Consider the following 43,494-nt stretch of genomic DNA (forward strand, 5'->3'; position numbering starts at 1 on the left):
GCACCCATCTCATTGAGGTAAGCTCGAGCGGGACATTGGTGTGAGACAGTTTCGGCGTCCCAAATGATTTGCTGACAGATTCGAAACATCTGCGATGTCGTGGCCTAGAGCCATACGAGACAGGAGACGCGGATGCTGGTCGGATACGCACGGGTGAGTTCGTCGGGACAGTCGCTCGACATCCAGAACGAAGCTTTGTCCCAAGCTGGATGCGAAAAGGTCTTCGCCGAGAAGATGTCGGGTCGTTCTGCCAAGGACCGCATTGAACTCGCGAATGCACTCGACTTCGTTCGGGAAGGCGACACGCTCATCGTCACGAGGCTCGACAGGTTGGCAAGGTCGGTTGGTGACCTGCACCGCATCATCGAAACGCTGACCAGCAAGGGTGTCGAGTTCCGCTGCATCAACCAAAGTGGCGTCGATACCGACACCTCGACGGGCAAGCTGATGTTGAGCATCCTCGGTGCGGTTGCCCAGTTCGAGAACGACATCCGTCGCGAACGACAGATGGAAGGCATCGCGAAGGCCAAAGCCGAAGGGCGCTATAAAGGCCGTCCAGCGACCATCGACCCCGACGAGGTAAAGACCCTCCACCAACAAGGCATGGGAGCCTCTGCAATCGCCCGTGAGATGAACATCGGTCGAGCCAGCGTCTATCGAGCACTGGCAGCCTGAAGCCCCCTCAGAATGGCTCTACAGCCATCCCAGCACCATCATCGCCCCACGGGTGAAACCTTACAATGTCAATCCACGAACTCTCTGGAACGTGACCACGCTCGCGTCGGCGTGGGCTTTCGAATCGACAATAAGCTCTCGCCCATGGCGCGCGCATTATTAATCTGCACGGTCGCCCGTCATCCGCGCGCAGCGACCCGATATCGTTGACGGAAAGACGAACTGTGGCACGCTCGGTGGATGACCGAACCGACCGTTGCCGACCACGCCGATACCATCGTCATCACTACCATGGCCGAAACCGCTTCTGCCGATGTCACCGATGGTCACAATGACGATGACCAACGTTGGGTCGCAGCCGTCATCGCCAGCCTGCCAGCACGCTCACGCGAAGCGCGGCAAGCGTTGGCCGAGGCTTTGTGGAACGGTGATGCTGCCTTGTCCGCTCCTGTCGGGTGCGCCAGTGTCTTCCAACTTGCAGCATCGATCGGCCGGCCTCTTGCACGCCAGGCACTCGCGCGCCGCGCAGCCGCGGTCGCGCGCGGCCCGGGGTGGGCGGCGGCGGTTATCGGCAAGTCGGATGGAAAATGGAGCGGGCGAAGAGATTCGAACTCTCGACCCCAACCTTGGCAAGGTTGTGCTCTACCCCTGAGCTACGCCCGCTCACTGGCGTTACCGGGAAGCGCGTGGCCCCGGTGGGAGGCGGCGCGATTAGCAGCGGTCGCCGCGCCCTGCAAGGGGAAAATCGCAGCGCGCGGCGCGGGGCACTTCGCCCTTCACAATGCCCGGAAAAAGCCCACATTAAGGCCCGATCCGAAAGCACGGCAAACGGGAGCATATCTTGGCGAGCATGGGCCTCAACATCGAAGAGCAGAAGGCGGTGGACCGCTTCCGCAAGGACGTGGTCGAACCGTCGATGACGAACCTCGTCATCGTCGATTTCTGGGCCGAGTGGTGCGGGCCGTGCAAGGCGCTCGCCCCCGTGCTGGAGAAAGTCGCCGCCGAATACGCGGACAAGGGCGTCGTCCTGGCCAAGATCAACGTGGACGAGGAACAGTTCATCGCCAGCCAGTTCCAGGTCCGCTCGATCCCCACCGTCTATGCCCTGTTCCAGGGGCAGCCGGTGGCCGACCTGACGAGCGCGCGCAGCGAATCGCAGCTGAAGCAGACGCTCGATCAGCTCCTCGCCCAGCTGCCGATCAAGGGCGGCGACGGCGGCGCGGCGCAGCAGCAGGGGCAGGACGTCGAGCAGTTCGTGGCCATGGGCGAGCAGATCCTGGCCGACGGCGATGCCGAACGCGCGGCGGGCATTTTCGGCCAGGTGGTCGACATGGCGCCCGACAACGCGCCGGCCCATGCCGGCCTGATCCGCGCGCTGGTGGCCGCCGGCCGGGCCGATGAGGCCGGCGCCCTGGTCGCCTCGCTGCCGCCCGCGCTGGCCGACGATCCGGCGGTCAAGACCGCCCGGAGCGCGCTCGAGCTGGCCGGGACCCAGGTCGACGAGGGCGAGCTCCAGACGCTGCGCGCGGCGGCGGCGGAAGACCCGGCCGACATGGAAAAGCAGCTGGCCTTCGCCGAGGCCGCCTTCGCCGCGAACAGCCGCGACGAGGCCGCCGACACCCTGCTGGCGATGATCGAGCGGGACCGCGAGTGGAACGACGGCGCGGCGCGGACCAAGCTGCTCCAGATCTTCGAGGCGGTCGGCCTGGAGGATCCCTGGGTCGTCGCGACCCGGCGGCGCCTGTCGAAGATCCTGTTCGGATAGGGCATGGCATCGCGCCCCCCTTGCGGTGACGAGAGGTGACGGTCCGCCTTTCCATCTTTCCCCTGCCCGGGGTCATCCTCTTCCCCGGTCTCCAGCTGCCGCTGCACATTTTCGAGCCGCGCTATCGCGCGCTGGTGAGCGACGCCCTCGCGCGCGACCGCCGGATCGCGATGATTCAGCCGCAGCGCGCGGCCGAGGGGGCGCCGCTGTTCGGCATCGGCTGCGTCGGGCGGATCGGCGAGGTCGAGGCGCTCGACGACGGGCGGTACAATATCGTGCTGGAGGGCGAAGCGCGCTTCCGCCTCGTGCGCGAGCTGGACGTGCCGACCGCCTTTCGCAAGGTCGAGGGCGAGCTGATCGAGGATGACGGCGACGAGGTGCTGAGCAGCGTCGAGCGCGCCGGGTTCGAGGCGGAGGCGCGGCGATTCGCCGATGCCCAGGGCTACAGCGTGGACTGGGATTCGGTCGCCCGGCTCGACGATATGTCGCTGATCAACGGCGTCAGCCAGATCGCGCCGTTCGATCCCGCGGCCAAGCAGGCGCTGCTGGAGGCCGGGAGCCTCGCCGAAAGGTGCGAGCTGCTGATCCAGCTGATGCAGTTCTTCGGCCGCCGCGACGGCGACGAGGACAGGGTCACCTTGCAATAACGGCCGTGGGGCCGGCCGGCGCGCCCCCTCAGAAGAACGCGCCGCGCAGGCCGTCGATCACGTATTGCGCCGCCAGCGCGGCGAGCAGGACGCCCAGCAGGCGGGTGATCACCGCCTCCACCCGCGCGCCGAAGAACCGCATCAGCGGCCCCGCGGCGAGGAAGGCGAACAGCGTGATGACCAGGACGAGCAGGAGCGCGCCGAGCACGACCATCGTCTGCTCGGTGCCATCGGCCTCGTTCATCAGCAGCATGATCGCCGCGATCGCGCCGGGGCCGGCGAGCATCGGCATGGCCATGGGGAAGACGGAAACGTCCTCGATCTCGGGCGTGGCGGCGACTTTCTCGGCCCGTTCCTCGCGCCGCTGGGTGCGCTTTTCGAAGACCATCTCGAACGCGATCCAGAACAGCATCAGCCCGCCGGCGATGCGGAAACTGTCGAGTTCGATATGGAGCGCGCCGAGCAGTTCCTGCCCGAACAGCGCGAAGACCAGCAGGATGGCGAGCGCGATCAGGCACGCGCGGATCGCCATGGCGCGCGCCTGTGCGGCGGTCGCGCCCTTGGTCAGTCCGGCGTAGATCGGCGCGCAGCCGGGCGGGTCGATGACGACGAACAGCGTGATGAAGGCGGAAATGAACAGCTCGACCATCGTCAATCAACCTCCGGCCGGGGCCGCGACCTCGCTGCGCAGCACTTCTTCCATCGAATCGCCGCGCCGCAGGAATACGGAAACCACGCGCGAACGATCGGGCGCGACGCGATAGCGGTAGACGAGCGTCCGGTCGCGCGATTCGCCGTAGCCTTCGGCGAGACCCAGACCCATGGCGTCGGCATTGGCATCCCGGTCGGCCTGTGCCGCGTCGAAGGCGGCCGGCAGGTCGCCCGGCGTGCAGTCGGCCACCTGGGTGCGGATGATGTCCGGCTCGGCCAGCGGCTCGGCCAGGGTGTCGTGCTGGCTCAGCAGCCAGCGGTGTTTCTCCTCGTCGCCCGGGCGGCCGCGTCGCTGCCACACGGTGGTATAGTACCCGGTGGTGCCGTCGGCTTCCTGCCAGGCGCCGCGCGTCACCGAAACCGACCCGTCGCAGCTCGACCAGACCTGGTGCGGTTGCCACTGCACCGGCTGCCGGGGGTTCTCCTGCCGCGAAAGCCATGGCCGCGCGGCGACCGCCCCGGGCACGAACATCACCGCGTCTTCGGCCGCGAACTTGCGGAACGCCGTCCACTGGCCTTTCTCGCGCGCCTCGCGGGCGAAGGCGAGCTCGGTCGCGATCACCGCGCTCGGGTTCGCCTGCGGCTTCAGCGAGCGGTAGAAGCGCTCGCGCGCCGTGCCGCCCGGACCGCCGGCGCAGGATGCCAGCAGCGCGCCGAGGCACAGGGCGGCGAGCGGTTTGCTCATATCGCGCCTTCGGGCAGGTCGATCCCGGCATTGCGGTGGGCGGCGACCAGCGTGTTGCGCAGGAGCACGGCGATCGTCATCGGCCCAACCCCGCCGGGGACCGGGGTGATTGCCCCAGCCACCTCGCGCGCCTCGCCGAAGGCGACGTCGCCCACCAGGCGGCCCTTGCTCGCGCCCGGTTCGGGGGCGAGGCGGTTGATGCCGACGTCGATCACGGTCGCGCCGGGCTTGATCCAGTCCGCCCTGACCATTTCGGCCCGGCCCACGGCGGCGACGACGATATCGGCCCGCCGGACCACGTCGGCCAGGTCCTTCGTCCGGCTGTGCGCGATGGTGACGGTGGCATTGGCGTCGAGCAGGAGCTGCGCCATCGGCTTGCCGACGATGTTCGAGCGGCCGATGACCACCGCGTCCAAGCCCGAGAGGTCGCCCAGCCGATCGGTCAGCAGCATCATGCAGCCCAGCGGCGTGCAGGGGACAAAACCGCTCTGGCCGACGGCCAGGCGGCCCGCGTTGGTGACGTGGAAGCCGTCGACGTCCTTGTCGGGATCGATCGCGGCGATCACGGCCTGCTCGTCGATATGGTCGGGCAGCGGCAGCTGCACCAGGATGCCGTCCACCGCCGGGTCGGCGTTCAGCCGCTCGACCAGGGACAGAAGCTCGCCCTCGCTGGTGCTGTCGGGCAGGCGATGTTCGAAACTGGCCATGTTGGCGGCGATCGTCGCCTTGCCCTTGCTGCCGACATAGACCTGGCTCGCCGGGTCTTCGCCGACCAGCACGACCGCCAGGCCCGCCTTGCGGCCGGCCTTTTCCTCGAACGCGGCGGCAAGCGTGCCGACTTTCTCGCGCAATTGCGCGGCGAACGCCTTCCCGTCGATGATCGTCCCGGCCATCTTACTGGCCGTAGGCCGCGTAGAGCAGCACGCGCATGAGGATCTGCAGGGCGATGATCAGCACCAGCGGCGAGAAGTCGATCGCCCCGGTGCGCGGCAGGATGCGGCGGATCGGCGCGAGCACCGGTTCGAGCAGCGAATTGATCGAGTTGTAGATCTGCAGCAGGAACTCGTTGCGCGCGTTGATGACGTTGAAGGCGAACAGCAGACCGATGATGAACTGGATGATGACCAGCATCACCACGACGTTGATCAGCATTCCGACGATATCGATGATGAGACCCACGAATTGTCCTTTCCTGACGCAGGGCGGGTGAGCCGCCCTCCTACGCGCTTCCGCCCCGCTGTATCAACCGTGCAATACGCTCTGCGCCGCCGGCTGGGCGCCGGGTCAGCCGGCGCGGATCAGCGTGCCCGCCCCGCGCGCGGTGAAGAATTCGAGCAGCATCGCGTGGGGCACGCGTCCGTCGAGGACGACCGCCGCCTCGCACCCGGCCTCGACCGCGTGGACGCAGGTTTCCAGCTTGGGGATCATGCCGCCGCCGATCGTTCCGTCGGCCCGCAGCCGCTCGATATCGGCGGGCACGAGATCGCTCAGCAGCCGGCCCTGCTTGTCGAGCACCCCGGCGACATCGGTCAGCAGGAACAGCCGCGCCGCCCCCAGGGCGGAAGCGATCGCGCCGGCCATCGTGTCGGCGTTGATGTTGTAGGTATGCCCGTCGGCCCCGGCGCCGATCGGGGCGACGATCGGGATCATCCCGGCCGCCACCGCGGTGTCGATGATCGTCGTGTCCACCGCGCAGGGCTCGCCGACGAAGCCGAGGTCGATCGCCTGTTCGATATTGCTGTCGGGGTCCTTGGCCGTGCGCTGGACCTTGCTCGCGGTCACCAGCCCGCCGTCCTTGCCCGAAATGCCGATCGCCTTGCCCCCGGCCTGGCTGATCCAGCCGACCAGTTCCTTGTTGATCGCGCCCGACAGGACCATCTCGGCCACGCGGGCGGTTTCCTCGTCGGTCACGCGCAGGCCGTCGACGAACGTCGATTCCACGCCCAGCTTCTTCAGCATGGCGCCGATCTGCGGCCCGCCGCCGTGCACGACGACCGGGTTGATGCCGACGGCCTTCAGCAGGACGATATCCTCGGCGAAATCGCGCGCCGCGGCCGGATCGCCCATCGCGTGGCCGCCGTATTTCACCACGAAAGTGCGCCCGGCATAGCGCTGGAAATAGGGCAGGGCCTCGATCAGGACCTGGGCCTTGGCAATGCTCGCCGTGTCGTCGTTGCCGCTCATCGTCGTTTCCCGAAACCTCGCGCCCGCGTCGCGTGGCCGCGCGCTTAGCGGCTGCGGGCGCGCGTGGAAAGCACGATCGCCCCCGGCCGTGCCCGCCTAAACCGGGGATGAACGGCATCCGTCCGGCGCTGGCGGGGGGCGATACGCGGCAATCGCGGGAGCCATCGGGCCTCCACGCGCGTCTGTCGGTCCTCCGTTGCAGCAAGAAAGGATGGATCGATGACGAAGACAGCACTTTCCCTTTCCCTCGCGCTCGCCCTCGGCGCGGCGGGCAGCGCGGCCCAGGCCCAGCTGGCCGGCGATGCAACCGGCACCGTGGGCGGCGCGATCGGCCCGGTCACCGGCAACGTCGATCTCGACACCGAGGCGCGGGTGGACCCGGTCGACGGCCCGATCACCTCCACCACCGACAGGGTGGACGACAGGCTCGACCGGGCCCGTGACACCGTGCGCGACCGGGTCGATGAAACCCGCGAGACGGTGGACCGCGCGCGCGACATCGACGCCGAAGTCGAGGCCGGGGTCGAAGCAGAAACCGAAACCGGCCTCGGCGTGGAGACCGAAGCGGGCGAAGCCGCCGTTGCGGCCGACACCGAGGTGGAAACGCAGGCCGAAACCCGGGTCGAAACCGACCCGGGGGCCTGATCCGGCTCCTGCAAGGCGAAGGCAGGTTTTCGCCCTGTCTTTTCGGGGAAGGGCGGCGCGGCGGCGTCGCCCTTTCCGGTGCCCAGCGCCGGCCGCGCTAGGTCGCGTGCGCTTCCACCACCTGGCGCCCGTCGCCGGCGAAGGCGGCTAGGGCCAGGCCCTCCCCCTCTCCCTCGCGCTCCCGGCGCAGGACGAGGTGCAGCGTCTCGCCGGCAATGGCCGGCGACAGGCCGCGGAAGCCGAAAGTCTTCAGCGCGTTGTCGCCCAGCTCGCGCGCGGCGAGCTGGAGCAGGAGGCTGGCCGTCAGCGGCCCGTGGACCACCAGCCCGCGATAGCGCTCCACCTCGCGCGCATAGGGCGCGTCGTAGTGGATGCGGTGGGTGTTGAACGTCAGCGCGGAATAGCGGAACAGCAGGCGCGGATCGGGCACGATCGCGCGGTGCGCGTCCCACCCGCGCGGGTCGAACCGCTCCGCGCCCGGCTCAGGCGGCGACAGCGGGGCATCGCCCGGGGCCGCGGCGCGGTAAACCAGCGTCTGCCGTTCGCGCACTGCCGCGCGCCCGTCGGCGGTGGTCTCGTGTTCGACCGTCACGAAAGTCATCGGGCCGCTGCGCCCTTCCTTCGGCGTGATCGCGCCGATGCGCGACGTGCGCTCGATCGCGGCACCCGTCGCGATCGGGGCGAGGAAGGCGATCGTGCTCGCCGCCCACATCCGCCGCGGCAGGGGAATCGGCGGCAGGAAGCTTTCCGGGCTGTCGTCGCGCTGCGGATGCCCGTCCTCGCCCAGGTCCGCGGTCGCGGCATCGGGGGTGCAGAGGCAGAAGTGAATGCCCTGCGGCATCGCTGCCCCGGGGGCGGGGCCCGGGGTGGCGGGGCCCGGGGGGGCGCGGGGGCCGGGGGCGGGAAGGTCGAACGTGGCGCACCAGCGCGCCGCCAGCGCGGCGTCGAGCCGGTCGGCGGCCCGCTGCTCGCGCCCGATCCAGGCGTCCCACCCGGCCATCAGGCCGCGCGTTCGAAGATCGCCGCCATGCCCTGGCCGCCGCCGATGCACATCGTCTCCAGCCCGAAGCGCACTTCGCGCCGGTGCATCTCGTGCGCCATGTCGGCCAGGATCCGTCCGCCGGTCGCGCCGATCGGGTGGCCGAGCGAAATGCCCGAGCCGTTGACGTTGAGGATCTCGCGCCGCGAATCGTCCTCGCTCCAGCCCCAGCCCTTCAGCACGGCGAGGACCTGCGGCGCGAAGGCCTCGTTCAGTTCGACCAGGCCGATGTCGTCCCAGCCCATGCCGGTGCGGGCGAAGAGCCGCTCGACCGCCGGGACCGGGCCGATCCCCATGCGGCTGGGGTCGCAGCCGGCCGCGGCATAGCCGCTGAACCACAGCATCGGTTCCAGCCCTAGTTCGGCCAGCTTGTCCTCGGCCACGACCAGGCAGGCGGCGGCGGCATCGTTCTGCTGGCTGGCATTGCCCGCGGTGACCACCCCGCCTTCCAGCGCGCGCAGGCCGGCCAGGCTTTCCATGCTGGCATCGGGGCGGAACCCCTCGTCCCGCGTGAAAGCGACCGGGTCGCCGCGCCGCTGCGGCACCTCCAGCGGAACCAGCTGCGCGTCGAAACGCCCCGCTTCCCAGGCGGCGGCGGCATTGCGGTGGCTGCGCACGGCAAAGGCATCGGCCTCCTCGCGCGTGATGCCGTAATCCTTCGCCAGGTTCTCCGCCGTCTCGATCATCCCGGTGATGACGCCGAAGCGCTCGACCGGCTGGCTCATCAGGCGGCCGCGAGTCAGCCGGTCCCACAGCTCGACGTTGCCCGCCTTCACCCCGCCGCGCAGCGCGGTCGTGTAATGCTCGACATTGGACATCGATTCGCATCCGCCGGCGACGACCACGTCGGCATGGCCCGCCTCGATCATCATCGCCGCGCTGACCACGGCCTGGAGGCCCGATCCGCAGCGGCGATCGAGCTGGTAGCCGGGCACTTCCAGCGGCAGGCCGGCGGCGAGCCAGCTCCAGTGGCCGATCGCCGGCGCTTCGCCGCTGCCGTATCCCTGGCTGAAGACCACGTCGTCCACCCGCTCGGGATCGATCCCGCTGCGTTCGATCAGGGCCTTGAGAATCGCCGCCCCCAGCTCGCCCGCGGTCAGCGGCGCGAGCGTGCCGAGGAAACGCCCCACCGGGGTTCGCAGGGGGCTGACGATGGCGGCGCGGCGTTTGGTCATGGCAGATCCTTCAGGCGATTGTTCCAAGAGGTCCTCTCGACGCCGGGGGAGCCCGGCACGGCGCAGCTTGTCAGGTGCCGGCGGCGAAGTCGCGCAACATGTGCTTGGCGATCTGCAACTGCAGGATCTGCGTCGTGCCTTCGTAGATTCGGTAGATCCGGGCATCGCGGAAGAACCGCTCCGCGTCGTATTCGGCGAGGTAGCCGGCCCCGCCGTGGACCTGGACCACGCGATCGACGACCCGGCCGCACATCTCGGAGGCGAAGACCTTGAACGCGGCGGCCTTGCGCAGGACGTTCTCGCCCGCGTCGGCCCGCGCGGTCACGTCGGCCATCATCGCCTCGGCCGCGTAGATCTCGGTCTCGCTTTCGGCCAGCATCTGCTGGATCAGCTGGAAGTTCGCGATCGGCTCGCCGAAGGCCTTGCGCTCCGTGGCGTAGCGCAAGGCGGTGTCGAGCGCGCGGCGGGCATAGCCGGTCGCCGCCGCGCCGACCGAGATGCGGCCGTTGTCGAGGCTCTTCATCGCGAACACGAAGCCGCGGCCGGTTTCCCCGCCCAGCAGGGCATCGTCGGGAACGTGCACGTCCTCCAGGATGATGTCGGCGATCTGCGCGCCCGCCTGGCCCATCTTGCGGTCCGCGCTGCCGACCGAGACGCCGGGCGCGTCCATCGGCACGATGAAGGCGGAAACATGCGCGTTCTTGGGCAGGTTTTCCTTCTCTGTCCGGGCCATGATCAGGCCGACGCGGGCCTGCGGGGCATTGGTGATGTAGCGCTTGGTGCCGTTGAGGACCCAGCCGCTGCCCGAGGGATCGCGCCGCGCCGTCGTCTGCATCGCGGCGCTGTCGCTGCCCGATCCCGGCTCGGTCAGGCCGAAACAGGCGATCTCGCCCCCGGCGATCCGGGGCCACCACTCGGCCTGCTGCTGCGGCGTCCCGCCGTTCTTGATCGCGGAGTTGAACATGCCGACGTTGATCGAGAAGATCGAGCGGAAGGCCGGCGCGGCATAGGCCATGGCCTGCACGACGCGCGCGTACTGGCTGGTGTTGAGGCCGGCGCCGCCGAATTCCTCCGGCACGGTCAGGCCGAACAGGCCCATCTCGCGCATTTCCTGCAGGATCGGTTCGGGCACCGCGTCGTTCGCGATCACCTCCTCCTCCGCCGGGATCAGCCGTTCGCGCACGTAGCGCTCGAGCTGGTCGATGAACTGCTGGAAAATCTCGGGGTCCATGCCGGATGCGGCCATTTTCTGTCTCGTCCTTTCGCGTTGGCGTGTGCGGGCGTTCTAGTTTTCGGCCTGGGGAGGGGTCCGGTCGCCGTCTTCGGCGGTTTCCCGATCGCCGGGAGCATCTTCGCGGGCAGGTTCTGCGGCTGGGGCGCCGGCTGGGGCGTCGGGCTCGTCGCCGGCGATCGCCGCCACCGGGCGTCGCCGCTCTTCGAGCATGGCGGCCGCCTCGTCGAGCGCCCTCGCCTCGCCCACCGTCACGCCGCCCGGGCCGGGCTCGTTATCGGCGGGCTCGCACGCGGCGAGCGGGAACAGGGCGATCAGCAGGGCGAGCCGTTTCATCGGCCGGCACCATAGCGAAGCGCGGGCAAAGGAAAAGCGGGGGAATCGCCCACGCGATCCCCCGCCTTGCGCGGCCATCGGCGGCCGCCCGGCGAAGCTTACTGCGCGGCCTCGGCGGCGACGTCCGCAGCGGCCGCGGCAGCGGCTTCGGCCGCCTCGTCCGCGGCGGCGTCCGCATCAGCATCGGCCGCGGCGGTTTCGGCCGGGGCCGTTTCGGCGACCGGGGCATCGACCGGCTCTTCTGCGACCGGCTCGAGCGCTTCGTCGGCCGGCATCTCGACCGTGTCGGCCTCTGCATCGGCGGAAGCGTCCTCGGTGCTGCCGCAGGCGGCGAGCGCGAACACGGCCGGGGCCAGGACAAGTGCGAACTTCTTCATCGTTCTCTCCGTGGTGAGCGCCGGATGGCGCAGGTCCGCCCGATCCCTACCCCCGCCACATTTCAACCGCAATCTGCAAAACTCGCGCGTGCGCCGTTCACCTGCGGCCCGGCCTATGCCATGGCGCATCGCGATGGCGACGGCAGGGCAAGGCGAAACGGGGCTGGAGGCGGCACGGGCGGAACTGCGCCGGCTGTTCGGGTTCGACGATTTCCGCGGCGTGCAGCCGCAAGTGCTCGCGCGCGTGCTGGCCGGGCAATCGACTCTCGCGGTCATGCCCACGGGCGCGGGCAAGTCGCTGACCTACCAGCTGCCCGCGACGATGCTGCCGGGCACTTGCGTGGTGGTCAGCCCGCTGATCGCGCTGATGCACGACCAGCTGCGCGCCGCGCGGGCCAACGGGATCGAGGCGGCCACGCTGACCAGCGTCGATTCCGACTGGCGCGAGACGATCGACCGGTTCCGCGCCGGCGCGCTCGACTTGCTCTACGTCGCGCCCGAACGCGCCAGCCAGCCGGGCTTCCGCGATCTCCTCGGGTCCGCCCCGCTCGCGCTGTTCGCGGTGGACGAGGCGCACTGCGTTTCCGAATGGGGCCACGATTTCCGCCCCGACTATCGCCAGTTGCGCGGCCTGATGGACGCCTTCCCCCAGGTCCCGCGCCTGGCCCTGACCGCGACCGCCGATGCCCACACGCGGGCCGACATCCTCGACCAGCTCGGCATCCCGCGCGACGGGCTGGTCCTCGCCGGCTTCGACCGGCCGAACATCCGCTATGCCATGCGCCACCGCGACAACCCGGTGCGCCAGATCGCCGCGCTGATGGCGGAGGAGCCGGGGCCGGGGATCGTCTATGCGCCAACCCGCCGCAAGGTGGAGGACCTGGCCGGCAAGCTGGCGCTCGCCACCGGGCGCCCGGTGCGCCCCTATCACGCGGGGCTGGAGAGCGGGGTGCGCGCGGACAACCAGGCCGCCTTCGTCGCCAGCGAGGACATGGTGATCGTCGCGACCGTCGCCTTCGGCATGGGCATCGACAAGCCCGACGTGCGCTTCGTCGCCCATGCGGGAATCCCCAAGTCGATCGAGGGTTACTACCAGGAAACCGGCCGCGCCGGGCGCGACGGCGATCCGGCGCGCGCGGTCATGTTCTGGGGTGCCGGCGATTTCGCCACCGCGCGCCAGCGCCTGGCCGAAATCGACGAGGCGCGCCGCGCGGGCGAGCGCGCGCGGCTCGACGCGCTGGCCGGACTGGTCGAGACCGCCGGCTGCCGCCGCGCCGTCCTGCTGCGCCATTTCGGGGAAGACCCGCCGCCGGCCTGCGGCAATTGCGACAACTGCCTGGCCCCGCCGCGCGTCACCGACGCGACCGAGACGGCGCGCAAGCTGCTTTCCGCGGTCTATCGCACCGGGCAGAGCTTCGGCTTCGGGCACCTGCAGAAAGTGCTGACGGGTGTCGAGGACGAGCGCGTGCGCCAGCGCGGGCACGACGGGCTGAGCGTGTTCGGGATCGTCGCGGGGGAAGAGGCGCGGCTGCTGCAGCCGCTGGCGCGGGCGCTCCAGGCGCGCGGCGCGCTGGTCGCGACCGAGCACGGCGGGCTGGCGCTGGGCGGCGATGCGCGCGCGATCCTGAAGGGGGAGCAGGCGGTGGAAATCGTCGTCCCCCCGCGCGCCGAGCGCCGCCGCCGGCGCGATGCGAGCCCGAACCCGGTCGGCGATCCGCTGTTCGACGCCCTGCGCGACTTGCGCCGCGAGCTTGCGCAGGAAGCGCAAGTGCCGCCCTATGTCGTGTTCCACGACGCGACCTTGCGCGAAATGGCCGCCAGCCGGCCGGAGACGATGGATCAGCTCGGCGCGATCGCGGGTGTCGGGGCGAAGAAACTGGAAGCCTATGGCGCGCGGTTCCTCGACGCGATCAGGCGCCACTGAACGGTTGCGCCCGTGCTGCGCCCCGGGGCGCGTGCGGGATCGCAGGGGCGCAGGTTAGGGGCCGTTAACCCTTTCCGGCTATCGCCGGCCTCATGGATAGATGCGCCCGCACTTCGCCCGCCCGCAATATGCCGGCCGACCGGTCCGTCACGCTCGCGCTCGTCGCCGGGGCGCTGGCCACGGCCGGCATTCCCGCCGCGGCAGTGATCGCGCAGCCCGGCGCGGCCCCCTTCACCGTGGTCGAGACCGGCCAGGGGCATGCGACCCTGCAGCAGGCGGTCGATGCGATCGGCAACGGCAAGGGCACGATCGCGATCGCCAATGGCACCTATCGCCAGTGCGCGGTCCAGGAAGGCGGCACGATCGCCTATCTCGCCGCCGAACCGGGCAAGGCGGTGTTCGACGGCAAGACTTGCGAGGGCAAGGCGGCGCTGGTCCTGCGGGGGCGCGCGGCCGAAGTCTCCGGCCTCGTCTTCCGCCGCATGGCCGTGCCCGATTACAACGGCGCCGGCATCCGGCTGGAGCAGGGCGACCTTACCGTCGCGCAAGCGTGGTTCGCCGACAGCCAGCAGGGCATCCTGACGGCTGACGATCCCACCGGGCGGATCGTGATCGACAAGACGACGTTCTCCGGCCTCGGCACCTGCGAAGGGTCGGGCGGGTGCGCGCATTCGATCTATATCGGCGATTACGGCCACTTGCGGGTCACGCGCAGCCGCTTCGAACGGGGCACCGGCGGCCACTACGTCAAGGCCCGCTCCGCCCGGGTCGATATCGCGGCGTCGAGTTTCGACGATTCGGCCGGACGCGGCACCAATTACATGATCGACCTGCCCGAAGGGGCCACCGGCCAGATCACCAACAACTGGTTCGTCCAGGGGCGCGACAAGGAGAATTACTCCGCCTTCATCGCCGTCGGGGCGGAGGATATTAGCCACAGCTCCGACGGGTTGCAGATCGCGGGCAACGACGCGCGCTTCGTCCCCGCGCTCAGCCGCAGTTCGGCGTTCGTCGCCGACTGGACCGGCGCGCGCCTGTCGATCGCGGACAACCGGCTCGGTGCCGGGATCGAGCCGTTCGAACGCCGTTGACCGGAACCGCCCGCGCCGCCCGGCGGTTGTGGGGGTGAAAGGGGAAGGGCAATGGCAGGCGGCTGGGCCCGCGACGGGGCCGTCCAGGACCAGATCGACGACACGGTGAACGACGCGGTCGAGGCCGCGCGCACGCGCATGCCGCGCGGCGAGAGCGCCGAGTATTGCGACATCTGCGGCGAGGATATTCCCGAAAAACGCCGCCAGGCCCTGCCCGGCGTGCGCACCTGCATCGCCTGCCAGGCGGAGCGCGACGCCGCCGTCCGGTCTTCCGGCATCAACCGCCGCGGCAGCAAGGACAGCCAGCTGCGCTAGCGCGCGCCGGTCAGCCGAAGGCGGGGGCGTAGGTCACGACGCCGCGCGGAGCGTTGCCTGCCATGACGAGGCGCTGGAAATAGGCGGCCGGCGGCCCCGGGAAGGCCAGGCCGGGATCGTGCGCGAAGTCGAACCGGCCGTAATAATCCGGCTCGCCCAGCACGACGGAGCCCGCGGCGTCGCGCTCGCGCAGCAGGGCCAGGCCGCGCTCGATCAGCGCCGCGCCGATGCCCTCGCCTTGGCGTGGCGGCATGACCGCGACGGGGCCGAGGCCGAACCAGCCTTCGCCCCCGTCCGCAATCGCGACGGGCGAGAAGGCGACGTGGCCGACGATTGCGCCGCCGTCTTCCGCGACCAGCGAGATCGAGAGGTCGCCGTCGGCGCGCAGGGCATCGACGATGGTCGGCTCGCTACCGTCGCTGTGGGGATGGCCGTCGAAGGCCGCGCGCACGACCTCGTGGATCGCGCGTTCGTCGCCGGCGCGCTCGGGCCGGATCGCGACGCTCACGTCAGCAGGTGGCCCGAACGGTCGCGCTTGGTCGCGAGGTAGCGGGCGTTGTGCGGGTTGTCGGGCAACTGGTGCGGCACGCGCTCGGCCACCGTGATGCCGCTGGCGGCCAGCGCATCGACTTTGCCCGGGTTGTTCGTCATCAGCCGGATCTCGCGCACGCCGAGCAGGTCCAGCATCCGGGCCGCGACCGGGAAATCGCGCGCCTCGTCGGGCAGCCCCAGCCGCCGGTTGGCGTCGACCGTGTCGAAGCCCTGGTCCTGCAGGCGATAGGCGCGCAACTTGTTGACGAGGCCGATCCCGCGCCCTTCCTGCCGCAGGTAGAGCAGGACGCCCCAGCCGCCGCGCCGCGCCTCGTCCGCCATCGCGTGCAGTGCGGCGTCGAGCTGCGGGCCGCAGTCGCACTTGAGGCTGCCGAGGATGTCGCCGGTCAGGCATTCGGAATGGAGCCGCACCAGCGGGGCGGCGTCGGACCGCTGCTCCCCGATGACCAGCGCGACGTGTTCGCGCGTGTCGTCGGCGCTGCGGAAGGCGACGATCTCGGCGTCCTCGGATGCCGAGACCGGCAGCCGCGCCCGGGTCGAGATCGCCAGCGCCGTGCTGTCGGCCCATTCCACCAGGTCGGCCGGGGCGACCGGCTGCGGCTCGCCCGCGTTCACCGGGTCGACCAGGAAGGCGGGCAGAATGCCCGCGATCCGCGCCAGTTCCAGCGCGGCCAGCGCGTGGTCGGGCCAGGCGATGTCTTCCGCGCGGAACGGCCCCTTCAGCGGGCTGCGCAGGTCCAGCGCCGGATCGGCCACCGGCAGCGCGCTGCCGAGGTCGAACGGCTCGGCCCCGTGGATCAGCACCGGCGCGTGCGGTTCGGCCGCCTCGCGCTGGTTGGCAAGCTTGAGCGTTTCCGCGCGCGCGGCGGAGATCAGCATTCGCGGCGCCTGCGCCCGGCGCGCGATCGCGGTTTCCACCGGCAGGAGCAGCGGCCCGCCCTCCATCGCCAGCGGCCAACCGTGGCGCAGGGCATCGATCGCCTGCGCCACCCGCCGCGCGGGCGAAGGGCCGGGAGCCGGCGCGCTCAGAGCGCGAACTCCGTCACCAGCGGGACGTGGTCGCTCGGGCTTTCCCAGCGCCGCGTTTCCTCGACGAAGCGGTGCCCGGTCGCCTGGCGCGCGAGGTCGGGGCTGGCCCACATGTGGTCGAGCCGCCGGCCCTGGTCCTTCTGGCGCCAGAAACTGCGATAGGACCACCACGAGTAATTCCGTTCCGGCGCGGGGATGAACTCGCGCCCCAGGTCCACCCAGCCATGGGCGTCGCGGAACCGGCCGAGCGTCTCGACCTCGATCGGCGTGTGGCTGACGACCTTGAGCAGGGCCTTGTGATCGTAGACGTCGCATTCCAGCGGCGCGATGTTGAAATCGCCGACGATCAGCGTCGGCCGGTCGATCGCCTCGGCCCAGCGGGTCATCCGGCCGAGGAAGTCGAGCTTCTGCCCGAATTTGGGATTGACCTCGCGGTCGGCGACGTCGCCGCCGGCGGGGATATAGACGTTTTCCAGCACGACGTTCTGCCCGGGGCCGAGCAGCTCCACCCCCACGTGCCGCGCCTCGCCGTTGTCCTGCCAGTCGTGGCGGGAAAACTCGCGCATCGGGATGCGGCTGACCGTGGCCACCCCGTGATAGCCCTTCTGCCCGTGCACGGCCTGGTGGACGTAGCCCATGTCGGCCAGCGCGGCGGCCGGGAACTGGCTTTCCTGGCACTTGATTTCCTGCAGGCAGAGGACGTCGGGGGACTGTTCCTCGATCACGCGCTTGACCTGCTCGATACGCAGGCGGACCGAATTGATGTTCCAGGTGGCAATGGAAAGCATGGGCCCGGCCTTAGGTGTCCCGGCCGCCAGCGGCAAGCCGGGGGATGCCCGGCGCGCGGCCGGGCCGGCAGGCGGGCAACAAAAAACCCTCGTGCCGGGGGCATTGGCACGAGGGTTCCATGTTAGCGTTCGTCACGCTGTTGCAAGGCGGCGTTGTCGCGAGGTCAGGGCAACAGGGGGGAAACCCGCCTCGCACCGACTTGCAAGGCACAAGATAGGGATGGCCGGCTTTCTAACCAATGAACGAGCGGCCGCACCTCGTCGCAGGCCATGAACGACGCGGCGCGCAGCCGTTCACCCCGGTCGGCGGGTCGAGCGGCGCGGATCGCGGTAGGTGAACGCGCTGTCGGGCACCGACATGCCGTAGCGGTGGTTGCGCAGGCGCACAGTCGTGCGGTTGTTCTGCACGTCGAGCGCGACCCAGTTGGTCAGCTGCAGACCCCCGGGGGCCGAGGCGTTGCGGGTGAAGATCAGCGTGATCACCCCGAACTGCGGCTTGTCCGGATCGCGCACCTCGACGCCGACGACATCGGGGTGCTCGGTCGGGACCAGCTTGCCGTAGCGTTTCACGTCGCGCGCGGGATCGAGCAGCGCGCCGAGCGGCGAATCGGAGATCGGCCAGCGTTCGACCTGGTTCACCTCGTAATCGATCATGGTGAACGACTTGCCGTTCGAAACCAGCAGCAGCGGCACGCCTTTTTCGTACTGGAAGCGGATCTTGCCCGGCCGCTTGAGCGTCATCACCCCGGAAACCGTCCGCCCCTTGCGGTCGGTCTGGGTGAAGTCGGCCTTCATCGTGGAAATGCCGCGCAGCGCGGCGACGGCCCGGTCGAGATCGCCCTCGGCCGCGGCGACCGGCGCCGCGGGGGCGACGAGGGCGGCCGGCGCGACCAGCGCGAGGGCGGCCGCGACGGCGAGCGCGCGCGGATGGCGGGCGGGCCGGAAAGAGGCGATTCCGCGCGCCAGGCGGCGCAGCGGGGAAAGGGTGATCTCGTGCACTGTCATGCTCCGTCGGTTAGGGCTGGAGCATTGAACCGCCGCTGAATTGATCCGGTTCCGGCGATTCAGCTTACTTGATCTTCGCTTCCTTGAACTCGACGTGCTTGCGCGCGACGGGATCGTACTTGCGGAAGGTCAGCTTCTCGGTGATGTTCCGGGGATTCTTCTTCGTCACGTAGTAGAAGCCCGTGTCGGCGGTCGAGACGAGCTTGATCTTGACGGTTGCGGGCTTCGCCATGGCGTGTTCCTAAAGATCGATGGGGGCCGCCCGGTGCCGCCGGACCTGCCCGAAAAAATACAGGCGGCGCGCACGGCACCGCCCTTCCGGCGCGCCCATTGGGCGATTCACCGGCGAAAGTCAAGCGCGCGCCGTCACCAGTCGACCTTGCCGCGCCCGGCCTTGACCGCGCCGCGCGCCTTCTTGGCCTTGAGCCGCTTGACCTTGCCCACGCGGTTCACCCGGCTCTTCGCGCGGCGGGCGGGCGGGGTCAGCGCCTCTTTCAGCAGGGCCGCCAGCCGTTCGCGGGCGGCCTCGCGGTTCTGTTCCTGGGTGCGGTATTCGCGCGCGGTCAGCACGATCTCGCCCCCCTGGGTCAGTCGGCTGCCGGCGATGTCCTTCAGCCGCGCGAAGGCGTCGGGCGGCAGGCCCAGCGCGAACACGTCCACCCGCAGCTGCACCGCGGTCGCCACCTTGTTGACGTTCTGCCCGCCCGGCCCGCTCGCGGCGATGAACTTCTCCTCCGCGATCTCCAGCGCGCGATCGAGGATCCTACCCATCGCCGAACCCGAGCGCGGCGAAATCGGGCGGCAGGGGTGCCGTCGCCTCGACCGGCGGCTTGTTCCCGCGCGTGACGGACAGGCCCGCGGCATGGAGCATCGTGCGCGGCGCGCCCTTGCCGCTGCCATAGACCGGGTCGCCCAGCAGGGCCATTCCGATCCCGCTCGCCGCGTGGACGCGGATCTGGTGCGTGCGGCCCGTTTCGGGGGTGAACTCGACCAGCGTGCGCCCGCCGCGGCGCGCGACCACGCGCCAGTGGGTCAGCGACGGCTTGCCCTTGCGCGCCGGGATCATGCGCCAGCCCTTGTCGGCGCTGGAAATCTTGCTCAGCGCCAGTTCGACCGTCCCTTCCTCCTCGCCCGGCTCGCCGTCGAGAATGCCGAGGTAGCGCTTGGCGACCTGGCGTTCCTCGAACGCGCGGGCAAAGCGCTTCAGCGCCTTCGGATTGCGCGCCAGGAGCAGGCAGCCGGACGTATCGGTATCGAGGCGGTGCACCGCCACCGGCGCGCGCTGGAACCCGAGCTTCAGCGAATCGAGGTGATCCTCCAGCGCGGGCCCGCCCTTGCGCGGCCGCTCGATCGGCAGCCCGCCGGGCTTGTCGATCACCAGCGCCTCGCCGTCTTCGAAGAGAATGTCGATCGTCATGCCAGTCGTGCTTTCATCAGGCCACGCAGGGCGTTGCCGATCAGGAACCCGCCTTCCAGGTCGGCCAGGGTCAGCCGCGCCTCGCGCGCGCGGCCGCTTTCGATCAACGCCGTGCGCCCCACGCCCGGCAGCAGGCCGAGCGATTCGGGCGGCGTTTCCAGCGCCCCGGAGCCGGGGCGATAGAGATTGGTGAAGCTGCCTTCGGTCACCAGCCCGTCCTCGCGCACGAAGATCGCTTCCGCGGCCCCCGCCTCGTGCGCGGCGGCGAGCGCTTCCTCGTAGAACCCGCGATCGCTCGTCTTGTGCCGCAGGCGCCAGTCGCCCGGGTCCACCGGCAGGGGCAGCGCGATGCACGGCACCGGCTCGCCCGGCGGTTCGGGCATGTTGCCGGCCTCCAGCGCGATCGCGCCGCCGCGCGCGGCGAGCAGGCGCACGCGCGATTCGCGCTCCAGCTCGAAGCACAGGGCCTGGATGCGGTTGCGCGCGGCATGGCGATCGAACGCGAAGCCGAGCGCGGCCGCGCTGGCCTTGATCCGTTCGAGGTGCAGCTCGATCAGCGCGATCCCTTCCTCCGGGGTGAAGCGCATGGTTTCCACCAGGTCGAAGCCCGGCGCCCGGTGGCCGGGGGAACTGCGCCGGGCGAAGCCGCCCTTCAGCACGGCCTCGCGCCATTCGGCCATCGGCGCGCTGTCGGCCACGATCGCCGAACCGACGCCGAGCACGGCGGTGCCTTGCGCATTCTCCACCGGGGTCAGCCGCAGCGTGCGGATCGCGACGTTGAACGCGGCATCGTCCGCGCTCTCCCCCTCGACCGGGCCGATCCGCCCGATCGCGCCGCAATAGGGGCCGCGTGCGTCGCGCTCGACTTCGGCGATCAGTTCCATCGCGCGGATCTTGGGCGCGCCGGTGATCGAGCCGCAGGGGAACATGGCCCGCACGAGGTCGGCCGCGCCGTGCCCCTCGGCCAGCCGCGCGCGCACCGTCGTCACCATCTGGTGGACCGTGGGGTAAGTCTCGACCGTGAACGGCGCATCGACCTGGACGCTGCCCGGCTCGGCCACGCGCGACAGGTCGTTGCGCAGCAGGTCCACGATCATCAGGTTCTCGGCCCGGTCCTTTTCCGACCCGGCCAGGTCCCGGGCCAGTGCATCGTCGCGCGCCGGATCGTCCGATCGCGGGCGGGTGCCCTTCATCGGCCGGGCCCGCGCCTCGCGCCCTTTCAGCGAAACGAACAGCTCTGGCGAGAGGCTCAGCAACCAGTGCTGCCCGTCGAACACGACGCCGCCGTAACCGGCCTGCCCCGCCGGGCGCAGCGCGGCATAGAGCGCGAGCGGATCGCCGCGGTACGATCCGGCGAGCGGCAGGGTCAGGTTCGCCTGGTAGATGTCGCCCGCGCCGATCGCCTCCTGCAGGCGGGCGAAAGCCTCGCCATAGGCGCCCGGCGAAACCTGCGGGTCGAGCGGGCCGAGCGTGGTCGCGCCTTCCGCCTCGCCGGCCAGCCATTCGCCGACCCGGCCCGCCGGGATCACGGTTTCGCGCGCGAACCGGCCGAACCAGACAAGCGGCCCGGCCGCGCCGGCGCGCCGCTGCGCGAGCGGGGCGAGGCGGGGTTCGAGCGCCAGCCCCGCCTCGTAGGCGACGAACCCGGCCAGCCAGCCGCCGCGTTCGCGCCGGGCGCTGTCGGCGGCCTCCAGCACGCCGGCGACGTCCTGCGCGCGCCGGGCCACGAAGACCTCCTCCGGCCCCTGGTAGAGGCGCGCGTCGGCAGCGCCGTCGCCGCGGGCGTCGTCGAGCAATACGAAAGGAGCGTGGTCCGCCATTCGCCCTGCCTTAGGGGCGCGGGGAAAATAGGCCAAGCCGGGAACTTGACCGTGCCCGACGGGGTGGGCCATGCCATGGCGGCATCAAGGCGGGAGGTTTGCGCAGTGGGTGAGATCTTTCTCGGGCTGGCCGACAACGGAGAGAAACAGGTCCTCAACCTCGCGCGGGCCAACCGCCACGGGCTGATCGCGGGCGCGACCGGCACCGGCAAGACGGTGACCCTGCAGGGCCTGGCCGAAAGCTTCTCCGCCAATGGCGTGCCGGTCTTCGTGGCCGACGTGAAGGGCGACCTCTCGGGCATTGCCATGGCCGGATCGCCGACGTTCAAGAACGCCGACAAGCTGGAGGAGCGGGCGAAGGAACTGGGCATGGACGACTATGCCTATTCCGACAATCCGGCGGTGTTCTGGGATCTCTACGGCGAACAGGGGCACCCGATCCGCACGACGATTTCGGAAATGGGGCCGCTGCTGCTCGCGCGGCTGCTCGATCTCAACGACACGCAGGAAGGCGTGCTGCAGATCGTGTTCCGCCATGCCGACGACAACGGCCTGCTCCTGCTCGACCTCGGCGACCTCCAGGCCATGCTGGCTCACTGCGCCGAAAACGCGAAGGAGCTGAGCGCGAAGTACGGCAATGTCAGCCGCGCCAGCGTCGGCGCGATCCAGCGCCAGCTGCTCAGCTTCGAGAGCCAGGGGGCCGATCGCTTCTTCGGCGAGCCGGCGCTGGAGATCGACGATTTCCTCAAGTGCGACGAGCAGGGGCGCGGCTATGTCAACGTGCTCGCGGCCGACAAGCTGATGCGCAGCCCCAAGCTCTACGCGACGTTCCTGCTCTGGCTCCTGGCCGAGCTGTTCGAGAGCCTGCCCGAGGTGGGCGACCCGGACAAGCCGAAGCTGGTGTTCTTCTTCGACGAGGCGCACCTGCTGTTCGACGATGCGCCCAAGGCGCTGGAAGAGAAGATCGAGCAGGTCGTGCGCCTGATCCGGTCGAAAGGGGTGGGCGTGTTCTTCGTCACCCAGAATCCGATCGACGTGCCCGAGGACGTGGCCGGCCAGCTCGGCAACCGGGTGCAGCACGCCCTGCGCGCCTTCACCCCGCGCGACCAGCGCGCGATCCGGGCCGCGGCGGAGACGTTCCGCATCAATCCCGACCTCGACGTCGAGCAGGCGATTACCGAGCTGAAAGTGGGCGAGGCGCTGGTTTCCACCCTGCTCGAAGACGGCGCGCCCTCGGTCGTCCAGCGCACTCTGATCAAGCCGCCGCGCAGCCGGCTGGGGCCGATCACGGCCAAGGAACGCGCGATCATCCAGTCGGTGAGCCCGTTCGACGGGAAATACGATACCGCGATCGACCGCGAAAGCGCAGAGGAAGTGCTGGCGCAGAAGGCCGCCGATGCCGCCGCCACGGCCGAGGAAGTGGAGGAGAAGGGCCGCGAGGAAGTGGAGAAGCGGCCGCGCAAGAGCACCTCGATCTGGAGCAAGGCGATGAAGCGCGCGATCGGCGCCGCGACCAGTTCGGGCGCGGCGATCGCGGCCAGCACGATCACCGGCCGGCGTTCGCGCGCGAACCCGATGAAGACGGCGGCGACTTCGGGCCTGGGCTCGATCGCGACCGATCTTGCCGGGCCGCTGGCAGGCCGGTTCGTGCGGAACCTGATCGGCGGGCTGATGCGCTAGGCGTGCGGCCGGTCAGCCGGCCGGCAGGCGAATCTCCGCCCGCAGCCCGCCGCCATCGCGATTGGCGAGGGCCAGCTCGCCGCCGTGCTGCTCGGCAATCGCGCGGGCCAGCGTCAGCCCCAGCCCGGCGCCGCCGGTTTCCCGGTTGCGCGAGGCCTCGCCGCGGGTGAACGGCTCCATCATGTCGGCGATCCGGCCCGGCGCGATGCCGGGGCCGCGATCCTCGACCCGCAGGACCAGGTGCCCGCCCTCGCGCGTCAGCGAGACGTCGGCCGCGCCGCCGTAGCGCACGGCATTGGCGATCAGGTTGCGCAGCCCGCGCCGCAGCCAGGTGATGTGGACCGGGCGGGCGGCGCGCACCGTGGGGCCCAGCGTCACCGGGTCGCCCATGTCCTCGAACTCCTCGACCACCGAGGCGGTCAGCGCGGCGAGATCGACCCGCTCGGGCGCCTCGCTCGCCCGGCCGACGCGGGCGAGCGAGAGAATGTCGTCGAGCGAGCGGGTGATATCCTCGATCCCGGCGGCCATCTTCGCGCGCTCGGCCTCGTCCTCGACCGATTCGATCCGCACGCGCAGCGCCGCCAGCGGGGTCTTCAGATCGTGCCCGATCGCGCCGAGCATGACGTCCTTCTCGTCCAGCAGGGCGGCAATGCGCGCCTCCATCGCGTTGTGAGCGGCGATCAGGCGGCGCACGTCGTGCGGGCCGCGCGCTTCGAGCTGCCCGTCGGCGTTCCGGTCGCGCGCGAAGCTTTCGGTCCGCGCGGTCAGCGCGGCCAGGGGCCGGGTGATGCGACGCAGCAGCAGGAAGTGAAGCCCGACCAGCAGGAGGTAGATCACCAGGGTCTGGAACAGGATCGAGCCGAGCACGCCGCGCTGGCGCACCGGGATCAGCACCCGCGCGACGGCCCATTCCTGCGCGCCCTGCGCCTTGAGCGCGGCGACCAGCAGGCGCGGCCGGTCCCCGCCACCGCGCAGCAGGCGCGCGCGCAGCCGGGGACGGGTGGCGAGATAGGGGTCCGATGCCAGGGGCCGCACGAAGACCGCCAGGTCGGACACGGCGACGCCGTGGCTCTCGACCATCGCACGCAGGGCCTCGGCCCGTTCCGCGTCCGCCACGTCGCCGGGCAGGGGCGCGAAGGCGGGGCTCCGCTCGATCCGCAGCGCGCGGACGAAGGAATCGTCGGGCCGGCGCGGCGGGGTGCGCAGCGCGCGCTCCTCGCGCCCGTCCCGGCCGCGCACGACGAGCGAGAAGGCGGCGGCGTTCATCACCGCCGCTTCGCGCCGCGCCTCGGCCGCGCGCCACAGCAAGGTGGCCGAAATCGCCTGCGCCAGCAGGAGGACCGCGGCCACGGCCAGCAGCATCTGGCCCAGCAGGCTTCGTGGCCACAGCCGCACGGTTCAGCCCTGGTCCTGCGCCACGCGGCGCACGTCGGCGGCGAAACGATAGCCGCCGCCGCGCACGGTCTGGATGAAGTGCGGGTTGCGGCTGTCTTCCTCGATCTTGCGCCGCAGGCGGCTGACCTGGTTGTCCACCGCGCGATCGAACAGGTGCGCCTCGCGCCCCTGGACCATGTCGAGCAGGCGATCGCGGTCGAGCACCGCGCGCGGATGGTCGAGGAAGGCGCGCAGCAGGCGGAACTCCGCGGTCGAGATCGGCACGAGCGCCCCGTCGGGATCGGTCAGCTTGCGCTTCAGCGGGTCCAGCCGCCAGTCTTCAAACAGGTAATGGGCATCGTCCTCGGCCGCCGGGGCCGGCCGGCTGGCGCGCCGCAGGACCGACCGTATCCGCGCGACCAGCTCGCGCGGCTCGAACGGCTTGACGACATAATCGTCCGCGCCGATTTCCAGGCCGACGATGCGGTCGGTCGCCTCGCCCCTGGCGGTCAGGAAGATGACCGGGATCTCGCGCGATTCGACCAGGTGGCGGCACAGCGAAAGCCCGTCTTCGCCCGGCATCATGATGTCGAGCAGGACGAGATCGGGCGCCTCGCCCAGCAGGAGGCTGCGCGCCGCGGCCGCATCCGCCGCCTGTTCGACGACGAACCCCTGGCGGACGAGGTAGTCGGCCAGGGGTTCGCGCAGGCTTGCCTCGTCATCGACGAGCAGCAGGCGAATGGTCGCGGTGTCGTTCATCGCGCGGGCCTAGACCTGCGTGGCGGCGCGGATCAAGCGCCGGCCGGTCAGCCGGGGCGGCGCGCGTCGCGGCGCTGCTCGGTCCGCTCGCGCATGGTCTCGCGCCGGGCCTCGCGCGCGGCCTTGCGTTCGGCGGCGGTGACCACGCCGTTGCCGTCGGCATCGGCGCGGGCGAAGCGCTTCTCCGCCGCGGCGAGGAACTCGGCCCGGCTCACCGCCTTGTCGCCATCGCTGTCGGCCCGGCGCAGCATGGCCATGCCGGCCTTCCTGCCGCCGCGCCGGCCGGCCTTGTGGCCATGGCCCTTGCGCCGTTCGCGGGCCTCTTCGCCGCGGGCCCGCTTGCCGAGGGTATCGCGCGCGGCCTGCATTTCGGCCTGCGAGATGCCGCCGCTGCCGTCGGTATCGATCCGCGCGAAGCGCTGGGCGCGGCGCGCTTCGCGGCGTTCGGCGCGCGCCTCGCGCCGCTCGGCCCGCTTCGCGCGGTGTTCGGCCCGGGCAGCGTCCATCTCGGCCTGCGTCACTTCGCCATTGCCGTCGGCGTCGAGCCGGGCGAAGCGCTCTGCCTGGCGGGCGGCGCGGTCGGCGGCATCGATGCGGCCATCCGAATTGGCGTCGAGCCGGGCGAACATGCGCTCTGCCTGCGCGGTCATCTCGGCGCGGGTCACTTCGCCGTTGCCGTCGGCATCGGGGCCGCGCGGGGCGCGATCGGCCTGGGCATGGGCGAGCGTGCCGGCGGCAAGCGCCAGCGCGGCGGCGGAAAGGGGAAGGGCGATTGTCTTCATGTCGTCGGCTCCACTGGAAGGGGCGAGAGGGTTGAGCCGCGGACCCGCCGGAAGGGGGGGAGGGATTGGTTCGGGCAGGGCCCGCAGCTCGTGGTGCCTCTTCTAGGGGGGCATTGTCGCAGGATTATCCCGGACCGGGCCGATATTGTCGCGGATTGTCGCACCGCGCGCCGGCCGTTCATCGCCGCGCAAGCCGGTCAGCGCGGGCGGTGTTCGGTCCCCTCGCCGGCGGTGATGAACAGCGCGGTCGCCTCGCCCCCGGCAATATCGGCCGTGTGCCAGGTGCCGGGCGGGTTGATCGCATATTCGCCGGGGTTCAGCGTCACCGTGTCGCGCGACCCGTCGGCATGTTCCTGGTGCAGAGTCATTTGCCCGGCGAGACACAGGACGACTTCGTCGCCTGCCGGGTGCATTTCCCACGACTCCCACGGCCCGGTAAAGCGCGACCAGCTGACCAGCCGCCCTTCGGCCCCGTCCCCGGCATGGCGCCGCGCATAGTCGGCATACCATTCCATCCCGGTGAATTCCGGCTCCGCCACGGCCGTGGCCCCGCGGCCGAGGTGGACCGGGAAACGGGCGATCGGCCGCGCGGGCATCAGCCCTTCACCATGCAGAAGGCGTTGAGCTTGTTGCCGTCGCGATCGCGGAAATAGGCGGCGTAAAAGGTCCGGCCCTCGCCATCGGGTTCGCCACGCGGCCCGGGCGCGCCTTCGTCGGTGCCGCCGTTGGCCAGCGCGATCTCGTGCAGGCGCTTCACCTGGTCCGGGTCCTTCGCCTCGATCGCGACCATCGTGCCGTTGCCCACGCTCGCCGCCTGCCCGTCATAGGGCCGGGTCAGCGCGATGCCCGCGCCGCCGTCCCACTGGCCCCATGCGATGTGGGTGTCGAAGTCCATCATCCGGCCCACGCCCATCTCTTTCGCGATGGCATCGTAGAACCCGGCATTGCCCTGCAGGTCGTTGGTCCCCAGTGTCACGTAACCGATCATCGCCTCTCTCCCTTGCCAGCGACTCGCCAGGCCGGAACATTAGCAGAACATCGGCGCGTGCGAAAGCGCCCCGCGATCGGGCGGGATCGTCGCCGTGCCACGGTGGGGCCGGCCCGGCGCGCGGCTAGAGCGGCCGGCAGGCTTCCTCCAGCCAGGCCAGAACCTCGCCTTCGAGCTGCGGGGCGAGGATCGCGCGGGTTTTCGCGTGGTAATCGTTCCACCAGGCGATCTCGTCGTCGGTCAGGAGCGCGCGATCGACCAGGGTGCGATCGATCGGGACGAACGTCAGCGGCTCGAAACCCAGCCACTCGCCCTCGCCGCCCTCGATCTCGCGCTTCACGGTCAGGACGAGGTTCTCGATCCGGATGCCGTATTCGCCGCCCTTGTAGTAGCCCGGCTCGTTCGACAGGATCATCCCGGCGAACAGCTCCTGCCCGGTGCCGGCCTGGCCGCCGCTGGACTTGGCGATCCGCTGCGGTCCCTCGTGCACGCCGAGGAAGCTGCCCACGCCGTGCCCGGTGCCATGACCGTAATCGACCCCCGCCTGCCACAGGAACTGGCGCGCGAACGCATCGAGCTGGCTGCCGTTGGTCCCCTGCGGGAAGACCGCGCGGTCGATCGCGATATGGCCCTTGAGCACGCGGGTGAAGCGATCCTTCTGCTCGGCCGAGGGGGCGGCCGAACCGTCGGGCGTGCCGATCCACACCGTGCGCGTGATGTCGGTCGTGCCGTCGAGGTACTGCCCGCCCGAATCGCACAGGAACACGCTGCCCGGCTCGATCGGCAGGTTCGAATCCTCGTCCACCCGGTAATGCGGGATCGCCGCGTGCGGGCCGGCGGCGGAAATCGTGTCGAAGCTGTTGTCTTTCAGCAGGCCGGTCGCCTGGCGGAATTCCTGCAGCTTGGCAGCCGCCGAAAGCTCGGTCTCCCCGCCCTGGGGCGCGGCGACCGACAGCCAGTGGAGGAACCGCGCGACCGCCGCGCCGTCGCGTTCCTGCGCCTTGCGGTGCCCTTCCTGCTCGACCGGGTTCTTGATCGCCTTGGGCAGGATCACCGGGTCGCGCTCGGCCACCGGCGTCGCCCCGCCTTCCTCGAGCAGGCGGAAGATCGCCGCGACGCCGAAATCGGGATCGACCGAGACGGTCTTGCCCTTCATCGCCGAAAGCGCGCCGTCGAACTCGCTGCGCGCGCGAATCGTCACCGCATTGCCGAGGTGCTTTTCCAGCTCGGGCGTGACTTTCTCGGGCGCGATGAACAGCTCGGCCGTGCCGTCGCTATGCGCGATCAGGTAGGACAGGGCGACCGGGGTGCGCTCGACATCAGTGCCGCGGATGTTGAGCAGCCAGGCGATCGAATCGAGCGCCGAGACGACCGCCGCGTCGTAGCCTTCCTGTTTCAGCCAGTCGGCCACTTCGGCGCGCTTTTCCGCGCTCGAGCGGCCGGCGTGCTCGTCCGCGTGCACAAGCGCGGGGGCGGTGGAAGGTTCGGGCTGATCGTCCCACACGGCATCGACCGGGTTGCTTTCGACCGCGACCAGTTCGCTGCCCTTCTTCGCCAGCGCCTTGCCCACCTGGTCGGCCCAGCCCTTGGTATGGAGCCAGGGATCGAAGCCGATCTTCGCGCCGGCAGGGGCGTTGTCGGCGATCCACCTGCCCATCGAGACCTTGGGCACGAGGCAATAGTCGTAGAGGCTGCCGTCCACCTGTTCGCGGACCTGGATCGTGTAGCGGCCATCGACGAACATCGCCGCCTTGTCGGCCAGGACGACGGCGCTGCCGGCCGATCCGCCGAACCCGGTCAGCCAGGCCAGGCGCTGGGCATAGCCGCCGATATATTCGCTCATGTGTTCGTCGGAGATCGGGACGACGAAACCGTCCAGGCCGCGGCGCTTCAGTTCCTCGCGCAGCGCGGCGAGACGGCTTTCGTGGGTTTGCATCAGCATGGTTGCGGTCCTTTCGTGGCCCACATAGAGCCGCGGAATGGATCATGCCACCGAACATTCCCCGTCCGGCCCCCCCGTGGCGGCGCGGCGCCCCGTGACGACAACGCATCACGGGGTGGAGATTTCCGACGATTACGCCTGGCTGCGCGATCCCGGCTATCCCGCGGTGACCGACAAGGCGGTGCTCGCCCACCTCGAGGCGGAAAACGCCTGGTTCGAGGCGCGGATGAAGCCGCATCGCCCGCTGGTCGATGCCCTGTTCGGCGAAATGCGCGCGCGGATCAAGGAAGCCGACCGCTCGGTGCCGCAGAAGGACGGCGACTGGCTCTACTGGATCGAGTTCGAGGAAGGGGCCGAGTACAAGAAATGGTGGCGCCGCCCGGTCGGCGCGCCGGACGACGGCAGCGCCGACGAGCTGATCCTCGACGAGCCGGCCCTGGCCGAGGGCAAGCCCTATTTCCGCGTCGGCGCGCTGTCGGTCAGCCAGGATGGCACCAAGCTGGCCTTTTCGATCGACGACAACGGATCGGAACGCTTCACCGTGCGGGTCAAGGATCTGACGACGGGGGCGATGCTGCCCGACGAGATTCCCGGCACGCTGTCGGCCCTGGTCTGGGTCGCGGGCGACACGGGGCTGATCTATTCGCTCGCCAACGAACAGTGGCGCACCGACAATGCCCGGCTCCACTGGCTGGGCCGCCCGCTGGCCGATGACGTCGAGCTTTATCACGAGGACGACGAGGGCTTTCGCGTCGGCTCGTCGCTCTCGGCAGACGAGAAATGGGTCGTGATCGGCAGCAGCGACCACGAGACGAGCGAGGTCCGCCTGGTTCCGGCCGACGACCCGCTGGCCGGGCCGCTGCTGGTGCGCGAACGCGCGAAAGGCGTCGAATACGATGTCGACGTGCATGGCGAGACGCTGTTCGTCCATGCCAACGACACGCACGAGAACTTCCGCCTCGCCACCGCGCCGCTCGCGCGGCCGGGCGACTGGACCACGCTGATCGCCGGTTCGGACGGCTTCTACCTCACCGGGTTCGAGCTGTTCCGCGATTTCTACGTGGTCGAGGGGCGGCGGGGCGGCCTCGATACGATCGAGGTGCGCTATTACGACGATCCCGCGCGGGTCGAACCGATCGCCTTTCCCGAAGAGAGCTACAGCGCCGCGCTGGGCAACAACCCCGAGTTCGCGACCGGGGTGCTGCGCCTTTCCTACGAGAGCATGGTCAGCCCCTCCACCGTCTACGATTACCACGTGGCCGAACGGCGGCTGGACGTGCGCAAGGTGCAGGAAATCCCCTCCGGCTACGACGCGACGCTCTATCGCACCGAGCGGCTGGAGATCGCCGCGCGCGACGGCACGCCGATCCCGGTCTCGATCGTCTATCGCGCCGACCGGCCGCAAGCCGGGCCGCTCCACCTCTACGGCTACGGCGCTTACGGGATCGCGATCCCGCCCGGCTTCTCCACCAGCCGGCTGAGCCTGGTCGATCGCGGCTTCGCCTATGCCATCGCGCATGTTCGCGGCGGCGACGACCTGGGCCGCGCCTGGTACAAGGCGGGCAAGCTCGAACGGCGGACCAATGCCTTCAACGACTTCGTCGACGTGGCGAAAGGGCTGATCGATCGCGGCTATACCCGCGCCGGGCAGATCAGCATCTCGGGCGGGTCGGCCGGAGGCGAACTGATGGGGGCGGTGATCAATTCGGACCCCGCGTTGTGGGGCGCAGTCGTCGCCCACGTGCCTTTCGTCGACGTGCTGAACACGATGCTCGACCCCACGCTGCCGCTGACGCCGGGCGAATGGCCCGAATGGGGCAATCCTATCGAGGACAAGGCGGCCTTCGACCTGATCCGCAGCTACAGCCCCTACGACAACGTGCGCGCGCAGGACTATCCGCCGCTCCTGGTCACCGCGGGGCTCAACGATCCGCGGGTGACCTACTGGGAACCGGCCAAGTGGGTCGCGCGCCTGCGCGCGCTGAAGACCGACGACAACGAGCTGCTGCTGAAGACCAACATGGGCGCCGGGCACGGGGGCAAGTCGGGCCGGTTCGAAAGCCTCGAGGAAGCGGCCGAGGAATTCGCCTTCATCCTGTGGCAGATGGGCATGGCCGGCAACGATGCCGAAGCCGGGGCGGCGCAGGCATGAGCGGCCCTTTCCGCATGACCTTCACCGCCCTGCCGGGCCACATCGACGTGATGGGCCACGTCAACAACACGGTCTGGGTGCAATGGGTGCAGGATATCGCCACCGCGCACTGGGACGCGGCGGCAAGGCCCGAACACGCCCGCGCCTTCGCCTGGGTCGTGACCCGGCACGAGATCGACTATCGCGGCAATGTCGCGGCGGGTGAGGAGGTCGCCGGCGAGACCTGGATCGAGGGCGATCCGCGCGGCGCGACTTCGCTGCGGCGGGTCGATTTCCGCAACGCGGCGGGCAAGGTCATCGTTTCGGCCGCGACCACCTGGGCCATGCTCGACCGCGCGAGCGGCCGCCTCGTGCGGGTGCGCGCCGATGTCGTCGCACCGTTCCGCGCCGGCTGATCGCGCCCGCCCGCGCCGCGTTCAGGCGGCTGCGCCGGCCGCCGTGCCCCCGGCGGCGAACAGCGTCAGCCGCTCGTGCATCGACCGGTTGCGGCCGGCTTCCTTCGCTTCGTAGAGCAGCTTGTCGGCCCGGGCGTAGAGCTCGTCGAACCCGATCGTGTCGGGCACCCCGTCGGGGATCTCGATCATCCCCATGCTCGCGGTAACGACCCGGTCGATCTGCGTGACCTCGCGCGCGACGCGCAGGCTGATCGCGCGCCGGATCCGCTCGGCCCGCTCGGTCGGGCGCTCGCCGCGCAGGAACAGCAGGAACTCCTCGCCCCCCATGCGCACCGCGACCGAATGGCGCTGGCGCTCGCCGGCAAGGACCGCGGCGACCGTGCGCAGGACCTCGTCGCCGACCGCGTGGCCGAAGGTGTCGTTGACGTCCTTGAACCGGTCGAGGTCGAGCAGGGCGAAGGTCGAGAATCCCTCGGCTCGGAGCTGCGGGAAACGCTTGGCCAGGCCGCGCCGGTTCATCAGCCCGGTCAGCGGGTCGCGTTCGACCAGGTCGCCCAGCTCGGCCGCCACCCGGCGGGCGCTGTCGCGCTCGCGCCGCAGGGTCAGGAAGCGGTCGGTCACGCCGAGCGCGGTCACCGTCGCCTCGCACACCAGGCCGAGGTAGAACAGGTCCAGCGTGCGCACTGCGGGCACGCCCGGCATCAGCTCGGTCGAGATCTCGACCAGGAAGACGATCGTCAGCGGGATCCAGCCCACCAGCTGGAACCGCACCGCGCGGCTGCCGCGGGCGAGCGCGCTGCCGACGACGCGGAACCACAGGACCATGACCGGCAGCAGCGCGATCCCGTGCAGGGGCAGGCCCGCCGGGACCATCCATTCGGGCCACAGCGTCTGCAGCGCGGAGACGGCCAGCGCCCAGGCCGCGGCCCATTCCATCGCCCGCGCCTGGCGCGCGCCGAGCTTGTCCGCCTCGATGAAATGGCGGGTGAACAGCAGGCAGGCGGCGATCGCGGCACCGAACGTCATGATCGTCGCCGCGCGCCAGGCCATCGGATCCAGCGCGAACCATTCGTTCACGATCCCGCTGCGCAGCGCGACCAGCGGGATGAAGCAGGCGGTCATGGCCGCGTGCCAGAGGATGAAGCGATCGCGCAGCACGCGCCAGAACAGCGCGTCGAAGACGATCGGCATGGCCAGCATCCCGATCAGCACCGCGATCAGCGCCAGCCGCCCGACGTGGCCGGGGCGCCGGTCGGGCCGCTCGCTCGAAAGGTGCAGGCTCTCGAGGCTGGCCTTGTGCGACAGCCCCTCAATCCGCGCCTCGACCCGGGCCGGCGGCGCGCTCGCGCGCGGCAGCGGCAGGGCCAGCGTGGGGCCGGCGCTGGTCGCGATGGCATCGGCCATCGGCACGCTCGACCGGGCGACGGAGCCGTCGCGCCCCTCCACGGCAAAGGCGACCCGGTCGAACCGGCCGAGGTTCATCAGCAGGTAGCGCGGCGGCGGGCCGGCCGGGTCCGGTTCGAACTGCAGCGCCAGCGTTTCGGCCGGGAACCGGGCGGGCGCGGCGGTGCAGGGCAGGACGGCATCGCCGGGCAGGTCGGCCAGGACGCTGACGGTGGAGGCGGCAGGCGGGCAGGGATGGGCCGCCGCCGGCGTGGCCAGCGCAGCGATCATCGCCAGGGCCGCCGCGACGGCTGCCCCCAGGATGGAATTCCCGCCCATGCCGTAGCGTTAGGGCGTGCGGGTTATCGCCCCGTTAAGCGGCGCGCAGGCGCTGTTCCGGGGCCGGCCGGCGTGAACGGGTCAGGCCAGGACCTCGGCGACCGGGTGGTAATCGTAGCCCAGTTCCTGCGCGACCGCGGCATAAGTCACCTTGCCGGCATGGACGTTCAGCCCTTCGGCGAGGTGCGGATCGCGGCGCATGGCCTCTTTCCAGCCGAGGTCGGCGATCCGCAGCGCGTGCGGCAGGGTCACGTTGTTGAGCGCGTACGTACTGGTGCGCGCGACCGCGCCGGGCATGTTGGCGACGCAATAGTGGACCACGTCGTCGACCACGTAGGTCGGGTCCGCGTGGGTGGTCGGGTGGCTGGTTTCGAAACAGCCGCCCTGGTCGATCGCGACGTCGACCAGGACCGCGCCCGGCTGCATGCAGCGCAGCAACTCGCGCGAGACCAGCTTGGGTGCCGCCGCGCCCGGGATCAGGACCGCGCCGATGACGAGATCGGCCTCGCACACCGCGTCTTCGAGGTTGGCCTTGTTGGAAAAGCGGGTCTTGGCCCGGCTTTCGAAGTGGATCCCGACCCGTTCGAGCACCGCCGGGTCGCGATCGAGGATGGTCGTGTCGGCGCCGAGGCCGACCGCCATCTGCGCGGCGTTGAAGCCGACCACGCCGCCGCCGATTACCAGGACCTTGCCCGGCAGAACGCCGGGCACGCCGCCCAGCAGCACGCCGCGCCCGCCCTGGGCCTTCTCCAGCGCGGTGGCGCCGGCCTGGACGCTCATCCGCCCGGCGACCTGGCTCATCGGCTTGAGCAGCGGCAGCGAGCCGTCGGGGCCGGTCACCGTTTCATAGGCGATTGCGGTCACGCCGCTTTTCACCAGATCGGCGGTCTGCGGCGCGTCGGGCGCGAGGTGGAGATAGGTGTACAGCACCTGGCCTTCGCGCAGGCGGGCGCGTTCCTCGGCCTGGGGTTCCTTGACCTTCACGATCATCTCGCACTCGGCGAAGATCTCCTCCGGCCCGTCCTTGATCGTCGCGCCGGCCTGGCGATACTCGGCATCGTCGGCGCCGATGCCGTTGCCCGCGCCGCTCTGGATCCAGACCTCGTGGCCATGCGTTATCAGCTCGCGCGCGCTCTCGGGCGTCAGGCCGACGCGGTATTCGTGGTTCTTGATTTCGGTGGGGCAGCCAATGCGCATGACTCGGGTCTCCTCGCTGCGGCGCCGTTACAAGTGAAACTAGCGCGCCGCAACCTGCCGCTACGGCGAGGGGCACCGGCGGGCGCGCGGGGGTGGCGCGCGCGCAACAGGCGCGACGGGAAGGGCCCGCAGCGCCCGAGCGCCGCCTGCGATGGGCGCCCCCGATGGTCGCGCGCGGCGATCGCCCGTCTGCAATCTGTCATCGAAACGTCACAAAACAGGCATACGGGCGCCGCCAACCGGTTAGAAATCGGTCGTAAAAGGGTAACCGAAATGAAAAACATTCTGTTCGCCCCCGGCCTCGTCCTCGCGGCCATGCCGCTCGCCGCGGCCCCGGCCATCGCGCAGGCGACGCCGCCCGCGGCGAGCGAGACCGCCCGCGAGCTGGCCGCGATGCGCGCCGAGATGGCCCGCATGGCCGCGCGGATCGAGACGCTCGAGGCCGAACTGGCCGCCGCGGGCGATGCGCCTGCCGCCGTTCCGGCGGACGATGCGCCTGCCGCCGCCGATCCGGCGAACGCGCAAGCCGAAGGCGTTTCCGGCGGCGCACCCGCCGGCAGGGGCGGGACCACGATCCGCTGGAAAGGCGCGCCGGTGATCGAGGGCGAAGGCGGCTGGAGCTTCAAGCCGCGCGGGCGCCTGCAGATCGATGCCGGCACCATCGCCGCCCCCGCCGCGACCGGGGCGGAGGACGGCTTCGGCAGCGAGATCCGCCGCGCCCGGCTCGGCGTCGAGGGCGATATCCCGGGCGGCTTCGGCTACAAGTTCGAGCTCGATTTCGCCGGCGGCGAGGTCGAGATCGCCGATGCCATCGCGACTTACGGCGACGGCGGGCTGACCGTTTCGGCCGGGCAGCACAACACGTTCCAGGGGCTGGAGGAACTGACCAGCAGCCGCTTCATCTCGACGATGGAACGCGCCGCCTTCACCGACGCCTTCGGCTTCGAGCGGCGGGTCGGCCTCTCGGCGCAATACGCGGCCGATGGCTGGCTGGTCCAGGCGGGCGTGTTCGGCGACAATGCCGACGACCTTTCGAACCGCAACTGGAGCGTGGACGGCCGGCTCGTCGCGATGCCCGAACTGGGCGGGGCGCAGCTCCACCTCGGCGGGTCGCTCCACTATGCCGAGTACGAAAGCGGCACCACGCTGCGTTATCGCCAGCGGCCCTTCGTCCATTTCACCGATACGCGCTTCATCGACACCGGCCGGTTCGCGGCGGGCAGCGAGCTGGGCATGGGGCTGGAAGCGGCCGCGATCGCCGGGCCGTTCCACGCCGCGGCCGAAGGGTTCTGGCAGAAAGTCGATCGCCCCGGGGCCCTGGCCGACCCGACGTTCTTCGGCGGCTATGCCGAAGTCGGCCTGTTCCTGACCCGCGGCGACACGCGCGGGTACAAGCGCGGGGTGTTCGACCGGGTGAAGCCGGCCAGCCCGGTGGGCGAAGGCGGCTTCGGCGCGATCCAGGTCAACCTGCGTTACGACCGGCTCGACCTTTCCGAGGCCGCGATCGTCGGCGGCACGCAGGATGGCTATGCCCTCTCGCTCGTCTGGACGCCGACCGACCATACCCGGCTGATGGCCAACTATGGCCGGATGGAGTATCGCGGCGCGGCCATTCCCGCCGCCGGGGGCGAGCGGTCCTACGGCGTCGATGCCTTCGGCGTCCGCGCGCAGATCGATTTCTGATCGGGGGCGGAAACCGCGCCCGCACATGTCATGTAGTTGTCATGGATCGCTCATACCCGAGAGCCGATCCCAACCTTGCAAGGGGTAAGAAAATGCAGTTCACCAAGTCCATCTGTCTCGCCGCCGTCGCGGCGCTTTCGCTTTCGGCCTGCGGCGATGCCCCGGGCACCGGCGGCACGCGCGATTCGATCCGCGCGGTCGGTTCGTCCACCGTCTATCCCTTCGCCAAGGTCGTGGCCGAGAACTTCGCCCGCGCGCATCCCGACTTCCGGTCGCCGCTGATCGAATCGACCGGCACCGGCGGCGGCATCGCGCTGTTCTGCGAAGGGGTGGGGCCGAACACGCCCGACATGGTCAATGCCTCGCGCCGGATGAAGGCGAGCGAGTTCGAAACCTGCCAGGCCAACGGCGTGGAAGAGATCATCGAGCTGCAGGTCGGCCTCGACGGGATCGCCTTTGCCTCGGCCCAGGGCGGGATCATGATGAACCTGACCCCGGAAATCGTCTACCAGGCGATTGCCGCGCGCCCTTACGGCGAAGAGCAGACGGCCAAGACCTGGGCCGATGTCGATCCCTCGCTGCCGGACGAGCCGATCCTCGTCTACGGCCCGCCCTCGACCTCGGGCACGCGCGACGCGCTGAAGGAACTCGTGCTCGAAGTCGGCTGCGATGCCGACCCGGCGATGGAAGCGCTGAAGGAAAGCGACGAGGATCGCCACGCGCAGATCTGCACCGAAGTGCGTTCGGACGGCGCCTATGTCGACCAGGGCGAACAGGACAACCTGATCGTGCAGAAGATCGGCAACAACCCGAAGGCCGTGGGCGTCTTCGGCTATTCCTACCTCGAGGAGAACGCCGGCAAGGTCCAGGGCCTGCCGATGAACGGGGTCGAGCCGACCTACGAGAATATCTCCAGCTTCCAGTACCCGGGCGCGCGCCCGCTCTACGTCTACGTCAAGAAGGCGCACCTCGACGCGATCCCCGGCCTCAAGGAATTCCTGGCCGAGTGGGCGGAAAGCTGGGGCCAGGACGGTCCGCTGGCCTCGATCGGCCTCGTCCCCTCGCCGGACGCGACGATGGCGGCCAACACCGCGTCCGCGACCGGCGAATACACGACGATCACGGGCGAGGAGCTCTGATCGCGCGCGCGGCATAGCGCCCGCGCCCCGGCGCGAAAGGGGGCGCCGTCTCGGCAGCGAGGCGGCGCCCCTTTTTCGTGCCCGCTCCCGATGCAGGTGCGCGCCGTCCCGCGTGAAATCGCGCCGCCGGAAACGATTTGCCGTCCCAAGCGCTGAATCGCGCGAAAGGGGACAGGAACGATGGCGGCACGCGCCTATTGGCAGGGACAGATCAGGCTGGCGCTGGTTTCGATACCGGTCGAAGTCTATGCCGCGACGAAGAGCGGCGCCTCGATATCCTTCCGCCAGATCCACGAGCCGAGCGGCAAGCCGATCAACTACGAGAAAGTCGTCCAGGGGATCGGCCCGATCGATCGCGACGACATCGTCAAGGGCTACGAGATTTCCAAGGGCAACTACGTCCTGCTGGAGGACGAGGAGATCGAGGCGGTCAAGATCGAGAGCCGCAAGACGCTGGAACTGGTCCAGTTCGTCGACGCGCACGAGATCGACGTGTTCTATTTCGAGAAGCCCTATTACGTCGTGCCGCAGGACGAGCTGGCGCACGAGGCCTTCATCGTCCTGCGCGAGGCGCTGCGGCAGAAGAAGAAGGTGGCGCTGGGCCAGCTTTCGGTGCGCGGGCGCGAAACGCTCGTCAGCCTCAAGCCCTGCGGCAAGGGGCTGGTGCTCGAAACGCTGCGCTACGAGGACGAGGTTCGCAAGGCGCAGACCTATTTCAAGGACATTCCCGACGACAAGCCGGACAAGGAAATGCTGGAACTGGCCGGGACGCTGATCGACAAGAAGAGCGCGCCCTTCGACGCCGGCGAGTTCGAGGACCGCTACGTCGATGCGATCCGCAAGCTGATCGACAAGAAGGCCAAGGCGAAGGGCAAGACGATCCTCGAGGACGTGGAAGAGCCCGCGCCCTCGGGCGGGTCGAACGTGATCGACCTGATGTCCGCGCTCAAGAAATCGGTGAAGGAGGAAAAACCGGCGAAGAAGCGCTCGTCGAAGAAATCCTCCGCCAGCGGCAAGTCGGGCGGCAAGTCGGGCGGGAAGACGCGGAAGAGCGCGTGATGGAACTGAACCCACCCGTTCTCGTCCACTGGATGGACTGGGACCTGCTGGTGCGCCTGGGCGCGGCGGCGATCCTCGGCCTCGCGCTCGGCCTCGACCGCGAGGTGCGCGGGCACGCCGCCGGGATGCGGACCCACGGGCTGATCTGCTTCGCCGCGGCGGCGATGACGGTCTCGGTCATCTCGCTGTTCGGCCAGCTCGATGGCGAGCGGATGGACCCGCTGCGCGTCTACGAGGCGACGGGCGCCTTCATCGGCATTATCGGCGCCGGGCTGATCGTGTTCAGCAAGGGCGAGGTGAAGAACCTGACCACGGCCGCGCACTTGTGGCTGGCGGCGGTGGTCGGGATCGCCTGCGGCGCGGCGCAATGGCCGCTGGTGGCGATCGCGGCGGTGATCTCGGTCGTCATGCTGACGCTGCTGGGCTTCGTCGAACGGCGCTGGTTCCCCGACGAGGACGGAACGCCGTGAGCAAGCGCGATCCCCTGGCCGAATACAACCGCAAGCGCGATTTCGCGAAGACCGCCGAACCGGCGGGCAAGCGCGCGAGCGGCGAAGGCGGCAACCGCTTCATCGTCCAGAAACATGCCGCCACCCGGCTCCACTGGGATTTCCGGCTCGAAGCCGACGGTGTGCTCAAGTCGTGGGCCGTGACCAAGGGCCCGTGCCCCGATCCCGACGTCAAGCGCCTCGCCGTGCGGACCGAGGACCACCCGATGTCCTACGCCGATTTCGAAGGCACGATCCCCAAGGGCGAGTATGGCGGCGGCACGGTCATGCTGTGGGATCGCGGCACCTGGGCGCCGGTCGAGGGCAAGAGCTGGAAGGATATCGAGAAGGGCCACCTTCACTTCACCCTCGACGGAGAGCGGATGAAGGGCGAATGGCTGCTCGTCCGGATGAAGAAGAAGCCGGGCGAAAAGCGAGAGAACTGGCTCCTGCGCAAGATCGACGACGAACATGCCGAACCCGGCGACATGCTGGTGGAGCGCGAGCTGACGAGCGTGCTGACCGGCCGCGCGATGGCGGAAATCGCCGCCGACAAGCAGGGCGAGCACTCGCTCGAAGGCAAGTCGGGCGCGGCTTTCGCGAAGGAGATGGCGAAGGCGGGCGAACACAACGCGAAGAAGGCGCCGAAAACGAGGAAGAAGCCGGCGCGCAAGGGCGGCGCGGGCAAGCCGCCCCCCTTCCGCAAGCTGCAGCTGGCAACGCTGGTCGATGCCGTGCCCGCGGGCAACGGCTGGATGCACGAGATCAAGTTCGACGGCTATCGCGCGCTGGTCGCCGCGGCCGGCGGGACGGTGCGCGTCCATACCCGCAGCGGCAAGGACTGGAGCGAGAAGTTCGCCCCGCTCGCGCGCGCTTTCGCCGCGCTCGACCTGCCGCCCTGCCTGATCGACGGCGAAATCGTCGCCTACGATACCGCGGGCAATCCCGATTTCTCCTCGCTCCAGCGCGTGCTCAAGCGCGGGCACGGCGCGCAGGGGGAAGGCGACAGGCTCGCCTTCCATGCCTTCGACCTGCTCGAAGCCGATGGCGAGGACCTGGCCGGCCTGCCCAACGTCGAGCGCAAGGAACGGCTGGAGGCGCTGCTCGACGGGGTCGAGGCGCCGATCCACGTCGCCGACCACGTGATCGGCGCGGGGGAGAAGCTCTACCGCGCGATGTGCGACGCAGCGCAGGAAGGGATCATCTCGAAGGCGATCGACGCCCCCTATCGCGGCAGCCGCACGCGCAACTGGGTCAAGGTCAAGTGCACGCTGCGCCAGGAATTCGTGATCGTCGGGTGGAAGGCGTCGCGCGCCAAGGGACGCCCGTTCGCCTCGCTCCTCCTCGCCCAGCACGAGGGGGCGGGCGAGGATGCGCGGCTGGTCTACAAGGGCAATGTCGGCACCGGTTTCTCGCACGAGACGCTGGAAGACCTGGCGGCGAAGATGAAGCGGCTGGAGCGCAAGACGCCCCCGGTCGAGGTCGATCGCGCCTCCGCCCGCCAGGTTACCTGGGTGACGCCGAAGCTGGTCGCGGAAATCGCCTTCAGCGAGTTCACCGCCGACGGCAACGTGCGCCACGGCAGCTTCCTCGGCCTTCGCAGCGACAAGGACGCGGACGAGGTCCGGCCGGAGAAGGCCGACCCGGCCCCGGCGCGCGAGGCCGCGCAGGACGTCGAGATCTCGAGCCGCGAGCGGGTGATCTTCCCCGATGCGAAATGCACGAAGGGCGATCTCGCCGATTACTACGCCGATGTCGCGCCGCTGATGCTGCCCTTTGCGGGCCAGCGCCCGGTCAGCCTCGTCCGTTGCCCCCAGGGGCGGGCGAAGAAGTGCTTCTTCCAGAAACACGACAGCGGATCGTTCGGCCCCCACGTCAGGCACGTGCCGATCGCGGAGAAGAAAGGCGGGACCGAGGACTATCTCTATCTCGAGGATGCCGCGGGCCTGCTCGCCTGTGTGCAGATGGGCACGATCGAGTTCCACGGCTGGGGCGCGCGCAGCGGCGATGTCGAGCGGCCCGACCGGATGATCTTCGACCTCGACCCGGACGAGGGGCTCGATTTCGCCGACGTGAAACAGGCCGCGCAGGACCTGCGGCGCAAGCTCGCCGATATCGGCCTGACCAGCCACGCGATGCTGACCGGGGGCAAGGGCGTGCACGTCGTCGTGCCGCTGACCCCGGGCCATTCGTGGGACGCGCACAAGGACTTCGCCCGCCGTTTCGCCGAGGCGCTGAGCATGGCCGAGCCCGACCGCTTCACCGCGACGATGAGCAAGGCGAAGCGCAAGGGGAAGATCTTCATCGACTGGCTGCGCAACCAGCGCGGCAGCACCGCGGTCGTCCCCTATTCGGCGCGCGCGCGCGAAGGGGCGCCGGTGGCCGCGCCGATCGCCTGGGGCGAGTTGAAATCGTTCGACGATGCCAAGCCGTTCACGATCGCCGACGCGGCGAAGCTGCACGCGCGCGCGAAGTCGAAATCGCTCGCCGGGTGGGGCTTTGCCGAGCAGCGCCTGCCCGACATCTGACCGCGCCCGGCGCGCCGCGCTTGCTGTCGCCTGCGCGCGGGGATAGCCTGCGGCGCAGATGATCGACGGCAAACTTTCCGCCTGGCAGCGCGCCGGGCTGCTCGACGCGCAGACGGTGGCGGCGATCCGCGCCTACGAGGCGGAGAATGCGCGGCCGCTGGTCCTGTGGGCCGCGATCGGCCTCGGCGCTCTCGCGGTCGGCCTCGGCCTCGTCTCGGTCGTCGCCGCCAACTGGGAGGATATCCCCGGCCGCCTGCGGCTCGCGGTCCATTTCCTCGCGCTCGCCGGGCTCGCCGCGCTGCTCTGGCGGCTGGGCCGGGACCTAGCTGGGGAGGCGTCGTGGGCCGAGGAGGCGGCGCTGTTCGTCTTCGGCGTGCTCGGCCTCACTTTCTTCGGCCATGTCGGGCAGGTCTATCAGACCAGCGCCCCGCTGTGGCAGCCGCTGGCGGCGTGGCTGGTGCTGTTCGCGCCGGCGATCGCGCTGCGCGGATCGGGCTGGCTGACCGCGGGCCTCGTCGCGCTGGTCGTGACCTGGGCGAGCTGGGGCTTTGCCGACCCCGCCCGCCCGCTGTTCGGCGCAGAGGCCCGCTCCGACGCGGTGATCGGCCTCGCCACGGCGCTGCCCGTCCTGCTCGCACCGCTGGGCGCGTGGATGGACCGGCTGGGCGGGCGCGAAGGGTTCTGGTCGCGCCTCGAACAGCTCGGCTTCGCCTATGCGATCGCCTGTGCCTCGCTGGTGATCGTGGCCAGCGCCTTCGGCGAGCTCGACGGGGACGGGCTGCTCACTTTCACCGCGCAGGGGGTGCAGGCGCTCGTCGGGCTGGTCGCCGCGGCACTGGTCGCGCTGGCCCGCCGCGATCCGCCGGGGGCGTCGAGCGCGGCGGTCCTCGCGGGATCGGCCCTTGCGATCCTCGCCGCCCACGCGGTCGAGGGCAGCCAGCTCGGCGCCGCACTGCTGTTCATGGCGCTGTGGGTCGGGATCGCGCTGGCCGCGCTCCAGGGCGGTTCGCGCGGGGTGTTCCAGCTGGCGGTGGCGACGGTCGCCGCGCGGCTGGTGATCCTCAGTTTCGAACTCGCGAGCGACCTGCTCACCAGCGGCTTCGGCCTGATCCTCGCCGGGGTGCTGATCCTCGCCATCGCCTGGGGCGCGGTACGCCTCTCGCGCCGCCTCGCGCCGGCGCGCCGGGGGGCGGCATGACCGCCCGCATGACCGCCCGGCGCGCGCTGGCCGCGGCGCTTGTCCTGCCGCTCGCCGGGCTGGGCGCGAGCTGGGGCTGGGCCGACCGGGCGGCGCAGCAGGGCACGGTGTGGCACGTGCCGATCGCCGGGCACGACCCGCGCGACGTCCTGCGTGGGCACTACGTCGTGTTCACTTATCGCTGGCCCGGCCTCGAAGGCGGCGGGCCGGTGCCCGAGACGCTGTGCCTGGAAGGGAATGCGCCGGACCTCGCGCGCGTCTTCGCCCCGCGGGGGCAGGCCTGCGATGCCTTCGTCCATGCCCCGCGGGGCTGGAACGGGTCGCGCGGCGGGCTGGAAAGCGGGCGGCTCTACCTCCCGCGCGAACGCGCCCGCGCGCTGGAGCGGCAGCTGGCCGACCCGCGCCAGCAGGGCATCGTCCACATCCGCGTGCGCGAAGACGGCCACCCGACCCCGCTCGACATCACCTTTCGCCCGCGCAGCGACGCGGCGGCGCCCGCGTGGTAGCCCGCCTGGACGTGGGATCGCGGCACATTTCCCTTGACATTTATAACCGTTTTGGTTATGTGGTGAGGGCCAGTCCAGACTGGCTACAGCGACGGGGGCAAAGCGTGTACGCGTCACGTCTGGCCGCTTCGTCCATACGGCCGGTGCCTCGGGGGGCTAGTGACCGCTCGATAAAGCACCCCTGTGCCGGGATGCGAGGACTATCTAAGGCGCTTCCCTTGCCCGGCCCGCGGCGGACCTCAACGCCGCGAGCCTTTCAAGGGCCCGCTCCCGCGATAGCCTCTGGCGGACAGGGCAAGCGCGAGCCCTGGCCCTGTCCGCGCCTCGCATTCCTCGAAGGGCCGAGCGGGAGGTTGAAGGCAACCCCTCCCGCCACTCGCAAGGATGTTGCCAAGGCAACCCTGTGACGCCCAGGTGGCAATCCTGTGATGCCCAGGCGGCACCGGCCGGTTCCGTCCGCTTGCCTTTCCTCCCGGCGTAACCGTCCGCAC

General features: G+C 70.2%; 43 protein-coding genes and 1 tRNA gene. 17 read left to right on the top strand and 27 right to left on the bottom strand.

All coding sequences use genetic code 11. From position 1 onward, the window contains the following. Nucleotides 1–132 precede the first annotated feature (132 nt). Nucleotides 133–675, top strand: a complete 543-nt coding sequence (locus GRI72_RS13905; RefSeq protein WP_160733641.1) for a recombinase family protein — start codon at nt 133–135, stop codon at nt 673–675. Nucleotides 676–1,263: 588 nt separating this feature from the next. On the opposite strand, the gene GRI72_RS13910 is transcribed toward GRI72_RS13905, so the two are convergent. Then, nucleotides 1,264–1,338, bottom strand: a tRNA-Gly gene (locus GRI72_RS13910). Nucleotides 1,339–1,525: 187 nt separating this feature from the next. Between GRI72_RS13910 and trxA the strand changes: the two genes are divergently transcribed. Together trxA and GRI72_RS13920 are read left to right on the top strand one after the other, a co-directional pair. Further along, on the top strand, nt 1,526–2,440 hold the full coding sequence (trxA, locus tag GRI72_RS13915) for a thioredoxin (RefSeq protein ID WP_160734555.1): 915 nt from the start codon (nt 1,526–1,528) through the stop codon (nt 2,438–2,440). A gap of 35 nt (nt 2,441–2,475) precedes the next feature. Further along, nucleotides 2,476–3,087, top strand: coding sequence for an LON peptidase substrate-binding domain-containing protein (locus tag GRI72_RS13920; protein ID WP_160734518.1), 612 nt, complete (start codon nt 2,476–2,478; stop codon nt 3,085–3,087). A 28-nt stretch (nt 3,088–3,115) separates the two neighbouring features. On the opposite strand, the gene GRI72_RS13925 is transcribed toward GRI72_RS13920, so the two are convergent. The 5 genes from GRI72_RS13925 to argB form a co-directional block, all read right to left on the bottom strand. Continuing rightward, the gene (locus tag GRI72_RS13925; RefSeq protein WP_160734519.1) at nt 3,116–3,736 is read right to left on the bottom strand and encodes a MarC family protein; all 621 of its coding nucleotides are present in this window, start codon (nt 3,734–3,736) and stop codon (nt 3,116–3,118) included. Between the two features lie 6 nt (nt 3,737–3,742). Continuing rightward, entirely contained in the window at nt 3,743–4,483 is a 741-nt protein-coding gene (locus tag GRI72_RS13930; RefSeq protein WP_160734520.1) for a hypothetical protein, read from the bottom strand. Then, on the bottom strand, nt 4,480–5,376 hold the full coding sequence (gene folD, locus GRI72_RS13935; RefSeq protein WP_160734521.1) for a bifunctional methylenetetrahydrofolate dehydrogenase/methenyltetrahydrofolate cyclohydrolase FolD: 897 nt from the start codon (nt 5,374–5,376) through the stop codon (nt 4,480–4,482). The genes GRI72_RS13930 and folD overlap by 4 nt, the downstream gene beginning before the upstream one ends. A 1-nt stretch (nt 5,377) precedes the next feature. Beyond that, nucleotides 5,378–5,635, bottom strand: coding sequence for a YggT family protein (locus GRI72_RS13940; protein ID WP_160734556.1), 258 nt, complete (start codon nt 5,633–5,635; stop codon nt 5,378–5,380). Between the two features lie 132 nt (nt 5,636–5,767). Then, nucleotides 5,768–6,667 carry an acetylglutamate kinase gene (gene argB, locus GRI72_RS13945; protein ID WP_160734522.1) on the bottom strand — a complete coding sequence of 300 codons (900 nt, stop codon included), beginning with the start codon at nt 6,665–6,667 and terminating at the stop codon, nt 5,768–5,770. 219 nt (nt 6,668–6,886) lie between these two features. Here argB and GRI72_RS13950 point away from each other — a divergent pair, with 219 nt between their 5' ends. After that, entirely contained in the window at nt 6,887–7,312 is a 426-nt protein-coding gene (locus GRI72_RS13950; protein WP_160734523.1) for a hypothetical protein, read from the top strand. 97 nt (nt 7,313–7,409) lie between these two features. On the opposite strand, the gene GRI72_RS13955 is transcribed toward GRI72_RS13950, so the two are convergent. The 5 genes from GRI72_RS13955 to GRI72_RS13975 all read right to left on the bottom strand — a co-directional run bounded on the left by GRI72_RS13955 (nt 7,410) and on the right by GRI72_RS13975 (nt 11,470). Then, nucleotides 7,410–8,312 carry an HTD2 family dehydratase gene (locus GRI72_RS13955; protein WP_160734524.1) on the bottom strand — a complete coding sequence of 301 codons (903 nt, stop codon included), beginning with the start codon at nt 8,310–8,312 and terminating at the stop codon, nt 7,410–7,412. Then, complete coding sequence (locus GRI72_RS13960; RefSeq protein ID WP_160734525.1) at nt 8,312–9,526, bottom strand: acetyl-CoA C-acetyltransferase; 1,215 nt, start codon at nt 9,524–9,526, stop codon at nt 8,312–8,314. The genes GRI72_RS13955 and GRI72_RS13960 overlap by 1 nt, the downstream gene beginning before the upstream one ends. 70 nt (nt 9,527–9,596) lie before the next feature. Next, nucleotides 9,597–10,772: an acyl-CoA dehydrogenase family protein gene (locus GRI72_RS13965; RefSeq protein WP_160734526.1), complete on the bottom strand. Its 1,176-nt coding sequence runs from the start codon at nt 10,770–10,772 to the stop codon at nt 9,597–9,599. A gap of 39 nt (nt 10,773–10,811) precedes the next feature. Further along, a complete protein-coding gene (locus tag GRI72_RS13970; protein WP_202389136.1) occupies nt 10,812–11,093 on the bottom strand; it encodes a hypothetical protein in 282 nt (93 codons plus the stop codon). A gap of 98 nt (nt 11,094–11,191) precedes the next feature. Further along, nucleotides 11,192–11,470, bottom strand: a complete 279-nt coding sequence (locus GRI72_RS13975) for a hypothetical protein (protein WP_160734527.1) — start codon at nt 11,468–11,470, stop codon at nt 11,192–11,194. 133 nt (nt 11,471–11,603) lie between these two features. Between GRI72_RS13975 and recQ the strand changes: the two genes are divergently transcribed. The 3 genes from recQ (at nt 11,604) to GRI72_RS13990 (ending at nt 14,800) form a co-directional block, all read left to right on the top strand. Then, nucleotides 11,604–13,394 carry a DNA helicase RecQ gene (recQ, locus tag GRI72_RS13980; RefSeq protein ID WP_160734528.1) on the top strand — a complete coding sequence of 597 codons (1,791 nt, stop codon included), beginning with the start codon at nt 11,604–11,606 and terminating at the stop codon, nt 13,392–13,394. Nucleotides 13,395–13,522: 128 nt separating this feature from the next. Continuing rightward, nucleotides 13,523–14,485 carry a right-handed parallel beta-helix repeat-containing protein gene (locus tag GRI72_RS13985; RefSeq protein ID WP_160734529.1) on the top strand — a complete coding sequence of 321 codons (963 nt, stop codon included), beginning with the start codon at nt 13,523–13,525 and terminating at the stop codon, nt 14,483–14,485. A gap of 51 nt (nt 14,486–14,536) precedes the next feature. Then, complete coding sequence (locus GRI72_RS13990) at nt 14,537–14,800, top strand: DksA/TraR family C4-type zinc finger protein (protein WP_160734530.1); 264 nt, start codon at nt 14,537–14,539, stop codon at nt 14,798–14,800. Nucleotides 14,801–14,810: 10 nt separating this feature from the next. On the opposite strand, the gene GRI72_RS13995 is transcribed toward GRI72_RS13990, so the two are convergent. From GRI72_RS13995 to pabB, 8 genes are all read right to left on the bottom strand, one after another. Further along, on the bottom strand, nt 14,811–15,308 hold the full coding sequence (locus GRI72_RS13995; protein ID WP_160734531.1) for a GNAT family N-acetyltransferase: 498 nt from the start codon (nt 15,306–15,308) through the stop codon (nt 14,811–14,813). Beyond that, nucleotides 15,305–16,342: a GTP cyclohydrolase II gene (gene ribA, locus GRI72_RS14000; protein ID WP_337191201.1), complete on the bottom strand. Its 1,038-nt coding sequence runs from the start codon at nt 16,340–16,342 to the stop codon at nt 15,305–15,307. Before ribA ends, GRI72_RS13995 begins: the two co-directional genes overlap by 4 nt. 35 nt (nt 16,343–16,377) lie before the next feature. Continuing rightward, entirely contained in the window at nt 16,378–17,169 is a 792-nt protein-coding gene (locus GRI72_RS14785) for an exodeoxyribonuclease III (RefSeq protein WP_237487210.1), read from the bottom strand. Nucleotides 17,170–17,463: 294 nt separating this feature from the next. Next, nucleotides 17,464–18,135, bottom strand: a complete 672-nt coding sequence (locus GRI72_RS14005; RefSeq protein WP_419880248.1) for a LolA family protein — start codon at nt 18,133–18,135, stop codon at nt 17,464–17,466. Between the two features lie 103 nt (nt 18,136–18,238). Next, complete coding sequence (gene rpmG / locus GRI72_RS14010) at nt 18,239–18,406, bottom strand: 50S ribosomal protein L33 (RefSeq protein WP_160734534.1); 168 nt, start codon at nt 18,404–18,406, stop codon at nt 18,239–18,241. Between the two features lie 134 nt (nt 18,407–18,540). Beyond that, nucleotides 18,541–18,945 (bottom strand): alternative ribosome rescue aminoacyl-tRNA hydrolase ArfB, encoded by a 405-nt coding sequence (gene arfB / locus GRI72_RS14015; RefSeq protein WP_160734535.1) that lies wholly within the window; start codon nt 18,943–18,945, stop codon nt 18,541–18,543. Further along, complete coding sequence (locus tag GRI72_RS14020) at nt 18,938–19,591, bottom strand: RluA family pseudouridine synthase (protein WP_160734536.1); 654 nt, start codon at nt 19,589–19,591, stop codon at nt 18,938–18,940. Before GRI72_RS14020 ends, arfB begins: the two co-directional genes overlap by 8 nt. Beyond that, on the bottom strand, nt 19,588–21,411 hold the full coding sequence (pabB, locus tag GRI72_RS14025) for an aminodeoxychorismate synthase component I (RefSeq protein WP_160734537.1): 1,824 nt from the start codon (nt 21,409–21,411) through the stop codon (nt 19,588–19,590). Before pabB ends, GRI72_RS14020 begins: the two co-directional genes overlap by 4 nt. A gap of 105 nt (nt 21,412–21,516) precedes the next feature. On the opposite strand from pabB, the gene GRI72_RS14030 reads away from it, so the two are divergent. Continuing rightward, nucleotides 21,517–23,091, top strand: coding sequence for a helicase HerA-like domain-containing protein (locus tag GRI72_RS14030; protein ID WP_337191202.1), 1,575 nt, complete (start codon nt 21,517–21,519; stop codon nt 23,089–23,091). A gap of 12 nt (nt 23,092–23,103) precedes the next feature. Here the strand turns inward: GRI72_RS14030 and GRI72_RS14035 are convergent, their stop codons facing one another. The 6 genes from GRI72_RS14035 to GRI72_RS14060 all read right to left on the bottom strand — a co-directional run bounded on the left by GRI72_RS14035 (nt 23,104) and on the right by GRI72_RS14060 (nt 28,936). Then, a complete protein-coding gene (locus tag GRI72_RS14035; RefSeq protein ID WP_337191203.1) occupies nt 23,104–24,486 on the bottom strand; it encodes a sensor histidine kinase in 1,383 nt (460 codons plus the stop codon). A 3-nt stretch (nt 24,487–24,489) separates the two neighbouring features. Then, complete coding sequence (locus GRI72_RS14040) at nt 24,490–25,224, bottom strand: response regulator (RefSeq protein ID WP_160734539.1); 735 nt, start codon at nt 25,222–25,224, stop codon at nt 24,490–24,492. A 47-nt stretch (nt 25,225–25,271) separates the two neighbouring features. After that, nucleotides 25,272–26,006 (bottom strand): EF-hand domain-containing protein, encoded by a 735-nt coding sequence (locus GRI72_RS14045; RefSeq protein ID WP_160734540.1) that lies wholly within the window; start codon nt 26,004–26,006, stop codon nt 25,272–25,274. A gap of 197 nt (nt 26,007–26,203) precedes the next feature. Next, complete coding sequence (locus GRI72_RS14050) at nt 26,204–26,602, bottom strand: cupin domain-containing protein (RefSeq protein WP_160734541.1); 399 nt, start codon at nt 26,600–26,602, stop codon at nt 26,204–26,206. Further along, nucleotides 26,602–26,994 (bottom strand): VOC family protein, encoded by a 393-nt coding sequence (locus GRI72_RS14055; RefSeq protein ID WP_160734542.1) that lies wholly within the window; start codon nt 26,992–26,994, stop codon nt 26,602–26,604. Before GRI72_RS14055 ends, GRI72_RS14050 begins: the two co-directional genes overlap by 1 nt. 124 nt (nt 26,995–27,118) lie before the next feature. Further along, the gene (locus GRI72_RS14060; protein ID WP_160734543.1) at nt 27,119–28,936 is read right to left on the bottom strand and encodes an aminopeptidase P family protein; all 1,818 of its coding nucleotides are present in this window, start codon (nt 28,934–28,936) and stop codon (nt 27,119–27,121) included. A 37-nt stretch (nt 28,937–28,973) separates the two neighbouring features. Here GRI72_RS14060 and GRI72_RS14065 point away from each other — a divergent pair, with 37 nt between their 5' ends. Together GRI72_RS14065 and GRI72_RS14070 are read left to right on the top strand one after the other, a co-directional pair. Then, nucleotides 28,974–31,088 (top strand): S9 family peptidase, encoded by a 2,115-nt coding sequence (locus tag GRI72_RS14065; protein WP_160734544.1) that lies wholly within the window; start codon nt 28,974–28,976, stop codon nt 31,086–31,088. Further along, entirely contained in the window at nt 31,085–31,483 is a 399-nt protein-coding gene (locus GRI72_RS14070) for an acyl-CoA thioesterase (protein WP_160734545.1), read from the top strand. The genes GRI72_RS14065 and GRI72_RS14070 overlap by 4 nt, the downstream gene beginning before the upstream one ends. Before the next feature lie 21 nt (nt 31,484–31,504). Here GRI72_RS14070 and GRI72_RS14075 read toward each other — a convergent pair whose 3' ends face one another. Next, nucleotides 31,505–33,205, bottom strand: coding sequence for a GGDEF domain-containing protein (locus GRI72_RS14075; protein ID WP_160734546.1), 1,701 nt, complete (start codon nt 33,203–33,205; stop codon nt 31,505–31,507). A gap of 81 nt (nt 33,206–33,286) precedes the next feature. Then, nucleotides 33,287–34,402 (bottom strand): alanine dehydrogenase, encoded by a 1,116-nt coding sequence (ald, locus tag GRI72_RS14080; RefSeq protein WP_160734547.1) that lies wholly within the window; start codon nt 34,400–34,402, stop codon nt 33,287–33,289. Between the two features lie 273 nt (nt 34,403–34,675). On the opposite strand from ald, the gene GRI72_RS14085 reads away from it, so the two are divergent. The 7 genes from GRI72_RS14085 (at nt 34,676) to GRI72_RS14115 (ending at nt 43,003) form a co-directional block, all read left to right on the top strand. Beyond that, nucleotides 34,676–36,085 carry an OprO/OprP family phosphate-selective porin gene (locus GRI72_RS14085; RefSeq protein WP_160734548.1) on the top strand — a complete coding sequence of 470 codons (1,410 nt, stop codon included), beginning with the start codon at nt 34,676–34,678 and terminating at the stop codon, nt 36,083–36,085. Nucleotides 36,086–36,177: 92 nt separating this feature from the next. After that, on the top strand, nt 36,178–37,224 hold the full coding sequence (locus tag GRI72_RS14090) for a substrate-binding domain-containing protein (RefSeq protein ID WP_160734549.1): 1,047 nt from the start codon (nt 36,178–36,180) through the stop codon (nt 37,222–37,224). 180 nt (nt 37,225–37,404) lie between these two features. Further along, entirely contained in the window at nt 37,405–38,283 is an 879-nt protein-coding gene (gene ku, locus GRI72_RS14095; protein WP_160734550.1) for a non-homologous end joining protein Ku, read from the top strand. Then, nucleotides 38,283–38,753 carry an MgtC/SapB family protein gene (locus GRI72_RS14100; protein ID WP_160734551.1) on the top strand — a complete coding sequence of 157 codons (471 nt, stop codon included), beginning with the start codon at nt 38,283–38,285 and terminating at the stop codon, nt 38,751–38,753. The genes ku and GRI72_RS14100 overlap by 1 nt, the downstream gene beginning before the upstream one ends. Then, nucleotides 38,750–41,299: a DNA ligase D gene (gene ligD, locus GRI72_RS14105; RefSeq protein ID WP_337191204.1), complete on the top strand. Its 2,550-nt coding sequence runs from the start codon at nt 38,750–38,752 to the stop codon at nt 41,297–41,299. The genes GRI72_RS14100 and ligD overlap by 4 nt, the downstream gene beginning before the upstream one ends. Nucleotides 41,300–41,357: 58 nt before the next feature. Next, on the top strand, nt 41,358–42,497 hold the full coding sequence (locus GRI72_RS14110; protein ID WP_160734553.1) for a DUF2157 domain-containing protein: 1,140 nt from the start codon (nt 41,358–41,360) through the stop codon (nt 42,495–42,497). Then, complete coding sequence (locus GRI72_RS14115; protein WP_160734554.1) at nt 42,494–43,003, top strand: GDYXXLXY domain-containing protein; 510 nt, start codon at nt 42,494–42,496, stop codon at nt 43,001–43,003. The genes GRI72_RS14110 and GRI72_RS14115 overlap by 4 nt, the downstream gene beginning before the upstream one ends. The last annotated feature ends 491 nt before the right edge of the window (nt 43,004–43,494 follow it).

The organism is Pelagerythrobacter marinus (genome assembly GCF_009827515.1).
GTDB classification, from domain to species: Bacteria; Pseudomonadota; Alphaproteobacteria; order Sphingomonadales; family Sphingomonadaceae; genus Pelagerythrobacter; species Pelagerythrobacter marinus.

Bases quoted from the DNA above. Each gene is read 5' to 3' on its own strand.
- ku (WP_160734550.1), top strand. From the start codon at position 37,405: ATGGCGGCACGCGCCTATTGGCAGGGACAGATCAGGCTGGCGCTGGTT.
- rpmG (WP_160734534.1), bottom strand. From the start codon at position 18,406: ATGGCGAAGCCCGCAACCGTCAAGATCAAGCTCGTCTCGACCGCCGAC.
- arfB (WP_160734535.1), bottom strand. From the start codon at position 18,945: ATGGGTAGGATCCTCGATCGCGCGCTGGAGATCGCGGAGGAGAAGTTC.
- GRI72_RS14065 (WP_160734544.1), top strand. From the start codon at position 28,974: ATGGATCATGCCACCGAACATTCCCCGTCCGGCCCCCCCGTGGCGGCG.
- GRI72_RS14055 (WP_160734542.1), bottom strand. From the start codon at position 26,994: ATGATCGGTTACGTGACACTGGGGACCAACGACCTGCAGGGCAATGCC.
- recQ (WP_160734528.1), top strand. From the start codon at position 11,604: ATGGCGACGGCAGGGCAAGGCGAAACGGGGCTGGAGGCGGCACGGGCG.
- GRI72_RS13925 (WP_160734519.1), bottom strand. From the start codon at position 3,736: ATGGTCGAGCTGTTCATTTCCGCCTTCATCACGCTGTTCGTCGTCATC.
- GRI72_RS14115 (WP_160734554.1), top strand. From the start codon at position 42,494: ATGACCGCCCGCATGACCGCCCGGCGCGCGCTGGCCGCGGCGCTTGTC.
- GRI72_RS13985 (WP_160734529.1), top strand. From the start codon at position 13,523: ATGCCGGCCGACCGGTCCGTCACGCTCGCGCTCGTCGCCGGGGCGCTG.
- GRI72_RS13940 (WP_160734556.1), bottom strand. From the start codon at position 5,635: ATGCTGATCAACGTCGTGGTGATGCTGGTCATCATCCAGTTCATCATC.
- GRI72_RS13905 (WP_160733641.1), top strand. From the start codon at position 133: ATGCTGGTCGGATACGCACGGGTGAGTTCGTCGGGACAGTCGCTCGAC.
- GRI72_RS14110 (WP_160734553.1), top strand. From the start codon at position 41,358: ATGATCGACGGCAAACTTTCCGCCTGGCAGCGCGCCGGGCTGCTCGAC.
- GRI72_RS14020 (WP_160734536.1), bottom strand. From the start codon at position 19,591: ATGACGATCGACATTCTCTTCGAAGACGGCGAGGCGCTGGTGATCGAC.
- GRI72_RS14090 (WP_160734549.1), top strand. From the start codon at position 36,178: ATGCAGTTCACCAAGTCCATCTGTCTCGCCGCCGTCGCGGCGCTTTCG.
- GRI72_RS13960 (WP_160734525.1), bottom strand. From the start codon at position 9,526: ATGACCAAACGCCGCGCCGCCATCGTCAGCCCCCTGCGAACCCCGGTG.
- GRI72_RS13990 (WP_160734530.1), top strand. From the start codon at position 14,537: ATGGCAGGCGGCTGGGCCCGCGACGGGGCCGTCCAGGACCAGATCGAC.
- trxA (WP_160734555.1), top strand. From the start codon at position 1,526: ATGGGCCTCAACATCGAAGAGCAGAAGGCGGTGGACCGCTTCCGCAAG.
- GRI72_RS13970 (WP_202389136.1), bottom strand. From the start codon at position 11,093: ATGAAACGGCTCGCCCTGCTGATCGCCCTGTTCCCGCTCGCCGCGTGC.
- GRI72_RS13955 (WP_160734524.1), bottom strand. From the start codon at position 8,312: ATGGCCGGGTGGGACGCCTGGATCGGGCGCGAGCAGCGGGCCGCCGAC.
- GRI72_RS14785 (WP_237487210.1), bottom strand. From the start codon at position 17,169: ATGCTTTCCATTGCCACCTGGAACATCAATTCGGTCCGCCTGCGTATC.
- GRI72_RS14070 (WP_160734545.1), top strand. From the start codon at position 31,085: ATGAGCGGCCCTTTCCGCATGACCTTCACCGCCCTGCCGGGCCACATC.
- GRI72_RS13950 (WP_160734523.1), top strand. From the start codon at position 6,887: ATGACGAAGACAGCACTTTCCCTTTCCCTCGCGCTCGCCCTCGGCGCG.
- GRI72_RS13965 (WP_160734526.1), bottom strand. From the start codon at position 10,772: ATGGCCGCATCCGGCATGGACCCCGAGATTTTCCAGCAGTTCATCGAC.
- GRI72_RS13975 (WP_160734527.1), bottom strand. From the start codon at position 11,470: ATGAAGAAGTTCGCACTTGTCCTGGCCCCGGCCGTGTTCGCGCTCGCC.
- GRI72_RS14075 (WP_160734546.1), bottom strand. From the start codon at position 33,205: ATGGGCGGGAATTCCATCCTGGGGGCAGCCGTCGCGGCGGCCCTGGCG.
- GRI72_RS14050 (WP_160734541.1), bottom strand. From the start codon at position 26,602: ATGCCCGCGCGGCCGATCGCCCGTTTCCCGGTCCACCTCGGCCGCGGG.
- GRI72_RS13930 (WP_160734520.1), bottom strand. From the start codon at position 4,483: ATGAGCAAACCGCTCGCCGCCCTGTGCCTCGGCGCGCTGCTGGCATCC.
- GRI72_RS14085 (WP_160734548.1), top strand. From the start codon at position 34,676: ATGAAAAACATTCTGTTCGCCCCCGGCCTCGTCCTCGCGGCCATGCCG.
- ald (WP_160734547.1), bottom strand. From the start codon at position 34,402: ATGCGCATTGGCTGCCCCACCGAAATCAAGAACCACGAATACCGCGTC.
- GRI72_RS14060 (WP_160734543.1), bottom strand. From the start codon at position 28,936: ATGCTGATGCAAACCCACGAAAGCCGTCTCGCCGCGCTGCGCGAGGAA.
- GRI72_RS14100 (WP_160734551.1), top strand. From the start codon at position 38,283: ATGGAACTGAACCCACCCGTTCTCGTCCACTGGATGGACTGGGACCTG.
- folD (WP_160734521.1), bottom strand. From the start codon at position 5,376: ATGGCCGGGACGATCATCGACGGGAAGGCGTTCGCCGCGCAATTGCGC.
- pabB (WP_160734537.1), bottom strand. From the start codon at position 21,411: ATGGCGGACCACGCTCCTTTCGTATTGCTCGACGACGCCCGCGGCGAC.
- argB (WP_160734522.1), bottom strand. From the start codon at position 6,667: ATGAGCGGCAACGACGACACGGCGAGCATTGCCAAGGCCCAGGTCCTG.
- GRI72_RS14040 (WP_160734539.1), bottom strand. From the start codon at position 25,224: ATGAACGACACCGCGACCATTCGCCTGCTGCTCGTCGATGACGAGGCA.
- GRI72_RS14045 (WP_160734540.1), bottom strand. From the start codon at position 26,006: ATGAAGACAATCGCCCTTCCCCTTTCCGCCGCCGCGCTGGCGCTTGCC.